Annotated in this window: 55 protein-coding genes and 3 tRNA genes (1 of these 58 cut by a window edge); 14 read left to right on the forward strand and 44 right to left on the reverse strand. The window is 60.3% G+C overall.

The annotated features are described in order from the left end of the window. Positions 1–456: 456 nt before the first annotated feature. The 22 genes from gmhB to ACB032_RS15445 form a co-directional block, all read right to left on the reverse strand. On the reverse strand, positions 457–999 hold the full coding sequence (gene gmhB, locus ACB032_RS15340) for a D-glycero-beta-D-manno-heptose 1,7-bisphosphate 7-phosphatase (protein ID WP_026080330.1): 543 nt from the start codon (positions 997–999) through the stop codon (positions 457–459). Between the two features lie 112 nt (positions 1,000–1,111). Continuing rightward, positions 1,112–2,296: an elongation factor Tu gene (gene tuf / locus ACB032_RS15345; RefSeq protein ID WP_011707694.1), complete on the reverse strand. Its 1,185-nt coding sequence runs from the start codon at positions 2,294–2,296 to the stop codon at positions 1,112–1,114. A 54-nt stretch (positions 2,297–2,350) separates the two neighbouring features. Continuing rightward, the gene (gene fusA, locus ACB032_RS15350; protein ID WP_011707695.1) at positions 2,351–4,456 is read right to left on the reverse strand and encodes an elongation factor G; all 2,106 of its coding nucleotides are present in this window, start codon (positions 4,454–4,456) and stop codon (positions 2,351–2,353) included. Between the two features lie 75 nt (positions 4,457–4,531). After that, positions 4,532–5,002, reverse strand: coding sequence for a 30S ribosomal protein S7 (rpsG, locus tag ACB032_RS15355; protein ID WP_005306266.1), 471 nt, complete (start codon positions 5,000–5,002; stop codon positions 4,532–4,534). Between the two features lie 93 nt (positions 5,003–5,095). Beyond that, positions 5,096–5,470: a 30S ribosomal protein S12 gene (gene rpsL / locus ACB032_RS15360; RefSeq protein WP_005306278.1), complete on the reverse strand. Its 375-nt coding sequence runs from the start codon at positions 5,468–5,470 to the stop codon at positions 5,096–5,098. 183 nt (positions 5,471–5,653) lie between these two features. After that, on the reverse strand, positions 5,654–5,932 hold the full coding sequence (tusB, locus tag ACB032_RS15365; RefSeq protein ID WP_024945207.1) for a sulfurtransferase complex subunit TusB: 279 nt from the start codon (positions 5,930–5,932) through the stop codon (positions 5,654–5,656). Positions 5,933–5,939: 7 nt separating this feature from the next. Then, positions 5,940–6,296, reverse strand: a complete 357-nt coding sequence (tusC, locus tag ACB032_RS15370) for a sulfurtransferase complex subunit TusC (protein WP_016352262.1) — start codon at positions 6,294–6,296, stop codon at positions 5,940–5,942. A 9-nt stretch (positions 6,297–6,305) separates the two neighbouring features. Next, positions 6,306–6,698, reverse strand: coding sequence for a sulfurtransferase complex subunit TusD (gene tusD, locus ACB032_RS15375; RefSeq protein WP_016352263.1), 393 nt, complete (start codon positions 6,696–6,698; stop codon positions 6,306–6,308). Positions 6,699–6,784: 86 nt separating this feature from the next. Beyond that, on the reverse strand, positions 6,785–7,165 hold the full coding sequence (locus ACB032_RS15380; RefSeq protein ID WP_011707699.1) for a RidA family protein: 381 nt from the start codon (positions 7,163–7,165) through the stop codon (positions 6,785–6,787). Between the two features lie 25 nt (positions 7,166–7,190). Further along, entirely contained in the window at positions 7,191–7,907 is a 717-nt protein-coding gene (locus ACB032_RS15385) for a transcriptional regulator (protein ID WP_005306294.1), read from the reverse strand. 197 nt (positions 7,908–8,104) lie between these two features. Beyond that, positions 8,105–12,409 carry a DNA-directed RNA polymerase subunit beta' gene (gene rpoC / locus ACB032_RS15390; protein WP_011707700.1) on the reverse strand — a complete coding sequence of 1,435 codons (4,305 nt, stop codon included), beginning with the start codon at positions 12,407–12,409 and terminating at the stop codon, positions 8,105–8,107. Positions 12,410–12,500: 91 nt separating this feature from the next. Next, positions 12,501–16,529 carry a DNA-directed RNA polymerase subunit beta gene (gene rpoB / locus ACB032_RS15395; protein ID WP_010635847.1) on the reverse strand — a complete coding sequence of 1,343 codons (4,029 nt, stop codon included), beginning with the start codon at positions 16,527–16,529 and terminating at the stop codon, positions 12,501–12,503. A gap of 224 nt (positions 16,530–16,753) precedes the next feature. Next, positions 16,754–17,119, reverse strand: a complete 366-nt coding sequence (gene rplL, locus ACB032_RS15400; RefSeq protein ID WP_011707702.1) for a 50S ribosomal protein L7/L12 — start codon at positions 17,117–17,119, stop codon at positions 16,754–16,756. Between the two features lie 51 nt (positions 17,120–17,170). Then, entirely contained in the window at positions 17,171–17,671 is a 501-nt protein-coding gene (gene rplJ / locus ACB032_RS15405) for a 50S ribosomal protein L10 (RefSeq protein WP_371138258.1), read from the reverse strand. A 256-nt stretch (positions 17,672–17,927) separates the two neighbouring features. Next, positions 17,928–18,629, reverse strand: coding sequence for a 50S ribosomal protein L1 (gene rplA, locus ACB032_RS15410; RefSeq protein WP_011707704.1), 702 nt, complete (start codon positions 18,627–18,629; stop codon positions 17,928–17,930). A gap of 4 nt (positions 18,630–18,633) precedes the next feature. Next, the gene (rplK, locus tag ACB032_RS15415) at positions 18,634–19,062 is read right to left on the reverse strand and encodes a 50S ribosomal protein L11 (RefSeq protein ID WP_005318556.1); all 429 of its coding nucleotides are present in this window, start codon (positions 19,060–19,062) and stop codon (positions 18,634–18,636) included. A 133-nt stretch (positions 19,063–19,195) separates the two neighbouring features. Further along, positions 19,196–19,747, reverse strand: coding sequence for a transcription termination/antitermination protein NusG (gene nusG / locus ACB032_RS15420; RefSeq protein ID WP_005306318.1), 552 nt, complete (start codon positions 19,745–19,747; stop codon positions 19,196–19,198). A gap of 9 nt (positions 19,748–19,756) precedes the next feature. Then, on the reverse strand, positions 19,757–20,128 hold the full coding sequence (secE, locus tag ACB032_RS15425) for a preprotein translocase subunit SecE (RefSeq protein ID WP_011707705.1): 372 nt from the start codon (positions 20,126–20,128) through the stop codon (positions 19,757–19,759). Between the two features lie 60 nt (positions 20,129–20,188). Beyond that, positions 20,189–20,265 (reverse strand) — tRNA-Trp (locus tag ACB032_RS15430). A gap of 53 nt (positions 20,266–20,318) precedes the next feature. Beyond that, positions 20,319–21,503, reverse strand: coding sequence for an elongation factor Tu (gene tuf, locus ACB032_RS15435; protein WP_011707694.1), 1,185 nt, complete (start codon positions 21,501–21,503; stop codon positions 20,319–20,321). A 171-nt stretch (positions 21,504–21,674) separates the two neighbouring features. Further along, positions 21,675–21,749: transfer RNA gene (locus ACB032_RS15440), tRNA-Gly, on the reverse strand. Positions 21,750–21,787: 38 nt separating this feature from the next. Next, a tRNA-Tyr gene (locus ACB032_RS15445) sits at positions 21,788–21,872 on the reverse strand. Between the two features lie 262 nt (positions 21,873–22,134). Here ACB032_RS15445 and coaA point away from each other — a divergent pair. Beyond that, complete coding sequence (gene coaA, locus ACB032_RS15450) at positions 22,135–23,073, forward strand: type I pantothenate kinase (protein ID WP_011707706.1); 939 nt, start codon at positions 22,135–22,137, stop codon at positions 23,071–23,073. 75 nt (positions 23,074–23,148) lie between these two features. Here the strand turns inward: coaA and birA are convergent, their stop codons facing one another. Together birA and murB are read right to left on the reverse strand one after the other, a co-directional pair. After that, complete coding sequence (birA, locus tag ACB032_RS15455; RefSeq protein ID WP_024945204.1) at positions 23,149–24,114, reverse strand: bifunctional biotin--[acetyl-CoA-carboxylase] ligase/biotin operon repressor BirA; 966 nt, start codon at positions 24,112–24,114, stop codon at positions 23,149–23,151. Beyond that, positions 24,111–25,148 (reverse strand): UDP-N-acetylmuramate dehydrogenase, encoded by a 1,038-nt coding sequence (gene murB, locus ACB032_RS15460; RefSeq protein ID WP_371138259.1) that lies wholly within the window; start codon positions 25,146–25,148, stop codon positions 24,111–24,113. The genes birA and murB overlap by 4 nt, the downstream gene beginning before the upstream one ends. A 127-nt stretch (positions 25,149–25,275) precedes the next feature. Here murB and ACB032_RS15465 point away from each other — a divergent pair, with 127 nt between their 5' ends. Both ACB032_RS15465 and ACB032_RS15470 read left to right on the forward strand, forming a co-directional pair. Continuing rightward, positions 25,276–25,929 (forward strand): TrkA family potassium uptake protein, encoded by a 654-nt coding sequence (locus ACB032_RS15465; RefSeq protein WP_011707709.1) that lies wholly within the window; start codon positions 25,276–25,278, stop codon positions 25,927–25,929. Next, positions 25,926–27,281 carry a TrkH family potassium uptake protein gene (locus ACB032_RS15470; RefSeq protein ID WP_371138260.1) on the forward strand — a complete coding sequence of 452 codons (1,356 nt, stop codon included), beginning with the start codon at positions 25,926–25,928 and terminating at the stop codon, positions 27,279–27,281. The genes ACB032_RS15465 and ACB032_RS15470 overlap by 4 nt, the downstream gene beginning before the upstream one ends. A 27-nt stretch (positions 27,282–27,308) precedes the next feature. On the opposite strand, the gene ACB032_RS15475 is transcribed toward ACB032_RS15470, so the two are convergent. After that, positions 27,309–28,136, reverse strand: a complete 828-nt coding sequence (locus tag ACB032_RS15475; protein WP_371138261.1) for a cupin domain-containing protein — start codon at positions 28,134–28,136, stop codon at positions 27,309–27,311. A 100-nt stretch (positions 28,137–28,236) separates the two neighbouring features. On the opposite strand from ACB032_RS15475, the gene ACB032_RS15480 reads away from it, so the two are divergent. Beyond that, a complete protein-coding gene (locus tag ACB032_RS15480; RefSeq protein WP_371138262.1) occupies positions 28,237–28,770 on the forward strand; it encodes a carboxymuconolactone decarboxylase family protein in 534 nt (177 codons plus the stop codon). A 13-nt stretch (positions 28,771–28,783) separates the two neighbouring features. Next, positions 28,784–29,218: a DUF417 family protein gene (locus ACB032_RS15485; protein WP_065475217.1), complete on the forward strand. Its 435-nt coding sequence runs from the start codon at positions 28,784–28,786 to the stop codon at positions 29,216–29,218. Positions 29,219–29,258: 40 nt separating this feature from the next. Here the strand turns inward: ACB032_RS15485 and ACB032_RS15490 are convergent, their stop codons facing one another. Continuing rightward, positions 29,259–31,223, reverse strand: coding sequence for a DNA topoisomerase III (locus ACB032_RS15490; RefSeq protein ID WP_371138263.1), 1,965 nt, complete (start codon positions 31,221–31,223; stop codon positions 29,259–29,261). 364 nt (positions 31,224–31,587) lie between these two features. Here ACB032_RS15490 and ACB032_RS15495 point away from each other — a divergent pair, with 364 nt between their 5' ends. Beyond that, positions 31,588–32,718, forward strand: a complete 1,131-nt coding sequence (locus ACB032_RS15495) for a NapC/NirT family cytochrome c (protein WP_171279851.1) — start codon at positions 31,588–31,590, stop codon at positions 32,716–32,718. 22 nt (positions 32,719–32,740) lie between these two features. Further along, a complete protein-coding gene (torA, locus tag ACB032_RS15500; protein ID WP_371138264.1) occupies positions 32,741–35,221 on the forward strand; it encodes a trimethylamine-N-oxide reductase TorA in 2,481 nt (826 codons plus the stop codon). A gap of 146 nt (positions 35,222–35,367) precedes the next feature. Here torA and ACB032_RS15505 read toward each other — a convergent pair whose 3' ends face one another. The 4 genes from ACB032_RS15505 to ACB032_RS15520 all read right to left on the reverse strand — a co-directional run bounded on the left by ACB032_RS15505 (position 35,368) and on the right by ACB032_RS15520 (position 38,333). Continuing rightward, positions 35,368–35,829, reverse strand: coding sequence for a hypothetical protein (locus ACB032_RS15505; protein WP_010635837.1), 462 nt, complete (start codon positions 35,827–35,829; stop codon positions 35,368–35,370). Positions 35,830–35,870: 41 nt separating this feature from the next. Beyond that, positions 35,871–37,220, reverse strand: a complete 1,350-nt coding sequence (locus ACB032_RS15510; RefSeq protein WP_005306363.1) for a sensor histidine kinase — start codon at positions 37,218–37,220, stop codon at positions 35,871–35,873. A gap of 37 nt (positions 37,221–37,257) precedes the next feature. After that, complete coding sequence (locus ACB032_RS15515; RefSeq protein WP_011707717.1) at positions 37,258–37,914, reverse strand: response regulator transcription factor; 657 nt, start codon at positions 37,912–37,914, stop codon at positions 37,258–37,260. An 86-nt stretch (positions 37,915–38,000) separates the two neighbouring features. Continuing rightward, the gene (locus ACB032_RS15520) at positions 38,001–38,333 is read right to left on the reverse strand and encodes a PepSY domain-containing protein (RefSeq protein WP_011707718.1); all 333 of its coding nucleotides are present in this window, start codon (positions 38,331–38,333) and stop codon (positions 38,001–38,003) included. A 63-nt stretch (positions 38,334–38,396) separates the two neighbouring features. On the opposite strand from ACB032_RS15520, the gene ACB032_RS15525 reads away from it, so the two are divergent. Further along, complete coding sequence (locus tag ACB032_RS15525; protein ID WP_371138265.1) at positions 38,397–38,642, forward strand: PepSY domain-containing protein; 246 nt, start codon at positions 38,397–38,399, stop codon at positions 38,640–38,642. Between the two features lie 44 nt (positions 38,643–38,686). On the opposite strand, the gene msrQ is transcribed toward ACB032_RS15525, so the two are convergent. Further along, positions 38,687–39,319, reverse strand: a complete 633-nt coding sequence (gene msrQ, locus ACB032_RS15530; protein WP_041216789.1) for a protein-methionine-sulfoxide reductase heme-binding subunit MsrQ — start codon at positions 39,317–39,319, stop codon at positions 38,687–38,689. A 19-nt stretch (positions 39,320–39,338) separates the two neighbouring features. Then, a complete protein-coding gene (msrP, locus tag ACB032_RS15535) occupies positions 39,339–40,340 on the reverse strand; it encodes a protein-methionine-sulfoxide reductase catalytic subunit MsrP (protein WP_371138266.1) in 1,002 nt (333 codons plus the stop codon). 370 nt (positions 40,341–40,710) lie between these two features. Here msrP and ACB032_RS15540 point away from each other — a divergent pair, with 370 nt between their 5' ends. Next, positions 40,711–41,193, forward strand: coding sequence for a DUF1097 domain-containing protein (locus ACB032_RS15540; RefSeq protein WP_371138267.1), 483 nt, complete (start codon positions 40,711–40,713; stop codon positions 41,191–41,193). Between the two features lie 72 nt (positions 41,194–41,265). On the opposite strand, the gene ACB032_RS15545 is transcribed toward ACB032_RS15540, so the two are convergent. From ACB032_RS15545 to ACB032_RS15560, 4 genes are all read right to left on the reverse strand, one after another. Further along, positions 41,266–42,546, reverse strand: coding sequence for a sigma 54-interacting transcriptional regulator (locus ACB032_RS15545; RefSeq protein WP_011707722.1), 1,281 nt, complete (start codon positions 42,544–42,546; stop codon positions 41,266–41,268). Further along, entirely contained in the window at positions 42,543–43,058 is a 516-nt protein-coding gene (locus tag ACB032_RS15550; protein ID WP_270814113.1) for a hypothetical protein, read from the reverse strand. The genes ACB032_RS15545 and ACB032_RS15550 overlap by 4 nt, the downstream gene beginning before the upstream one ends. An 8-nt stretch (positions 43,059–43,066) precedes the next feature. Continuing rightward, complete coding sequence (locus ACB032_RS15555; protein WP_029304911.1) at positions 43,067–44,467, reverse strand: HAMP domain-containing sensor histidine kinase; 1,401 nt, start codon at positions 44,465–44,467, stop codon at positions 43,067–43,069. A 98-nt stretch (positions 44,468–44,565) separates the two neighbouring features. After that, the gene (locus ACB032_RS15560) at positions 44,566–44,658 is read right to left on the reverse strand and encodes a YnhF family membrane protein (RefSeq protein WP_017409791.1); all 93 of its coding nucleotides are present in this window, start codon (positions 44,656–44,658) and stop codon (positions 44,566–44,568) included. 129 nt (positions 44,659–44,787) lie between these two features. Here ACB032_RS15560 and ACB032_RS15565 point away from each other — a divergent pair, with 129 nt between their 5' ends. Continuing rightward, positions 44,788–45,303, forward strand: a complete 516-nt coding sequence (locus tag ACB032_RS15565; RefSeq protein ID WP_371138268.1) for a 2-amino-4-hydroxy-6-hydroxymethyldihydropteridine diphosphokinase — start codon at positions 44,788–44,790, stop codon at positions 45,301–45,303. Between the two features lie 3 nt (positions 45,304–45,306). On the opposite strand, the gene ACB032_RS15570 is transcribed toward ACB032_RS15565, so the two are convergent. Beyond that, positions 45,307–46,011: an SDR family oxidoreductase gene (locus ACB032_RS15570; RefSeq protein ID WP_371138269.1), complete on the reverse strand. Its 705-nt coding sequence runs from the start codon at positions 46,009–46,011 to the stop codon at positions 45,307–45,309. A 119-nt stretch (positions 46,012–46,130) separates the two neighbouring features. Here ACB032_RS15570 and ACB032_RS15575 point away from each other — a divergent pair, with 119 nt between their 5' ends. After that, positions 46,131–46,535, forward strand: a complete 405-nt coding sequence (locus tag ACB032_RS15575) for a CBS domain-containing protein (protein ID WP_017409789.1) — start codon at positions 46,131–46,133, stop codon at positions 46,533–46,535. On the opposite strand, the gene ACB032_RS15580 is transcribed toward ACB032_RS15575, so the two are convergent. Then, positions 46,532–47,068, reverse strand: coding sequence for a DUF2301 domain-containing membrane protein (locus tag ACB032_RS15580; protein ID WP_244089672.1), 537 nt, complete (start codon positions 47,066–47,068; stop codon positions 46,532–46,534). The genes ACB032_RS15575 and ACB032_RS15580 overlap by 4 nt on opposite strands. An 85-nt stretch (positions 47,069–47,153) precedes the next feature. On the opposite strand from ACB032_RS15580, the gene ACB032_RS15585 reads away from it, so the two are divergent. Then, positions 47,154–47,918, forward strand: coding sequence for an ABC transporter substrate-binding protein (locus tag ACB032_RS15585; protein ID WP_049045920.1), 765 nt, complete (start codon positions 47,154–47,156; stop codon positions 47,916–47,918). A 94-nt stretch (positions 47,919–48,012) separates the two neighbouring features. On the opposite strand, the gene asnC is transcribed toward ACB032_RS15585, so the two are convergent. Beyond that, positions 48,013–48,474 carry a transcriptional regulator AsnC gene (gene asnC, locus ACB032_RS15590; protein ID WP_011707730.1) on the reverse strand — a complete coding sequence of 154 codons (462 nt, stop codon included), beginning with the start codon at positions 48,472–48,474 and terminating at the stop codon, positions 48,013–48,015. A gap of 153 nt (positions 48,475–48,627) precedes the next feature. Here asnC and asnA point away from each other — a divergent pair, with 153 nt between their 5' ends. Beyond that, the gene (gene asnA / locus ACB032_RS15595; RefSeq protein WP_016352287.1) at positions 48,628–49,620 is read left to right on the forward strand and encodes an aspartate--ammonia ligase; all 993 of its coding nucleotides are present in this window, start codon (positions 48,628–48,630) and stop codon (positions 49,618–49,620) included. A 210-nt stretch (positions 49,621–49,830) separates the two neighbouring features. Here asnA and ACB032_RS15600 read toward each other — a convergent pair whose 3' ends face one another. The 4 genes from ACB032_RS15600 to rluD all read right to left on the reverse strand — a co-directional run bounded on the left by ACB032_RS15600 (position 49,831) and on the right by rluD (position 55,364). Beyond that, a complete protein-coding gene (locus ACB032_RS15600; RefSeq protein WP_371138270.1) occupies positions 49,831–50,655 on the reverse strand; it encodes an MBL fold metallo-hydrolase in 825 nt (274 codons plus the stop codon). 60 nt (positions 50,656–50,715) lie between these two features. After that, on the reverse strand, positions 50,716–53,289 hold the full coding sequence (gene clpB, locus ACB032_RS15605; protein ID WP_371138271.1) for an ATP-dependent chaperone ClpB: 2,574 nt from the start codon (positions 53,287–53,289) through the stop codon (positions 50,716–50,718). Positions 53,290–53,460: 171 nt separating this feature from the next. After that, complete coding sequence (gene pgeF / locus ACB032_RS15610) at positions 53,461–54,198, reverse strand: peptidoglycan editing factor PgeF (RefSeq protein WP_219281853.1); 738 nt, start codon at positions 54,196–54,198, stop codon at positions 53,461–53,463. Positions 54,199–54,383: 185 nt separating this feature from the next. Next, positions 54,384–55,364, reverse strand: a complete 981-nt coding sequence (gene rluD / locus ACB032_RS15615; protein WP_011707736.1) for a 23S rRNA pseudouridine(1911/1915/1917) synthase RluD — start codon at positions 55,362–55,364, stop codon at positions 54,384–54,386. A 117-nt stretch (positions 55,365–55,481) separates the two neighbouring features. On the opposite strand from rluD, the gene ACB032_RS15620 reads away from it, so the two are divergent. Continuing rightward, positions 55,482–56,237 carry an outer membrane protein assembly factor BamD gene (locus tag ACB032_RS15620; protein ID WP_017409782.1) on the forward strand — a complete coding sequence of 252 codons (756 nt, stop codon included), beginning with the start codon at positions 55,482–55,484 and terminating at the stop codon, positions 56,235–56,237. 150 nt (positions 56,238–56,387) lie between these two features. On the opposite strand, the gene ACB032_RS15625 is transcribed toward ACB032_RS15620, so the two are convergent. Next, positions 56,388–56,536: the 3' portion of a CoA-disulfide reductase gene (locus ACB032_RS15625; protein ID WP_371138272.1), read on the reverse strand. 1,180 nt of this gene lie beyond the right edge of the window; only the last 149 of its 1,329 coding nucleotides appear in the window; the start codon falls outside the window, past its right edge — the gene reads right to left on this strand; the stop codon is at positions 56,388–56,390.

Genomic DNA, 56,536 nt, shown 5'->3' on the forward strand with positions numbered 1-56,536 from the left:
ATGTGTTAGGCCTGCCGCCAGCGTTCAATCTGAGCCATGATCAAACTCTTCAATTTAAGTTTGGTTGCCTGTTAAGGCGGCTCAATGAATTGCTGAATTAACTGCTGCAACATAAAGTTGCTTTGGTCACTTCATCAGACATTGATATCAAAAATTGTTTTTGATGCTCGATGCTGTGAGTGCCCACACAGATTGCTTGATTCAAATTGTTAAAGAGCGACGCAGCTTTTGGCTGCTGCGGGAGTGGCATTCTACTCAACCGCCTTCTCGAGTCAAGCCTTATTTGCAAAGGCTTTTCGAGGCTACCGACCCGGTTGTTTGCGTTGCCGCTTGCCGTGTCGATGGAGGCGCATTATAGGGAGCTGAAACTTTCTGGCAAGCAAATAATTGCAAAAAGATGGCTTTCACCGTTCAACCGCTCACAAAGCCACCAAAAAGCATTTAAAACCAGCAAAATCAACCCACGGTGGGGGCTGCTATGGCAAAATCATGCAGATTGTCATAGATGGCATCGGCCAGCTCGACACCAGCATCCGTTACCGGCTTGCCCGTTCTGACCATGATCTTGTGACCAACCCCGGCATTGATGGCCGCTTTCAGATCGGAAGGTTTGTCGCCCACCATATAGGAGCGGCTCATATCGATGTTCAGTTCTTGCTTGGCAAGCAGCAACATTCCCGGTTCTGGTTTGCGGCAGTCACAGGGAGCACCATGCTCCGGATGATGCGGACAGAAGTAGATACCATCGAGGTCCACGTCGCGATCGGCCAGTGACCAATCCATCCACTCGGTCAGGTTCATGAAATCATCTTCGCTGAAATAACCGCGAGCGATACCAGACTGGTTGGTGACAACGACCAGCAGATACCCTTTCTTCTTCATCAGTTGCAAGGCTTCGATGACCCCGGGCAAAAAGTGGAAGTCATCTACCTTGCTGACATAACCGGTGTCTTCGTTGATGACACCATCACGATCCAGAAAAATGGCTGGTTTGCTCACAGAAACGACCTCTATCAATGATTTCGCAAAGTATCTCACAGGCCATTTAAAGCCCCAAAAGTAAAAGGGGTGGCCGAAGCCACCCCTTTCATGTGCGTATTTAAAGTATCGATTAAGCGATAACTTTAGCTACAACACCAGCACCTACGGTACGGCCACCTTCACGGATGGCGAAACGCAGGCCGTCGTCCATCGCGATCGGCGCAATCAGGGTAACAACCATCTTGATGTTGTCGCCCGGCATTACCATCTCTACGCCTTCCGGCAGTTCGATGGTACCGGTCACGTCGGTTGTACGGAAGTAGAACTGCGGACGGTAGCCTTTGAAGAACGGGGTATGACGACCACCTTCTTCTTTGGACAGCACGTACACTTCAGATTCGAACTTGGTGTGCGGCTTGATGGTGCCCGGCTTGGCCAGTACTTGACCACGCTCTACGTCTTCACGCTTCACGCCACGCAGCAGTGCACCGATGTTCTCGCCTGCACGACCTTCGTCCAGCAGTTTGCGGAACATTTCAACGCCGGTACAGGTGGTCTTGGTGGTATCTTTGATACCAACGATTTCCACTTCTTCACCAACTTTGACGATACCGCGCTCTACACGACCGGTAACTACGGTACCGCGGCCAGCGATGGAGAATACGTCTTCGATAGGCATCAGGAACGGCAGGTCGATGGCACGCTCCGGCTCCGGAATGTAGGTGTCCAGATGGCCAGCCAGTTCCAGGATCTTCTCTTCCCACTGAGCTTCGCCTTCCAGCGCTTTCAGTGCGGAACCACGGACTACCGGCAGGTCATCACCCGGGAAGTCGTACTCGGACAGCAGTTCGCGAACTTCCATCTCGACCAGTTCCAGCAGCTCTTCGTCATCTACCATGTCACACTTGTTCATGAACACGATGATGTACGGAACGCCTACCTGACGACCCAGCAGGATGTGCTCACGAGTCTGCGGCATCGGGCCGTCAGTCGCGGCTACTACCAGGATCGCGCCGTCCATCTGGGCAGCACCGGTGATCATGTTTTTAACGTAGTCGGCGTGACCCGGGCAGTCTACGTGCGCGTAGTGGCGGGTAGCGGTGTCGTATTCTACGTGGGAGGTGTTGATGGTGATACCACGCTCACGCTCTTCCGGTGCCTTGTCGATCTGGTCGAAGGCGAAAGCCTTACCACCGAAGTGCTTGGCCAGCACGTTGGTGATAGCGGCAGTCAGGGTGGTTTTACCGTGGTCAACGTGGCCGATGGTGCCGACGTTTACGTGCGGTTTATTACGCTCAAATTTTTCTTTAGACACGACGTAGTCCTTCTAGGTTAAACCCGCCTACCGTCGTAGGCGGGGAATCTTAAATTACTTGGATTTGCGCTCTTCGATCACGGCCTGGGCGACGTTGGTCGGGGCATCGTGATACTTGGCGAATTCCATGGCGTAGGAAGCACGACCCTGGGTAGCAGAACGCAGGGCGGTAGCGTAACCGAACATCTCGGCCAGCGGCACCAAGGCACGAACGATCTTGCCGGACGGGCCATCTTCCATACCTTCGATCAGGCCACGACGACGGTTCAGGTCACCGATCACGTCGCCCATGTAGTCTTCCGGAGTCTCGACTTCTACTTTCATGATCGGTTCAAGCAGAACCGGGTTGGCCTTCATGAAGCCAGCCTTAAAGGCCATGGAAGCAGCGATCTTGAACGCCAGTTCGGAAGAGTCGACATCGTGGTAGGAACCGAAGTGCAGACGCACGCCCAGATCCATTACCGGATAGCCTGCCAGCGGGCCGGACTTCAGCTGCTCGCGGATACCCTTATCAACACCTGGGATGAACTCACCAGGAATGACGCCGCCCTTGATGTCGTTGACGAATTCGTAGGCTTTGCCTTCTTCCAGCGGGTACATGTCGATCACAACGTGACCGTACTGACCACGACCACCGGACTGCTTGGCGTGCTTACCTTCGATATCCTTGACGGTGTTACGAATGGTTTCACGGTAGGCAACCTGCGGCTTACCTACGTTCGCTTCTACCTTGAACTCGCGACGCATACGGTCAACGATGATGTCCAGGTGCAGCTCACCCATACCGGCGATGATGGTTTGGCCAGACTCTTCGTCAGTCCATACGCGGAAGGACGGGTCTTCCTGAGCCAGACGGCCCAGAGCCAGGCCCATCTTCTCTTGGTCAGCCTTGGTTTTCGGCTCAACTGCGATGGAGATTACCGGTTCCGGGAATTCCATACGCTCGAGGATGATCGGCGCTTTTTCGTCACACAGGGTGTCACCGGTGGTCACGTCTTTCAGACCGATGGCGGCAGCGATATCGCCTGCGCGAACTTCTTTGATCTCTTCACGCTTGTTGGCGTGCATCTGAACGATACGGCCAAAACGCTCGCGCTTCTCTTTAACGGAGTTCAACACGGAGTCACCGGAGTTAACCACACCGGAGTAAACGCGGAAGAAGGTCAGGTTGCCTACGAACGGGTCGGTAGCAATCTTGAATGCCAGAGCAGCAAACGGCTCGTCATCAGAAGCATGACGCTCGTCTTTGGTCTCGCCATCCAGCTTCAGACCGTCGATGGCTGCTACGTCGGTCGGAGCCGGCAGATAGTCAACCACGGCATCCAGCATGGCCTGTACGCCCTTGTTCTTGAACGCGGAGCCACAGGTAACCAGGATGATTTCGTTGTTCAGAACGCGCTGACGAAGAGCTTTCTTGATCTCTTCCTCGGTCAGTTCTTCACCACCCAGGTATTTTTCCATCAGGTCTTCAGACGCTTCAGCAGCGGCTTCAACCAGGGTCATGCGCATTTCTTGCGCTTTTTCCAGCAGCTCAGCCGGGACGTCTTCGTAATCGAAGGATACGCCCTGGTCAGCTTCGCTCCAGTTGATGGCTTTCATCTTGACCAGGTCGATAACGCCCTTGAAGTTCTCTTCTGAACCGATGTTCAGTTGCAACGGAACCGGGTTACCTTTCAGACGGGTCTTGATGTGCTCAACGCAGCGCAGGAAGTTGGCACCGGTACGGTCCATCTTGTTGACGAACGCGATACGGGGAACCTTGTACTTGTTAGCCTGACGCCATACGGTTTCAGACTGTGGCTGTACGCCACCTACGGCACAGTACACCATCACGGCGCCGTCCAGAACACGCATGGAACGCTCTACTTCGATAGTAAAGTCAACGTGGCCCGGGGTATCGATGATGTTGATACGGTGCGGTTGGAACTGTTTGCCCATACCGGACCAGAAAGCGGTGGTCGCGGCGGAGGTGATGGTGATACCACGCTCTTGTTCCTGTTCCATCCAGTCCATGGTGGCGGCGCCATCGTGAACTTCACCGATCTTGTGACTTACACCGGTGTAAAACAGAACGCGCTCGGTAGTAGTAGTCTTACCGGCGTCGATGTGAGCGGAGATACCGATATTACGATAACGCTCAATGGGGGTTGTACGAGCCATTGTCATCCTCTTACTAGGGCACTTGTCCCCAGATAATTAAAGGTGCGCAGAGCCAAAAGACCCTGCGCAAGCGGATTACCAGCGGAAGTGAGCGAAAGCCTTGTTCGCTTCAGCCATACGGTGTACGTCTTCACGTTTCTTGACAGACGAACCCTTATTGTCAGCGGCATCCAGCAGCTCGCCAGCCAAACGCTGAGCCATTGATTTTTCACCACGTTTACGAGCGGCATCAACCAACCAGCGCATTGCCAGGGCATTGCGGCGAACCGGACGAACTTCTACCGGTACCTGATAGGTTGCACCACCGACACGACGAGATTTAACCTCGACGGCCGGACGAATGTTGTCCAGGGCTTCTTCGAATACGGCCAGGTGCTCTTTGCCAGTCTTGGTGGCAATGATGTCCAGCGCGCCATATACGATGGCTTCGGAAACAGATTTCTTACCGTCAACCATTACTACGTTGACAAATTTAGCCAGCAGCTCTGATCCGAACTTGGGATCCGGCAGGATTTTACGCTGACCAACAACACGACGTCTTGGCATTTCAAATTCTCCGTAACTTCAGGGGTTACCCAAAACTAGAAAGTTATCTAACTAGAAACGAATTAACGTTTGGCCTTACTTAACGGAGAACCATTAAGCTTTCGGACGCTTCACGCCATACTTGGAGCGAGCCTGCTTACGGTCTTTAACACCGGCACAGTCCAACGCACCACGAACGGTGTGATAACGAACACCTGGCAAGTCTTTTACACGACCGCCACGGATCAGAACAACAGAGTGCTCTTGCAGGTTGTGACCTTCACCGCCGATGTAGGAGGTGACTTCGAAGCCGTTGGTCAGACGTACACGGCATACTTTACGCAGTGCAGAGTTAGGCTTCTTCGGGGTGGTGGTGTATACACGGGTGCACACGCCACGCTTCTGAGGGCACGCTTCCAGCGCCGGCACGTTGCTTTTCACAACGAGCTTGATGCGTGGCTTGCGAACCAACTGGTTAATAGTTGCCATCAAAAGGCTCCTGATAATGACTTCATAAACATGTGAAAAATCCTCCCCGCAGATACGGGGACGCGAAATTTTATGCCCTGTTGTCAAGGGAGTCAAGATTTATACAATCCGAGCCAGGAAAGGCAGTGCAGAGACCGTAAAAAAAGTCGGTAACCGGCTGAAATAGTTATATAAAACTGACTGTCAGCCAGCCCAAGTCTGCGGCGAGCCTTTTTCCGCGATCAGGGCCACCAAGCCTGCCATGTCCAGATCCAACCCGATCCGTTGTTGCAACCCCCTCGCCTGCAGGTCTTCCCGCATGACGTAAAGCGGCACCCCAGCCAACCGCGCACACCACTGAGGGGCCGTGGCGGCTACGACGGCATCCTGCATCAGCACCAGCACATCCTCCGGCTGGCGGTAGGTCAACGCCTGCTCCAGGTCCTGGCTCTGGAAGGGAGAGGTCAATATCAGCTGTATCATGGTCACCTCAAAAGCAGATGTGGGTAGCACAGGCATCCCACTGGTGCCGGATGTCGGTGCGGGACAAGCCGGTCACGGGGATCAGCAGATCAGCCACCGTCAGGCCACGCTCGGCCAGCGAGTCGGTGCACACATAGACCTCCTCGATGTCGTAGAGCTCGAGCAGTTTGAAGGTCGGCGCATAGTGACGCTGCAAGATGGCCTGCGGCTGCTGCTCCCTGAGCAGTTGCAGCACACCATCCCCGATGAGGAACAGGGCCAGCGACTCGGTCATGGCCGAAGTAGCCAGCAGGGCATCCAGACCTTCCCGCCCGGCGGCGGTACCGTGCGGCCCGCGCCGGCAAATAAACGCTATCTTGTGCATGGCTGCCTCCTAAAACTGGACGAATCGATCGGCGGTCAGGCTGGCCTCCGCCAGCTGACCCAGGCCGCTCAGGCAAAATGGCGGCTCCAGGTTGAAGTGTGCCCTGCCCAGCCCCTTGGCCTCCTGCTCATCCAGCACACCGCGCCGCATGGCGGCAGCGACGCACACATCGATACGGATCCCTTGCTGGTTGGCCAGTTCACGCCACAGGGCGACCAGGTTGCTCTCATCGGAGGCGGGAGCATGCAGCCCGTTGCCGTTGCAGACCCCATCCTGGTAGAAGAACAGGTGAGACAAACGATGGCCCTGCTCGATGAGGCTCAAGGCAAAACGATAGGCGGTGCTGGCCGACTGGGTGCCATAGGCGGGCCCCGTTACCAGCAGGGCAAAATTCAGACTCATATCCGGACTCCTGCGCATGTGTTCGTCCATTCTACGCCAAACACAAAAAAGCCCCTCCTGAGAGGGGCTCTTCGTGCAGCCTTGGATCAGACGTAAGCGATGGCTTCGACTTCAACCAGCACATCCTTCGGCAGACGCGCCACTTCCACGCAGGAGCGGGCAGGAGCGGCGTCACCGAAGTAACGGGCATAAACCTGGTTGAAGGCAACAAAGTTGTTCATGTCGCTGAGGAAGCAGGTAGTCTTCAGTACCTTGCCGGTATCGGCTCCCGCTTCCTTCAATACTGCAACCAGGTTCTTCATCACCTGCTCGGCCTGCGCTTCGATACCGCCAGCCACTATCTCCATGGTGGCCGGATCGAGCGGGATCTGCCCGGAAGTGAAGACCAGCTCGCCCAGTTTGGTGGCCTGAACATACGGGCCAATTGCGGCAGGAGCCTTGTCGGTTGCAATAACTTCTTTAGCCATTCTTGTCTATCCCCTTCTATGGCGCTTACTCGTTTTCGTCTTCACCCTGCTTGCGCTGTCGGATGTACAGATAAACGGTATGTTTGGAAATGTTCAGCTTGTCGGCGACCAGGTTGATCGAGTCCTTGATATCAAATATGCCCTTCTCGAACAGCTGGGTCACGATAAACCTGTTTTTAGCATTGTTGGCAACGGTCGGATCGCGGTTGATCTCGTCGATGGTGTTGTCCACCGTCTGGGCAACCAGCTCTTCCACACTGTTGGCAAAGGTCTCCGGCGACTGACGCTCGACTTGTTGCGGCGTCGGGAAAAATTCGGCGACAAACTCGTGAAAAGGCGCATTGATGTGCAGGTTGATACAAATGAGGCCAATCACCTGCTTGTCGCTGTTCCTGATGGCGATGGTACTCGACTTCATCAGGGCACCGGTACGGCTGCGAGCAAAATAGCTCTGGGTGTAATCCTGGCCGGTATTCTCGATGTCCTTGAGCATACGCAGCGCGAGGTCGGTAATGGGGGCTCCCTCATTCCGTCCCGTATTGAACCCGTTGGCAATCTTGATCACGGACTCGTGCAGATTTTCCAGGGAGTGAAGCACCACTTCACAGTGCTTGCCGAACAACTCGGCCAAGCCATCGATCAGCCCATCGTATGAGCGCAACAATTCCCTGTCTTCGTCTGTAAAAGTGCGACCGATCAGCTGCTCTTCGGGAAGCATCACTTCCTCGATACCGACAGTCATGTTCTACCCCTGTAATACCCATTCAACTTTCCCGAGTTTTCAGTTGCGAGGGGGCAATGTCAACTTTTTTTGATTTTTTACTCTGCAACCTTGCTCTGGATCATCCGAATATCCGCGTGGCGTCTGGCTTTGACGAGAAAATCGACAATAAAAAAGGGCCCCATGAAGGGGCCCTTTTCATTCGCTACAGCGGAAGATTACTCTTCGTCAAAACTGCCGGCTGCGTTGAGCAGATCCGCCAGGTTTTGCTGAGCTTCATCGGCAGTCACCTGCGGCACACCAACAGCACGGGCTGCGGCGGCACGCTGGTTGATCCGGCCGTGGTGGTAGGCAAAGCCGGTACCAGCCGGGATCAGACGACCCACGATCACGTTCTCTTTCAGGCCACGCAGTTCGTCACGCTTGCCGCCAACGGCCGCTTCGGTCAGAACACGGGTGGTTTCCTGGAAGGAAGCCGCGGAGATGAAGGACTCGGTGCTCAGAGATGCCTTGGTAATACCCATCAGGATGTGACGGAAGGTGGCCGGGGTCTTGCCCTCAGCAACCAGCTTACGGTTGGCAATCTTCACGCGAGCCACTTCAACCTGTTCGCCTTCGATCAGGTCGGTGTCGCCAGCGCTCAGGATCTCGCACTTGCGCAGCATCTGACGCACGATGACTTCGATGTGCTTGTCGTTGATCTTAACGCCTTGCAGACGGTAAACGTCCTGCACTTCGTTGGCGATGTAGTTGGCGACCGGGCTGATACCGCGCAGACGCAGAATGTCGTGAGCAGACTCAGGACCGTCTGCCAGCACTTCACCCTTCTCAACTTTTTCACCTTCGAACACGTTCAGGTTACGCCACTTCGGAATCATCTCCTCGTAGACATCGCCACCGTCGGTCGGGGTGATGACCAGACGGCGTTTGCCCTTGGTCTCTTTCCCGAAGGAGATGGTACCGGAGATCTCGGCCAGAATTGCCGGTTCCTTCGGTTGACGTGCTTCGAACAGATCCGCAACGCGCGGCAGACCACCGGTGATGTCCTTGGTACCGCCGGACTCTTGCGGGATACGCGCTACCGCGTCACCCACGCCCACGTTGGCACCATCTTCCAGGTTCACGATCGCCTTGCCCGGCAGGAAGTACTGGGCGGCTACATCGGTACCCGGGATCATCACGTCCTTGCCGTTCAGGTCGACCAGTTTCACGGTCGGACGCATCTCTTTACCGGCGCTCGGACGCTCGTTGACATCCAGCACGACGATGGAGGAGAGACCGGTCAGCTCGTCGGTCTGACGAGTAATGGTCACGCCATCGATCATGTGTTCGAAGTGCAGGCGACCCGCTACTTCGGTGATGATCGGGTGAGTGTGCGGATCCCAGTTGGCAACGGTCTCGCCAGCGTTCACGGCCTGGCCGTCCTTCACTTCCAGCACGGAACCGTAAGGCAGCTTGTGGCTTTCCTTGGTACGGCCCATCTCGTCCATGATGGTCAGTTCGGTAGAACGGGAGGTGATAACCAGTTTGTCATCGCTGTTGTGAACGAACTTGGCGTTCTGCAGCTTGATGCTACCGGTATTCTTGACCTGGATGCTGCTCTCGGCAGCGGCACGGGATGCGGCACCACCGATGTGGAAGGTACGCATCGTCAGCTGGGTACCCGGTTCACCGATGGACTGGGCGGCGATAACACCGACAGCCTCACCCTTGTTAACCAGGTGACCACGGGCCAGATCACGGCCGTAGCAGTGAGCACAGTTACCGAAGTCGGTCTCACAGGTGATGGCAGAACGTACCTTCACGCGGTCAACGGAGTTGCGCTCCAGCAGGTCACACAGCTGCTCGTCGAGCAGGGTGTTGCGTGCTACCAGCACTTCGTCTTCAGTACCAGGCTTGATCACGTCATCGGCAACCACACGGCCCAGCACGCGCTCACGCAGCGGTTCGACCACGTCGCCACCTTCGATCAGCGGAGTCATCCACAGACCTTCGGTAGTACCGCAATCGTCCTCGGTGATCACCATGTCCTGTGCCACGTCAACCAGACGACGAGTCAGGTAACCGGAGTTCGCAGTCTTCAGTGCGGTATCCGCCAGACCCTTACGAGCACCGTGAGTGGAGATGAAGTACTGCAGTACGTTCAGACCTTCGCGGAAGTTCGCGACGATCGGGGTCTCGATGATGGAGCCATCCGGCTTGGCCATCAGGCCACGCATACCGGCCAGCTGACGGATCTGGGCTGCGGAACCCCGCGCACCAGAGTCGGCCATCATGAAGATGCTGTTGAACGAGGCTTGCTCTTCTTCTTCACCCAGCGAGTTGACGTTACGCTCTTTGGACAAGTTCTCCATCATGGCCTTGGAGACGCGCTCGTTGGCGCTGGCCCAGATATCGATAACCTTGTTGTAGCGTTCGCCCGCGGTCACCAGACCGGACAGGAACTGGTCCTGGATCTCGGCAACTTCGGCTTCGGCTGCGGCGATGATGTCTTTCTTGGCATCCGGGATGACCATGTCATCGATACCAACGGAAGCACCGGACAGGGCCGCATAGTGGAAACCGGTATACATCAGCTGGTCAGCGAAGATGACGGTGTCCTTCAGGCCCTGCTTGCGATAGCAAGTGTTCAGCAGACGGGAGATGAGCTTTTTGCCCAGCGCCTTGTTGGATACGGATTTGATCCAGTTCTGCGGGTTGGCATCCAGGTCAGCCTGCTCTGCAGCAGTCAGCACCTTCGGCTCGTCGATCAGCGCGTATTCCATGCCTTTCGGCAGGATCAGGCTCAGGATCGCACGACCAACGGTGGTGTTCTTCATCTCGGTGTGAGCACGCAGCGAACCGTCTTCCTGACGCAGGTATTCGGTGATGCGAACTTTCACGCGAGCATGCAGATCGGCCAGACCGGCGCGGTATACCTTCTCGGCTTCTTTCGGGCCGGACAGCACCATACCTTCGCCCTTGGCGTTGATACGGGCACGGGTCATGTAGTACAGACCCAAGACCACGTCCTGAGACGGAACGATGATCGGCTCACCGGAGGCAGGCGACAGGATGTTGTTGGTGGACATCATCAGCGCACGCGCTTCCAGCTGGGCTTCCAGGGTCAGCGGTACGTGGACCGCCATCTGGTCACCGTCGAAGTCCGCGTTATAGGCGGCACAGACGAGCGGGTGCAGCTGGATGGCCTTGCCTTCGATCAGGGTCGGTTCAAACGCCTGGATACCCAGACGGTGCAGGGTCGGTGCACGGTTCAGCAGAACCGGGTGTTCGCGGATCACTTCGTCCAGGATGTCCCAAACGACAGCTTCTTCGCGCTCCACCATCTTCTTGGCGGCCTTGATGGTGGTCGCCAGACCGCGGGATTCCAGCTTGCCATAGATGAAGGGCTTGAACAGCTCCAGTGCCATCTTCTTCGGCAGACCGCACTGATGCAGACGCAGCGTCGGACCTACAGTGATAACGGAACGACCGGAGTAGTCGACACGCTTACCGAGCAGGTTCTGACGGAAACGACCTTGCTTACCCTTGATCATGTCGGCCAAGGATTTCAGCGGGCGCTTGTTGGAACCGGTGATGGCACGACCTCGACGGCCGTTGTCCAGCAGGGCATCGACGGACTCTTGCAGCATGCGCTTTTCGTTGCGCACGATGATGTCAGGAGCAGCCAGGTCCAGCAGGCGCTTCAAGCGGTTGTTACGGTTGATCACGCGACGGTACAGATCGTTCAGATCGGAAGTCGCGAAACGGCCGCCGTCCAGCGGTACCAGCGGACGCAGGTCCGGCGGCAGCACGGGCAGCACTGTCATGATCATCCACTCCGGCTTGTTGCCGGACTGCAGGAAGGCTTCCATCAGCTTCAGGCGCTTGGTGGTCTTCTTGCGCTTGGTCTCGGAGTTGGTCTGGTCCAGTTCTTCGCGCATGGTGCGCACTTCGCCTTCCAGATCGATGGCGCGCAGCAATGCCAGGATTGCTTCGGCACCCATCTTGGCGTCGAATTCGTCGCCCCACTCTTCCAGTGCGTCCAGGTACTGCTCTTCGGACAGCATCTGGCTGCGCTCGAGGTTGGTCATGCCGGGTTCGATCACTACATAGGATTCGAAATACAGCACGCGCTCGATGTCACGCAGGGTCATGTCCAGCAGCAGACCGATACGGGACGGCAGGGACTTCAGGAACCAGATGTGGGCAGTCGGGCTGGCCAGCTCAATGTGGCCCATACGCTCACGACGGACCTTGGTCTGGGTCACTTCTACGCCGCACTTCTCACAGATCACACCACGGTGTTTCAGGCGCTTGTACTTGCCGCACAGACACTCGTAGTCCTTCACCGGTCCGAAGATACGGGCGCAGAACAGACCATCACGTTCCGGCTTGAAAGTCCGGTAGTTGATGGTCTCAGGCTTTTTGACCTCACCGAATGACCAGGAGCGGATCATGTCAGGAGAGGCCAGACCGATCTTGATACTGTCAAACTCTTCGGTCTTGGTCTGAGCCTTCAAAAACTTGAGTAAGTCTTTCACGTGTTTCCCCTGTCAGGAGTCTAACCTCGGCGCCCCTACTGCCGAAACAGCGGGGCGCCCACGTCAATTCTCGAACAATAAGAGCGAGCTCTTACTCTTCGTCCAGCTCGATGTTGATACCCAGAGAGCGGATTTCCTTCAGCAATACGTTGAAGGATTCGGGCATGCCCGGCTCCATACGGTGGTCGCCATCCACGATGTTCTTGTACATCTTGGTACGGCCGTTCACATCGTCAGACTTGACGGTCAGCATCTCCTGCAGGGTATATGCCGCACCGTAAGCCTCCAGGGCCCACACTTCCATCTCACCGAAACGCTGACCACCGAACTGTGCCTTACCACCCAGCGGCTGCTGGGTAACCAGGCTGTAAGAACCGGTAGAACGCGCGTGCATCTTGTCGTCTACCAGGTGGTTCAGCTTCAGCATGTACATGTAACCCACGGTGACCTTACGCTCGAAGGCGTTACCGGTACGACCGTCGAACAGGGCGATCTGACCGGATTCCGGCAGGTCTGCCAGCTTCAGCAGGGCCTTGATTTCACGCTCTTTGGCGCCATCAAAGACCGGCGTAGCGACCGGCAGACCCTTGCGCAGGTTACCGACCAGGGTACGTACGTCGTCGTCGGACAGCTCGGCCACGTTCACTTGCTGGGTGTCTTTCTCGCCCAGGTCATAGACCTGTTGCAGGAAGTCACGCATCTCATGCAGTTCGCGCTGTTCCTTGACCATGCGGTCGATCTTCTCGCCGATACCCTTGGCCGCGAGGCCCAAGTGCACTTCGAGGATCTGACCGATGTTCATACGGGACGGTACACCCAACGGGTTCAGAACGATGTCGACCGGACGGCCGTACTCGTCATGGGGCATATCCTCGACCGGACAGATCTTGGAGATAACACCCTTGTTACCGTGACGACCCGCCATCTTGTCACCCGGCTGGATGCGACGCTTGACGGCCAGATAGACCTTGACGATCTTGAGTACGCCCGGCGCCAGGTCATCGCCCTGGATGATCTTGCGACGCTTGTTCTCGAATTTCTTGTCGAACTCGGCCTTCAGCTCAACGTGCTGTTCAGCGATCTGTTCCAGCTCGATTTGCTTGGCTTCATCTTCGATGGCCAGTTCAAACCATTTGGAGCGATCGAGCTTGTTCAGACGGTCTTCGCTGTAACCGGCGGCCAGCAGCAGGTTGCGGGAGCGGCCGAAAATGCCGTCTTCCAGGATCTTGAACTCTTCGGTCAAGTCCTTCTTCGCTTCCTTCAGCTGCATCTCTTCGATTTCTTTGGCGCGCTTGTCTTTTTCCACGCCATCGCGGGTAAAGACCTGCACGTCAACCACAGTACCGTACACACCGTTCGGCACACGCAGGGAGGAGTCCTTCACATCGGACGCCTTCTCACCGAAGATGGCGCGCAGCAGCTTCTCTTCCGGCGTCAGCTGGGTTTCACCTTTCGGCGTTACCTTACCGACCAGAATGTCGCCGCCCTTCACTTCAGCACCCACGTAGACGATACCGGACTCGTCCAGCTTGGACAGAGCGGCTTCACCCACGTTCGGGATGTCAGCAGTGATCTCTTCCGGACCCAGCTTAGTGTCACGGGAGATACAGGCCAGTTCCTGGATGTGAATGGTGGTCAGGCGATCTTCCTGAACAACACGCTCGTTCACCAGGATCGAGTCTTCGAAGTTGTAACCGTTCCACGGCATGAACGCGACGCGCAGGTTCTGACCCAGCGCTAGTTCACCCAGGTCGGTGGACGGGCCGTCAGCCAGCACGTCGCCCGCCATCACCGGCTCGCCCAACATCACGCACGGACGCTGGTTGATACAGGTGTTCTGGTTGGAACGGGTGTATTTGGTCAGGCTGTAGATGTCGATGCCGGCTTCGCCAGGCAGCAGCTCATCTTCGTTAACCTTGATAACGATACGGGAGGCATCGACGTAGTCGATCATGCCGCCACGCTTGGCCACTACGGTAACACCGGAGTCAACGGCCACAGCGCGTTCCATACCAGTACCAACCAGCGGCTTGTCGGCGCGCAGAGTCGGTACAGCCTGACGTTGCATGTTTGAACCCATCAATGCGCGGTTCGCGTCATCGTGTTCCAGGAACGGGATCAGGGCCGCTGCCACAGATACGATCTGCTGCGGGCTCACGTCCATATACTGGATCTGGTCGGCGTTCATAAAGGTGGATTCACCTTTGTGACGGCAGGGGATCAATTCATCTTTCAGACGGCCATCTTCGGTGGTCGCGGCGTTAGCCTGTGCGATCACGTACTTGCCTTCTTCAATAGCAGACAGATAGTCCACTTCGTCGGTGATCACACCGTCAATGACCTTGCGGTACGGAGTCTCGAGGAAACCGTACTCGTTGGTACGAGAGTACACGGACAGGGAGTTGATCAGACCGATGTTCGGACCTTCAGGCGTTTCGATGGGGCACAGACGACCGTAGTGGGTCGGGTGTACGTCTCGAACTTCAAAGCCGGCACGCTCACGAGTCAAACCGCCCGGGCCCAGCGCAGAGATACGGCGCTTGTGGGTCACTTCAGACAGCGGGTTGTTCTGGTCCATGAACTGGGACAGCTGGCTGGAACCAAAGAACTCTTTGACTGCGGCGGAGATCGGCTTGGCGTTGATCAGATCCTGCGGCATCAGGGTGTCCAGGTCGCCCAAGGAGAGACGCTCCTTGACCGCACGCTCGACACGTACCAGACCGACGCGGAACTGGTTTTCAGCCATTTCACCGACAGAACGGATACGACGGTTGCCCAGGTGGTCGATATCGTCCACTTCGTCGTTACCGTTACGGATGTCGATCAGGCGCTTCATCACATCGACGATGTCGTCTTTGGTCAGAGTACCCACGCCGGTCTCGTCTTCACGAGCCAGACGGCGGTTGAACTTCATCCGACCTACGGTAGACAGGTCGTAACGCTCGGAAGAGAAGAACAGGTTCTCGAACAGCTGTTCTGCGGCTTCGCGAGTCGGCGGCTCACCCGGACGCATCATGCGATAGATTTCGACCAGAGCTTCCAGGCGGCTAGAGCTGGAGTCGATACGCAGGGTCTCGGACATGTAGGCACCGTGATCCAGTTCATTGGTGAACAGAACCTCGAAGTGCTTGAAGCCGGCTTGGGAGAGGTTGGCTACCGCTTCCAGGCTCAGCGCCTGGTTGGCAGTCACTACCATCTCGCCAGTTTGCGGATGTGCGTAGTCCTTGGCAGCAACTTTGCCAACAACATACTCAACCGGTACCTCAATCTGGGTAACGGAATCTTTTTCCAACTGACGGATGTGACGCGCAGTCACTCGACGACCGGTCTCAACCACCACGGCGCCATTGGCCACGATGTCAAAGGTCGCAGTTTCACCACGCAGGCGCTCCGGCACCAGATCCATCATCAACTTGCCATCTTTGACCTCGAAACCGATGGTCTCGAAGAAGGTGGCCAGAATCTGTTCGGAACTGAAATCCAGGGCACGCAGAATAATGGATGCCGGCAGTTTACGACGACGGTCGATACGGACAAACAGGTTGTCTTTCGCATCGAACTCGAAGTCCAGCCAGGAACCACGGTAGGGAATAACGCGCGCGTTATACAGCACCTTACCGGATGAATGTGTTTTGCCTTTATCGTGGTCGAAGAAGACGCCTGGGCTACGATGCAGCTGGGAGACGATTACCCGCTCGGTACCATTGATAACAAAGGTGCCGTTCTCGGTCATGAGCGGAATTTCGCCCATGTATACTTCTTGTTCCTTGATGTCTTTGACGGTGCCGGCAGCTGCTTCACGGTCGTACAGAACCATACGAAGCTTGACACGCAGCGGCGCGGAGTAGGTCACTCCACGGATCTGGCATTCTTTTACGTCAAATACCGGCTCACCCAGGCGATAGCTGACATACTGAAGCTCAGCACTACCGGAGTAACTGGTGATCGGGAAAACGCTACGGAAAGCGGCCTCTAGGCCATATTCACCTTCCGGGTCAGCCTCGATGAACTGCTTGAAGGAGTCCAGCTGAATGGACAACAGATAAGGCGTGTCCAGTACCTGGTCTCGCTTACCGAAGTCCTTACGAATGCGTTTTTTTTCGGTATAAGAGTAAACCATAGGGTTCCTCAGCTCGCTGATAAGTGACCCACTCTGTCCCACGGGACAGCTCTGTCTCAACACCGTTTTGTGTTGGCCCGGACGAATGAAAACAGTCCGGATTGCTGGTGCACCGAGAGTCGTAAACGGTGTGAAATGCTCTCAGTCTACAGCGCAAAAAGGCTGGTGAACAAAAATTCACCAGCCCTAGCCTGTTTTATCAGGCTAATCTACATAAATGCAGATTATTTGATCTCAACAGAAGCACCGGCAGCTTCCAGCTCTTTCTTCAGAGCTTCAGCTTCGTCTTTGGAGACGGCTTCTTTCAGGTTAGCCGGAGCAGCTTCTACCAGGTCTTTGGCTTCTTTCAGGCCCAGACCGGTGGCGCCACGAACGGCTTTGATGACGGCAACTTTGTTGGCACCGGCAGCAGTCAGAACTACGTCGAACTCGGTCTTCTCTTCTACTGCTTCAGCAGCAGCCGGGCCGGCCATTACGGCAGCAGCGGCAGAAACACCGAACTTCTCTTCCATAGCTTCGATCAGCTCAACAACTTCCATTACGGACATGGAAGCAACGGCTTCGATGATTTGGTCTTTAGTGATAGACATGACAAAAATTCCTGATGTTGAATAAACTCAAACAGCCTAGATAGGCGAGAATCAAGCAGCAGCTTGTTTCTGGTCGCGAACAGCAGCGATAGTACGAACCAGCTTGCCAGCAGAGGCTTCCTTCATGGTAGCCATCAACTTCGCAATTGCTTCTTCGTAAGTCGGCAGCGTGGCCAGACGATCAATTTGTGCTGCGGCGATAAACTCACCGTTAAAAGCGCCAGCCTTGATTTCGAACTTTTGGTTCGCTTTGGCAAACTCTTTGAACAGACGAGCGGCAGCGCCCGGGTGTTCGTTAGAGAAAGCAATCAAGGTAGGACCGGTAAATGCGTTGTTCAGGCACTCGTATTCGGTACCTTCTACCGCGCGACGCAGCAGGGTGTTACGCACAACGCGCATGTACACACCGGCTTCACGAGCGGTTTTACGCAGGACGGTCATCTTCTCTACAGTCACGCCGCGAGAATCGGCAATCACTGCAGAAAGAGCGCCTTTGGCAGCTTCGTTGACTTCAGCAACAATTGCCTTTTTGTCTTCGAGTCCCAATGCCATTGGCTTAACTCCTGGATTGAATCCGGGTCAAATGACCCAGTACTGACACATCCCCCCTACCTTTACAACAGAGGGGAACGATGCGGTAGCAGGATTCCAGAAGAGAAAGAATCTTTCTCGCTGGGTTTCCGGCACCGTCTACGCAGGAAGGATTAAGGCCTTGCAGCCTCCTGCGGTCTTGGACGGAGGTCGAAGCCCCCAACCAATCAAGGCGCAAAATTATAGATTAAATTTTGCGCCTTGTAAAATCCATCAATTAGGCCTGAGCTTCCAGAGAAGCTTGGTCTACGGCAACACCGGCACCCATGGTGGTGGAGATGCTGACTTTTTTGATGAATACACCCTTGGCGGAAGACGGCTTGGCCTTTTTCAGGGCAACCAGCAGAGCTTCCAAGTTTTCTTTCAGCTGAACTTCATTGAAAGAAACCTTGCCCAGGGTGGTGTGAATGATACCGTTCTTGTCATTACGGTAACGAACCTGACCAGCCTTGGCGTTCTTGACGGCTTCGGCAACGTTAGGAGTTACAGTACCAACTTTCGGGTTCGGCATCAGACCGCGCGGGCCCAGGATTTGACCCAGCTGACCAACAACGCGCATGGCATCCGGGGATGCGATAACTACGTCGAAGTTCATCTCGCCTTTCTTGACCAGATCGGCCAGATCGTCCATACCAACCAGTTCAGCACCGGCAGCTTTGGCAGCTTCGGCGTTGGCACCTTGGGTGAATACGGCTACGCGCACTTCGCGACCGGTACCGTGCGGCAGTACAGTTGCACCACGTACGTTTTGGTCGGATTTACGAGCATCGATACCCAGGTTAACGGCAACGTCAACGCTTTCAACGAACTTGGCAGTAGCCAGTTCTTTCAGCAGGGCAATGGCTTCGTTGATGGAGTACTCTTTGGTACCGTCAACTTTTTCGCGAATAACGCGCATACGCTTGGAAAGTTTTGCCATTGTCTTAATCCTCCACTACCAGGCCCATGGAACGAGCGGAGCCGGCGATGCAACGTACTTTTGCATCCAGATCGGCACCGGTCATATCCGGCTCTTTGGTCTTGGCGATTTCTTGCAGCTGAGCCACAGTCACCTTACCAACCTTGTCTTTGTTCGGCTTGGCAGAACCAGACTGGATACCAGCAGCTTTCTTCAGCAGGAAGGCAGCGGGCGGAGTCTTGGTTTCGAAGGTGAAGGAACGGTCGCTGTAAACGGTGATCACGACCGGAGTCGGTGAGCCTTTTTCCAGCTTTTCTGTACGGGCGTTGAACGCCTTACAGAATTCCATGATGTTCACACCATGCTGACCCAGAGCAGGACCAACGGGAGGGCTGGGGTTAGCACTGCCAGCCTTAACTTGCAGCTTGATATAAGCTGTGACTTTCTTAGCCATTACAAAAATACCTCAGAAATGGGTTCTAACGCCTCGGAGACATGCTCCTGCAAACGGCTCCCCAACTAATAAAGGGGCAGCGAATTATAATGACATTCGCTGCCCCTGACAACCGTTAACGAACAGAGTTTAATCAGCCCTTTTCGACCTGACCAAAATCCAGCTCTACCGGTGTAGAACGACCGAAGATCAAAACGGAGACCTTCACGCGGCTCTTTTCGTAGTCCACCTCTTCAACGGTACCGTTGAAGTCAGCGAACGGACCATCGGCAACCCGTACCATTTCACCCGGTTCAAACAGGGTTTTCGGACGCGGCTTGTCGTGGGCATCTTGCAGACGATTGAGGATGGCATCCGCTTCTTTATCAGAGATAGGAGCAGGACGATCAGAGGTGCCACCAATGAAGCCCATGACGCGCGGTACGTTGCGTACCAGGTGCCACGTGGTCTCATCCATGATCATCTGAACCAGGACGTAGCCCGGGAAAAACTTGCGCTCACTCTTGCGCTTCTGGCCAGCGCGCATCTCGACCACTTCTTCGGTCGGGACCAGCACTTCACCGAACATGTCTTCCATGCCATGCATCTTGATATGTTCACGCAGGGATTTGGCAACACGGCCTTCATAGCCGGAAAACGCCTGCACCACATACCATCTCATACGTTGTTCACGTTGTTCAGTCATGGCTTATCCTTACACACCGGTAATCAGGTTGACCAACCAGACCAAGGCACCGTCCAGAATGAACAGCAACAGCCCCATCACGGCAGTCACCGCCAGCACAATCAGGGTTGTCTGAATGGCTTCCTGGCGGGTCGGCCATACGACCTTGCGGACTTCCAGGCGAGACTCACGGGCAAATGCCAGTGTCGCCTTTCCCTTGGTGGTTTGCAGGGCTACTGCACCGGCAGCAGCAATGACAACGACCACACCCAGGGCGCGGACGGCAGCGACGACATCGTTGAGCAGGTAATTACCCACTACAGCGGCCGCCAGGATAATGAAAACCAGGCCCCAAAGCAGGGTATCCTTGCTTCCGCCCTGGCTCTCAGAACTAACACTCATACAACCCACCTGTATCTGACGTAACCAAAGACACAAAAGCCCCGTACGAGACGAGGTATATGGCAGGGGCGGCAGGACTCGAACCCGCAACCATCGGTTTTGGAGACCGCTGTTCTACCAATTCGAACTACGCCTCTGCATAAGAAAGCCCCTATTATAGGGGCTTTGCTTTATTTATGTAAGCCAAAGATTAAGCGATAACTTTAGCTACAACACCAGCACCTACGGTACGGCCACCTTCACGGATGGCGAAACGCAGGCCGTCGTCCATCGCGATCGGCGCAATCAGGGTAACAACCATCTTGATGTTGTCGCCCGGCATTACCATCTCTACGCCTTCCGGCAGTTCGATGGTACCGGTCACGTCGGTTGTACGGAAGTAGAACTGCGGACGGTAGCCTTTGAAGAACGGGGTATGACGACCACCTTCTTCTTTGGACAGCACGTACACTTCAGATTCAAACTTGGTGTGCGGCTTGATGGTGCCCGGCTTGGCCAGTACCTGACCACGCTCTACGTCTTCACGCTTCACGCCACGCAGCAGTGCACCGATGTTCTCGCCTGCACGACCTTCGTCCAGCAGTTTGCGGAACATTTCAACGCCGGTACAGGTGGTCTTGGTGGTATCTTTGATACCAACGATTTCCACTTCTTCACCAACTTTGACGATACCGCGCTCTACACGACCGGTAACTACGGTACCGCGGCCAGCGATGGAGAATACGTCTTCGATAGGCATCAGGAACGGCAGGTCGATGGCACGCTCCGGCTCCGGAATGTAGGTGTCCAGATGGCCAGCCAGTTCCAGGATCTTCTCTTCCCACTGAGCTTCGCCTTCCAGCGCTTTCAGTGCGGAACCACGGACTACCGGCAGGTCATCACCCGGGAAGTCGTACTCGGACAGCAGTTCGCGAACTTCCATCTCGACCAGTTCCAGCAGCTCTTCGTCATCTACCATGTCACACTTGTTCATGAACACGATGATGTACGGAACGCCTACCTGACGACCCAGCAGGATGTGCTCACGAGTCTGCGGCATCGGGCCGTCAGTCGCTGCTACTACCAGGATCGCGCCGTCCATCTGGGCAGCACCGGTGATCATGTTTTTAACGTAGTCGGCGTGACCCGGGCAATCTACGTGCGCGTAGTGGCGGGTAGCGGTGTCGTATTCTACGTGGGAGGTGTTGATGGTGATACCACGCTCACGCTCTTCCGGTGCCTTGTCGATCTGGTCGAAGGCGAAAGCCTTACCACCGAAGTGCTTGGCCAGCACGTTGGTGATAGCGGCAGTCAGGGTGGTTTTACCGTGGTCAACGTGGCCGATGGTACCCACGTTAACGTGCGGTTTATTACGCTCAAATTTTTCTTTAGACATGATCGTCCCTCTAAACTAACGCTGAGTACGCGGTGGCAAGCTAACCACAGAACAGTTTATATGATGGATTTGAATCTGGTGGGGAAGAGAGGCTGGTGCTGACAGGCAGGTTCGATTGCCGAACTCACCCTAAGGTGTGGCTCTGCTATCGCCTGAGCCGTATCAGCATCTTGGAGCGGGCAGCGGGAATCGAACCCGCATCATCAGCTTGGAAGGCTGAGGTAATAGCCATTATACGATGCCCGCATTTCTCTAACCCAAAGAACTCAAACCGCAGAGAAATATGGTGGAGGGAGAAGGATTCGAACCTTCGAAGGCAGAGCCGTCAGATTTACAGTCTGATCCCTTTGGCCGCTCGGGAACCCCTCCAGTTGCATAAATGCCACAACGGTAATTCTGCTTGCACCCGTTGTTTTATCGCTTTTGCCGAGCAAATAGACGACAGACATCTAAGCGTCGCGCATTTTATGGTAAGCATTTTGGGGATGCAACCATTGCGCCTTGCAAAATGTGCATTATTGCCGGGAACCAGGCAAAAAAGGACTCACTCTCCGCTCGAAACCGTCGCTTCTCTTGTCGCTCCCCACCCCTTGGTGTATGGTCGCCCTGCCCAAGAAACAGTGATGACACCATGACGACAGAGCATAACCCCTATCTGCAATTCACCCGCGAACAATGGGCGTTATTGCGCGACTCGGTCCCTTTGACCCTGACCGAGCACGATCTGCAGACCCTGCGCGGGATCAATGAAAAGGTGTCATTGCAGGAGGTGGAAGAGATCTACCTGCCCCTCTCCCGCCTGCTCAACCTCTACGTCAAGGCCAAGCAGCGCCGCAGCCGGGTATTGGAACAGTTTCTCGGTCAGTCCCGCGGCAAGGGTACCTACATCATCAGCATCGCCGGCAGCGTGGCGGGGGGCAAGAGCACCACGGCACGCATCATGCAGGCGTTGCTGGAGCGCTGGCCGGAGCACCCGCGGGTGGAGCTGGTCACCACCGACGGCTTTCTCTATCCCAACAAGGTGCTGGAAGAGCGTGGCCTGATGCGCCGCAAGGGCTTCCCGGAATCCTACGACATCCGTCATCTGGTGGAATTTGTCGCCAACATCCGCGCCGGCCACGAAAAGGTCGAAGCGCCTGTCTACTCCCACCTTATCTACGACATCATCCCTGACGAGAAGAAGGTGGTGGAGCAGCCGGACATCCTGATCCTCGAAGGGCTCAATGTACTGCAGAGCGGCATGGATTATCCGCAGGAGCCTCACCGGGTCTTCGTCTCCGATTTCGTCGACTTCTCCATCTATGTGGATGCCGAGGCCGAGCTGCTGCGCACCTGGTATATCGAGCGCTTCCTCAAGTTCCGCAGCGGTGCCTTCTCGGATCCCGACTCCTACTTCCACCACTACGCCAAACTGGCGGAGAGCGAAGCGACCAAGATTGCCAACAACATCTGGCAAGATATCAACTATCTGAATTTGAAAGAGAACATACTGCCGACCAGGGAGCGGGCCAACCTGATCCTGACCAAGGGCAACGAGCACGCCATCGAGCAGATCAAACTGCGCAAATAGCGGCTACCAACACGAATCACAATGAAGAGGGGGCCCGCAGGCCCCCTCTTCTATTCATGACGATCGCCACCGCCTTCAGTCGCCCCGGCGCAGGGAGATCTCGCCGCCCAGGTAGAACTTGATCCCCTCTGCGGTCTCCAGCCGCAGGGCGCCGCGATCATCGATGCCGCGCGCCACGCCGCGGATCTCCTGCTCGCCCATCAGCAGCCGCACCGGCCGGCCGGCGAAGTGATCGAGCCGGTTCCAGTCCGCCACGAAGCTGGCGAGACCACTCTGTTCGAAGGTGAGCATGGCCTGCTGCAGGTGGTCGAGCACCCGGCCGGCCAGCAGATTGCGGTCCACCAGTTCCGGCTGGATGTGGCGCAGTTCGGACCAGGCCTGATCGATCCGCTCCCCCTCCCGGCTCGGCATCGCCAGATTGAGGCCGACCCCGATCACCAGATGACAGCTGGCACCGGCACTGCCGCTCATCTCCACCAGGATGCCCGCCAGTTTGCGGCCCTGATAGTAGAGATCGTTGGGCCATTTCAGCTCCACGCCCGGATAGCCGAGGGATTCCAGCGCCTGCACCACGGCCACGCCGACCGCCAGGCTCAGTCCCATGGCGGCCGCCATGCCCTGCTCGAGCCGCCAGTACATGCTGAGGATCAGCTGGCAACCGAAGGGGGAGACCCAGGGCTTGCCGCGACGGCCACGACCGGCGGTCTGGCACTCGGCCAGGCAGCTCTCGCCGGAGCTCAGCTGATTGACCCGCTCCAGCAGGTACTGGTTGGTGGAGTCGATGACCGGAAAGCAGTGTACCGGCGCCATGGGCGCCAACGCCTGCAGCTGCGCCTCGTCATAGAGCGCCATCGGCACCGCCAGCCGATAGCCCTTGCCGGTCAGGCTGAACAAGTCCAGCCCCAGCTCCTTGAGCGCGGCCATGTGCTTGCTGACCGCCGCCCGGCTGATGCCAAGCTGCTCACCCAGCTGTTCACCGGAGTGAAACTGGCCGTCGCTGAGCAGGGTGATCAGGGTCTGTCTGATGGGGGTCAGGGTCATGAGAGCACCTCGTCGAGCCAAGTTTCACCGCTGCGCCCCATGAAGCGCACCTCGTGTTCCAGCAGCACGCCGAACTTCTGCTCCACGCTGTCGCGTACGTGAGCCGCCAGGGCGATCAGTTCCATGGCGCTGGCACCACCCAGGTTGACCAGCACCAGGGCCTGCTCCTGATGCACGGCGGCGCGGCCGATGGCAAACCCCTTGAGGCCGCACTGATCGATGAGCCAGCCCGCGGCCAGCTTGGCCTGCCCGTCAGCGGTCGGGTAACAGGGAAGGTGCGGATATTGCTGCTTGAGCTGATCGGCCTGCGCCGCCGTCACCACGGGGTTCTTGAAGAAACTGCCGGCATTGCCGAGCACGGCCGGATCCGGCAGCTTGGCCATGCGGGTGGCACAGACGGTGTCGAAGATGGCCTGCGCCGTGGGCTGCTCACCGAGCGCGGCCAGCGGGCCATAACCCGCCACCGGCTGCCAGGCCTTGGCGAGGTGCAGCCCGACGGCGGTGATGAAGTGGCTATCCTGACAGGCATGCTTGAAGATGCTGTCGCGATAGCCGAACCCGCAGGCGGCCGCCTCGATGCGCTCCAGCTGGCCGCTCTGCCAGTTGAACGCCTCCACATAGGCACAGACGCTGGCCAGCTCGACCCCGTAGGCGCCGATATTCTGCACCGGGGCGGCCCCGACCGTGCCCGGGATCAGCGCCAGGTTCTCGAGCCCGAACCAGCCCTGCTGCAGGCTATGGCACACCAGCTCATGCCAGTTCTCGCCGGCCGCCACGTGCAGCAGCCAATGATCCCCCTCGTCGTGCAGCGTTATCCCCTTGAGCCGGTTGAGCACTACGACACCGGCGAAGTCATCGCAAAACAGCACGTTGCTGCCACCGCCCAGCACCAGCCGCGGCAAGTCGGCCAGCTCTGGGTTGGCCACCAGTTGCGGCAGATCGTCGATCCGTTCCACTTCGGCCAGCCAGCGGCAATGGGCATCAAGGGCGAGGGTGTTGAGCGTCAACAAGGAGGCGTAAGGGGTGAGTTTCATCTGCGTGTCCCGACAATGGCAAGCGGGCAGTCTACCTTATATTGCCGCCGGACGAAAAATTCGCCCCCCTTTTCGGACTCATGCCGCAGGAGTAGAGTATCCGGCTCCGACGCTTGAGGAAGTACTCATGAACAACCAATTTGCCGTCATCGGCCTGGGACTGTTTGGCAGCGCCCTGTGTGAAGAGCTGCAACGGCAGGATGCCGAGGTGCTGGCGATAGACATCGACGAGAGCAAGACCCGTCAGATAGCCACCCTCTGCAACCACGTCATCGTCGCCGATGCCACCGACGAGGCCACGGTGGCCGAGCTGGGGCTGGCCGACTTCGACATCGTCTTCGTCGCCATCGGTGACAACCTCGAGACCAGCATCCTCACCACCCTCGTCCTCAAGGAGGCCGGCGTGAAGAAGGTGTGGGTCAAGGCGCGCGACAAGTTCCACGCCAAGATCCTGCAGAAGGTGGGGGCCGACAAGGTGATCAATCCGGAGTGGGACATGGGCCGCCGGGTCGCCCAGAGCATGCTGGACAACCGGCTGTTCGACTATCTGGAGCTGGGCCACGACATGGTGCTGACCGAGTTCGTCATCGGTTTGCCGCAAAATGGCCGCACCCTCGCCGATCTGCATCTGCTGCAACAGACCGAACTGCAACTGCTGGCCATCAAGCGCGGCCAGGTGCTGCACAACGTGCTGACCGGCAAGATGGAGCTGCAACTGGGTGACATCCTGATCCTGGCGGGCAACAAGCACGCCATCGACCACTGGCTGGAAACCCTATGACCCGCTGGCGTAGCAACTACGCCTTCGCCCTGCACCGGGACGACGAGTCGCGCTGGAGCGAAGCCAAGCTGATCCTCGGCAGCTTCCTGATCATCCTGCTGGTCGGCACCCTGTTTCTGGTGCAGCCCTCCAGCCACAACGGCGAAGTGAGCTTCATCAACGCCCTGTTCACCGCCACCTCGGCCATCAGCGTGACCGGGCTCGGGGTGGTGGATACCGGCACCGCCTTCACCCTGCAGGGGCAGATTTTTTTGCTGATGCTGATGGAGATTGGCGGCCTCGGCCAGATGACCATGACCCTGCTGCTGATCGCCATGTTCAGCAAGCGGGTCGGCCTGCGCCAGCAGGTGCTGGCCAAGGAGGCGCTGGGCCAGGAGGGGTCGGTCAACATCATCCAGCTGGTGAAGCGGATCGTGCTGTTCGCCTTCATCGTCCAGCTCATCGGCACCGGCCTGATGGCCATCCGCTGGGTGCCCGAGCTCGGCTGGGAGCGCGGCCTCTATGTCAGCTTCTTCCACGCGGTCTCGGCCTTCAACAACGCCGGCTTCTCGCTGTTCGCCAACAACTTGATGGACTACCGGGATGACCCCATCATCAGCCTGACCATAGCCGCGCTGATCATTCTGGGGGGGATCGGTTTCACCGTCATCGTCGACCTGGTGCGCAACCGCCGCTGGCGCAAGCTCAAGCTGCACAGCAAGCTGATGCTGATCATGACCCCGGGCCTGCTGCTGCTGGGTACCCTGATGTTCTGGCTGCTGGAGCACAACAACCCGGGCACCCTCGGCAAGGCCTCCTTCGGCGGTCAGTGGCTGGCGGCCTTCTTCCAGTCCACCAGCGCCCGTACCGCCGGCTTCAACTCCATCGACATCGGCCAGATGGTGCCCGCCTCCCTGCTGTTCATGATGATGCTGATGTTTGTCGGGGCAGGCGCCACCTCCACCGGTGGCGGTATCAAGGTGACCACCTTCGCGGTAGTGCTGCTGGCGACCAAGGCGTTTCTGACCAAGCGCCCCCATGTCACCGCCTTCGGCCGTACCCTGTCACCCCAGATCGTGACCCGATCGCTGGCCATCATCATCGTCAGCACCATGGTGCTGATGCTGGCCATGTTCCTGCTGATGCTCACCGAGCAGCAATCCTTCGACAAGATCATGTTCGAGACCATCTCGGCGTTTGCCACCGTGGGGCTCTCCACCGGCATCACCGCCGGTCTGAGCGAACCGGGCAAGCTGATCCTGGTGCTGGTGATGATCTGCGGCCGTCTCGGCCCGCTGACCCTGGCCTTCATGCTGGCCCGCCCGAGCGAGACCCGCATCAAGTATCCGGAAGAAGCCGTCTACACCGGCTGATGACACCGGGGCCCGCTGCGGCCCCGGTCATTCGCGCTGCCGCGTCTTGAGCCAGCGTCCCGGGCTCATGCCGAACTCCCGTTCAAACGCCCGCCCAAAGGCGGTTCCACCGCTGTACCCCGCCCCCAGCGCCACCTGAGTGATGGACTCCCCTGCCAGCAGCTGCTGACTGGCCAGCATCATGCGCCAGCGCGTCAGATAGCCCAGTGGTGTCTGCCCGGTCAGCGCCTGGAAATGGGCGGCGAAGCGGGCGCGCGACATGCCCGCCTCCCGTGCCAGCGTCTCGACCGTCCAGGGCTCGTCTCCCCGCTGATGCATGACCGTGACGGCCCGCGCCAGACGCGGGTCGGAGAGCGCAGCCAGCATTCCCTGCCGGCAGTGCCCCTGTTCCACCAAATGGCGCAGCAGCAGGACCAGCAGCACCTCCAGCAGACGGGAGAGGATCGGTGGCTGGCCGTAGCGGTCGGCGAAGGCCTCCTCGAACAGCAGGGTCAGCACCGGCGCCATGGCCGGAATCGTCTGCAGCGGCAGTACCAGGGTATCCGGCAGCGCCAGCTGCAATGGTGAGTCACCCGTCGGTCCGAACGACACGCTGGCGCACACCAGATCGCAGCCCGCCAGCTGACGCGGCTCAAGCCTGTGTCCCCGCCCACGGGGAAACAGGATCAGGGTCGGTTCGGTCAGCAGCAGGGGCTCGCCCCCCTCCTCGCGCAGCAGCAGTTCGCCACGGCGCAGCAGATGCAGGTGGCCACCTGCCGGATAGTCATGGCTGTGGGAGTGCTGGCACAGGTTGCCGGCAAAGAAGAGATTGGCCCGGGGCGCGGCATGGGCCAGCAGTATCGAGAGTGGATCCATGTTTGAGACGATAAGTCGCCAATAGTGGACTATGGGTGACAAACCGTACCATTAAAACCGGCATAGTGTCTCCCGTACCCAACCCAAACAGGAGCACACCATGAGTCGCATTCACCCCGTGAGCCAGCCCAAACCGGCTGCAGCCCCCACCTTCGCCGCCCTCAAAAGCAGCCTTAGCAAGGTTCCCAACCTCTACGCCACCCTGGCCCATTCACCCGCGGTGCTCAACGGCCTGCTCGGTTTTGCCGATGCGTTGGGCAAAGGGCGGCTCAGTGCCCGCCAGCGGGAGCTGCTGGCACTGGCCATCGGCCAGGCCAACGCCTGCCAATACTGCCTGTCAGCCCACACCCTGCTGGCTGGCCGGGCCGGTTTCGATGACGACGCCATCCGGGCTGCCCGTCTGGCCCAGGCGGCGGATCCACTCGATCACGCCCTGCTGCAGCTGGCGGTCGCCCTGGTTACCCAGCGCGGTGTCATCAGCGATCAACAACTAGCCGCAGCCCGTGCCGCGGGCGTGGATGATGAGCTGGCAATGGAGGTACTGGGGCAGGTGGTCATCAATACCCTGACCAACTACGGCAATCATCTGGCGGCAACCGACATCGACTTCCCGCCGGTCACTCTCACCCCCTGACAAAGGAGCATGAATGGAACGCCATGACCGAGGTTTTCTGATCGCCCTCGCCGGGGTGGTACTGACCCTGCTCTGGATCGGCGTGTTCAAGTTCACGCCGACCGAGGCGGCGGCCATCCGGCCGCTGGTGGCAAGCCACCCGCTGATGAGCTGGCTCTATGCCGTGCTCTCGGAGCAAGCCGTCTCCAATCTGATCGGACTGGTCGAGATCCTGATCGCCGGCGGTCTGATTGCCGGCCTGTGGCGACCACGTCTGGGCTACTGGAGCAGCCTGGGGGCCATCCTGACTTTCCTCATGACCCTCAGCTTTCTGCTGACCCTGCCGGGCGTCTGGAAGCTGGTCGACGGAGTGCCGGTCACCGAGTTCTTCATCTTCAAGGATCTGGTACTGCTCGGCGTTGCCTGGCACTACCTGAATTTGAGTCGCGCCAGACTGGCCGACGCCTGACGACAATGCCTTTTTGCGCCCCGCCAGGGGCGCTTTTTTATCAGGCAGCCTTGGCCGGCCGCTTGCTCCCCCGCTTGGCTGCTCCGCTCGTACCACCAGCCGCCGGACTCTTGCGCTTGGTGAAGCGACGCTTGTCGGCCCCGGGCGCCGCCTTGGGCAGGGCGCTGAAGCTGGCCCCCGAATCCTGTCTGGCGCCGTCGATCAGGCCGTTCAACTGCTCGGTCAGCGGCCCCATGAATTGCTGATAGCTCGTCTGCCGCTCGGCAATCCGGCCGAGATGCTGCTCCCACAGCGCCGTCATGTCAGGGGTGGTCGCCGTGGCAGGCAGCGCCTGAATGAGAGCCCGCCCGGTCGGGGTCGCCTTGATGCTCTTGCCCTGGCGCACCAGAAAGCGGCGCTTGAACAGCAGATCGATGATACCCGCCCGGGTCGCCTCGGTCCCGAGGCCGTCAGTCTCGCGCAGGGTCTTGCGGATCTCGGGATCCTGCACATAGCGGGCGATGCCGGTCATGGCCGCCAGCAGGGTGGCATCGGTGAACGACTTGGGCGGCTGGGTCATCTTCTCCTGCAGCTCCCCCCGCTCGCACAACAGTTGCTCGCCCTTGCGCAGGGCCGGCAGGCTCCCCGCCTCCTCCTCATCATCTTCCTCCACCCCGAGCAGCGCCTTCCAGCCCGCCTTGAGGATCCGCCGCGCCTTGGCCTGAAACAGGCCGCCAGCGATACGCAACAGTACCTTGCTGTCGTTGTACTCGAACGGCGGGTAGAACTGCAGCAGGTACTGACGGGCAATCAGGCCGTAAAGCTTCGCCTCGTCAGCCCCCAGCGTGGCCGGGTTGCCCTGCTTCTCGGTGGGGATGATGGCGTGGTGAGCATCCACCTTGCTGTCGTTCCACGCCTTGCTGCGGATCTTGCCGTCCGCCTCGCTCACCGCCTTGGCCAGCGCCGGCGCCGTGCTGGCGATGGCCTCCCGCACCTGGCCGGCTCGGTTGAAGTGATCGCTCGGCAGATGACGGCTGTCGGATCTCGGGTAGGTAATCAGTTTGTGGCGCTCGTAGAGCCCCTGGCAGACGTCCAGCACCCGCTTGGCGTCCATGCCGAACCGCTTGGCGGCATCGATCTGCAGGCTGGAGAGGTTGTAGGGCAGCGGTGCCGCCTGCTTGCGGGCCTGCTCCTCCACCTCTTCCACCAGTGCGGGTTGACCCTGGATCCGCTCCACCACCTTGGCGGCCAGCGCCCGGTTGAGCACTCGCCCCTCCTCGTCCTGCCAGGGCAGACAGGCCTCGGAAGGCAGCCACTTGGCGCTGAAACGCTCGTTGCCTTCGGTCTGTAGATGGGCCAGCACCTCGAAGAAGGGCTTGGGCACGAAGGCTTCTATCTCGAGATCCCGCCGTACCACCAGCCCCAGCAGCGGCGTCTGTACCCGGCCGACCGACAGCAGCTCGCTGCAACCCCCCTTGCGGCCAAGCAGGGTATAGGCGCGGGTCATGTTGATGCCGTAGAGCCAGTCGGCCCGGCTGCGGGCCAGCGCCGACACCGCCAGCGGCACGAACTCCTTGTTGTCCCTGAGCTTGTCGAGGGCACGGCGCACCGCCGGCGGGTTGAGATCACTGATGAGACAACGCAGCACCGGCCTGGTTTTGCCATAGCCGAGGAAATCGATCACCTCGTCCACCAGCAGCTGCCCCTCCCGGTCCGGGTCACCGGCGTTGACCACGCAGTCGGCTTGTTTGATCAGCCGCTTGATGACGGTGAGCTGGGTCTTGGTCTTCGGCTTGGCCACCAGCTGCCACTGAGCCGGGACGATAGGCAGCGACTCCATGCGCCACTGCTTGTAGGCGGCGTCATAGGCATCGGGCTCGGCCTGCTCCAGCAAATGGCCGATGCACCAGGTCACCACATCCCCCTGCGCGGTTTCGATAAAACCGTCCCCCTTCTTGTGGGGCTTGGGCAGCACGTCGGCAATGGCACGTCCCAGACTGGGCTTCTCGGCGATGAAGAGTCGCATGGCAAACACCTGAACACTGTATATGTGAACAGTATATAACGGGCCCCGGGCAAAGCCCAAGCCCTCCGCGGGCGCGAGGCGACAGGCCATAGCCGAAGCAGGAGCGATTGAGAGGGGGTGGCGGGCGGGTGCACAGCACCGCTAGGTCGTGGATGGCAGGCCCAAGCTGACCATGCCTCAAACGAGGACAAAAAAGATGAAAAAATCGCAGGAAGTTAAATTAAATTCAATTAAATGATAAATTACAAAATAATAAATGCATTTAAAATAACAATACAGAATATAAATCATGATAGAGGTCAATCAACTACCTCTCCATGGATACTACTATATTGGTAATATTTGATCGTAGGAAAACGCCGTCATGCTTGGAAAATTGTTGAGAAAAACCTGGTTCTGGCTACTGCTGCTCGGAGCCCTCTTGGGCGTTGCAGCGCTGGGGGTCACGGTGACCGTCATGCACAAGACCAGCTCCACCGAGTTCTGCGTCTCCTGTCACTCCATGCAGACCCCGCTGGCCGAGTATCAGGGCAGCGTCCACTTCCAGAACGTGAAGGGCATCCGCGCCGAGTGCGCAGACTGCCACATTCCGGGTGATCCCACCTCCTATCTGTGGACCAAGATCCGCGCCGTGAAGGATATCTATCACGAGGCGATCGGCACCCTCGACACCCCTGAGAAATACGAGGCTCACAAGCTGCGCATGGCACAGTCGGTGTGGGACGAGCTGAAGGCCAACGACTCCGCCACCTGCCGCAGCTGCCACAGCTACGCGGCGATGGACATCCTGGCCCAGCGCCCCAACGCCCGCGCCGAGCACCCGGTCGCCATCAAGGAGGGCCAGACCTGCATCGACTGTCACCGCGGCGTCGCCCACATCATGCCCGACATGAGCGGCCTGGCCGCCGCCGGTGCCAGCGAGCTGGCGCAAGCCGCCGCCCAGACCCCGGCCAGCGTCACCACCCGTTACGCCATCGCCACCACCCCGCTCTATCTGGATGCCGGCGCCAAGACCGACGAAGGCACCCTGATGCCCTCCACCCAGGTGGAAGTGCTGGCCAACGACAACGGCCGCGCCCAGGTGCGCATCGACGGCTGGCAGCAGGACGGTGTGAGCGAGGTGTTCTACGCCGCTCCCGGCAAGCGCATCCTGAGCACCCTGCTCGGCGACAAGGCCAAGGGGCAGCTCACCACCGGCAAGAGCGAAACCGACAGCGCCACCAACCTCACCTGGCATCAGGTCAGTCTGACCGCCTGGGTGGATCAGAGCCAGCTCATCGGCGATCAGGGCAAGCTGTGGCAGTACGCCTCCACCCTGATGTCCAACAACTGTACCGGCTGCCACGGCCTCACCGCACTGGATCACTTCAACGCCAACCAGTGGATCGGCGTCATCAAGGGGATGGAATCACGCACCTCCCTGACCCCGGAACAGGCACGCATGTTGACCCAATACGTCCAGAAACATGCCAGTGACATGAACGCGGCGCACTAAGGCTGGCACAGAGGAAATCGTCATGACTTTTTTTACCGATAAGCAAACCAATCTCTCCCGCCGCAACCTGCTCAAGGGGCTGGGCGCCTGCGCCGCCCTGCCGCTGCTGGCCGGCGTCTTCCCGAAGAGCGCGCTGGCCCAGGCCATCAGCACGGCGCTTGAGCAATTCCCGACCCTGGTGCCGGCCCAGAAAGGCATCCTGACCGGCGCCCACTGGGGGGCTTTCGAGGCCATCGTCGAAGAGGGCCGCATGGTACGGGTCCAGCCGGTGGCCGATGATCCGGCCCCCAACGATCTCATCGACATGGCGCCGTTCCAGGTCCACGCCAAGAACCGCATCAAGTACCCCATGGTGCGCAAGAGCTGGCTGGAACAGGGCCCGGGGGCCAAGCCCGAACTGCGCGGTGCCGACGAATGGGTGCGAGTTAGCTGGGAGAAGGCCATCGCCCTGGTGGCCGGCGAGATAGGCCGGGTGCAGAGCGACTTCGGCCCGCAGGCGATCCACGCCGGTTCCTACGGCTGGAAGAGCGTCGGCATGTTCCACAACAGCCGCACCCTGCTGCACCGCCTGATGAACCTGGCGGGCGGCTTCACCGGTTATGCCGGCGACTACTCCGCCGGCGCCGCCCAGGTGATCATGTCCCACGTGATGGGTTCCATCGAGGTGTATGAGCAGCAGACCGCCTGGCCCAACGTCATCGAGCACGCCGAACTGGTGGTGCTGTGGGGGGTCAACGCCCAGGTCACCCTGAAAAACAGCTGGAACATGCCGGATCACGAAGGTCAGGCCGGTTTCAAGGCGCTCAAGGAGAAGGGTACCCGCATCATCAGCATCGACCCGGTCTACAACGAAACCGCCAAGCTGGCCGGAGCCGAGTGGATTGCGCCGAACGCCTACACCGACGTGGCCATGATGCTGGGGGTGGCCCACACCCTCTACAGCGAGCAGAAGCACGATCAGGCCTTTCTCGACCGCTACACCACCGGCTTCGACAAGTTCCTCGCCTATCTGCTCGGCAAGGAAGACGGCCAGCCGAAGAGCGCCGAGTGGGCGAGCACCATCTGCGGCGTCGATGCCAAGGTGATCCGCCAGCTGGCCCTCGACATGGCGTCCAAGCGCACCATGATCATGGCGGGCTGGGGCATGCAGCGGCAGCAGCACGGTGAGCAGCCCAACTGGATGCTGGTCACCCTGGCCGCCATGCTGGGCCAGATCGGCCTGCCCGGCGGCGGTTACGGCTTTAGCTACCACTACTCTTCCGGTGGCAGCCCCACCGCCAAGGGCGGCATCCTGGCAGGTATCTCCGCCGGCAATGCGCCGAAGAACGGACCGGCGCCGATCCCGGTGGCCCGCATCGCCGACTGCCTGGCCAACCCCGGCAAGACCATCGACTTCAACGGCCGCAAGGTGACCTACCCGGACATCAAGCTGGTCTACGTGGCGGGCGGCAACCCCTTCCACCACCACCAGGACACCAACAACCTGGTCAAGGCCTGGCGCAAGCCGCAGACCGTGATCGTGCACGAGCCCTACTGGACCGCCACCGCCAAGCACGCCGACATCGTCCTGCCGGCCACTACCAGCTACGAGCGCAACGATCTGGAGATGGGCGGCGACTACTCCCAGCGCTACGTCTTCCCGATGCACCAGTGCGTGCCGCCCCAGTTCGAGGCGCGCAACGACTTCGACATCTTCCGTGACGTGGCCGCCAAGCTGGGCCTGCAGGAGCAGTACACCGAAGGCAAGGACGAGATGCTGTGGCTCAAGCAGATGTACGACGGCATGGCCGCCCAGGCCCGTGGCGCTCGGGTGGCGCTGCCGCCGTTCAACATGTTCTGGGAGTCCAACAACTACATTCGCTTCCCGGTGCCCGAGGCGAACCGCCAGTGGATCCGTCACGCCGATTTTCGTGAGAACCCGCTGCTCAACCCGCTCGGGACACCGTCCGGCAAGATCGAGATCTTCTCCAGCACGGTGGCCGGCATGGGTTATGCCGACTGCGCCGGCCATCCCAAGTGGTATGAGCCCAAGGAGTGGATCAAGAGCAAAGAGGCGACCCGCTATCCGCTGTCGCTCAACACCTCCCACCCGACCCAGCGGCTGCACTCCCAGCTCGACAACACCCCGCTGCGGGACAAGTTCGCCGTCGCCGATCGCGAGGCGATCCTGATCCACCCGGACGACGCCAAGGCACGCGGCATCCAGGATGGCGATCTGGTGCGGGCCTTCAACGACCGCGGCCAGATCCTGGTGGGGGCCCTGCTCTCGACCGACATCCGCCCGGGGGTGGTGCGGGTGTGCGAAGGGGCCTGGTATGACCCGGCCAAACCGGGCGAGGCGGGGAGCCTGTGCAAGAACGGCAACGTCAACTGCCTCACCTTCGACGAGGGCACTTCCAGCCTGGCGCAGGGCAACTGCGGTCACATGGCCCAGCTGCAGATCGAGAAGTACCAGGGCCCAGCGCCGGTCAACACCGCCCACGCGGTGCCGGCCAACGCCTGAGCAGAGGAGTGAGCAACAAAAACGGCGCCATCAAGGCGCCGTTTTCTTATCGCGATTTGTGGTGTGACTAAGAAGTCCCCTTCCACCCTGTACTCTTGTGCACACGCCACCCGCTTTTCAGCCAGAGCGCGGACAAGGGCTCAGAATCAGAAGTCACCCTCAACCATATACTCTTCCGCACACTCCACCAGTTGAGGCCAGAGTTCTTCCGGCACCCAGGCATCCGGGTCATCTTCATCCCCGTCGTACTGGCTCCAGAAATAGCGGCGCAGGCCGGAGGCGAAGTCATCGCTCAGCTCGGCCAGCTCGGAGAGCGGCCCCAGCCAGGCGATGCGGCGCAGGCCGGAGGCGAGATCGTTGATGGCGTCCATCAGGCCGCGATCGTCGAAGCTCTGCTCCACCAGCAGGGTGAAGCGCTCGCGCGCCCGCTCGGTCTGATCCTCATCCAGCTCGCCCACGTCGGCCAGCAGGTCGACGAAATCTTCCAGCAGGAAGGCAATCAGGCTGTCGCGATCCTCAAACCACTGGATCTGGGCCCCCTTGGTGCCCAGTACGGAGGCATCGAACGAATCGTCGAGGTGACACAGTGCCCATGGATCATCGGTCATGGTTCTCTTCCTCAGGCTAAAACAGGTGCCATATCTTATGCCTAGCTCTCCACTCTTGCCACCTTGGGCAGCGAGAGAGAAGCTGCCAGCCCGCCGAGCTCGGCGCGCCCCATGATGAGGCTGCCGCGGTAGGCTTCCGCCAGATCGGAGACGATGTTGAGACCCAGCCCAGAACCCGGCACCTTCTCGTCGAGGCGCACCCCGCGCAGCACCGCCTTGGCGATCTGATCCTCGCTCATGCCGGGGCCGTCATCCTCGATGCGCAGGGTGATCCAGCCCCCCAGCTCGGCGCTGGAGATGCGCAGCCGGCCGGCCGACCACTTGAAGGCATTTTCCAGCAGGTTGCCCACCATCTCGTCGAAGTCCTGCTCCTCCACCCCGACCGCCAGGGTGGCCGGCACCTGCAGGTCCACTTCCCGGCCCGGATAGAGGCGGGAGAAGGCGCGGCAGATGTACTCCACCCGCGCCCGCACCGGGGTCGACACCCCAAGGATCTTGGCGGCACCGGTCACCCGCGCCTTGCCGAGGTGGTAGTCGATGTGGCGCTGGATCTGATCGAGCTGCTCGCCGAGGGCGGCCTGATCTTCCGGCGGCAGCTGGGCCACCTGGTTGCGCATGATGCTGAGCGGCGTCTTGAGGGCGTGAGCCAGGTTGCCGGTGTGGGAGCGGGCCCGCTGCAGCAGCTCGCCGTAGTGGTGCAGCAGCCGGTTGATGTCCTCCACCAGCGGCTGGATCTCCAGCGGATAGCGCAGCCGGAATCCCTCCTGATGGCCCTGATGGACCCGGCTCAATTCACGGCGCAACAGGTGCAGCGGCCGCAGGCCGTAGACGATCTGGAACATGAAGCCGAGCACCAGCCCGGTCGCGGCAAAGCCGAGGCCGAGAAACAGGCTGATGCGGGTCTTCTTCAGGGTCTGGGTCAGGGCGCTGCTGTCCTTGGCCATCACCAGGGTGAACACCCGATCCGAACCGGGCAGCAGCACGGTGCGGGTCATGATCAGCAGCGGCTCCTTGTTGGGCCCCTTGCCGACGAAGAGATCCGGATCGCCGAAGGCCGACTTCAGGCCGTGCACGTCGAGGTGCACATCCCACAGAGAGCGGGAGCGGCTGACCACGCTCTCCCCCAGCTCCAGCTGCCAGTAGTAACCGGAGTAGGGCTGGCGAAAGCGGGGGTCGGCCATGGGCTCGGTGACCACCGGCAGGCCATCCGGCTGGATCTCGAGGCGGGAGAGCAGATCGTAGAGCTGCAGACGCAGGCCGTCGGCCTCCGCCTCCTGCCAGTAGTTGCGCATCATGGTCTGCAGGCTGAAGCCGGTGGCGAACAGGAACAGGCCGCACCAGACCATGGCGATGACCACCAGCCGCCCGCGCAGGGTGCGCACCAGCCTCATTCAGCTGCTCCGGCATAAGAGGGCATCAAGAGCCGGCTCATTCGTTGATCCGGTAGCCGAGGCCGCGCACCGTCTCGATGAGATCGGAGTGGGTCTTCTTGCGGATCCGGCCGATGAACACCTCCACCGTGTTGGAGTCACGGTCGAAATCCTGGGCGTAGATGTGGTCGATCAGCTCGCTGCGCGACACCACCTTGCCCCTGTGCTGCATCAGATAGCCGAGCACCCGGAACTCGTGGGCGGTCAGCTTGATGGGGGTGCCTTCGTACCAAACCTGGGACGCCGCCATGTCGAGCCGCACCCCGCCGATCTCCAGGATCGAGCTGGCGTTGCCAGCCGCCCGCCGCACCAGGGCATGCACCCGGGCCACCAGCTCGGCCACCTGGAACGGCTTGGTGAGGTAGTCGTCGGCCCCGGCGTTGAGCCCCTCGATCTTCTCGTGCAGCTGGCCACGGGCGGTCAGCACCAGTACCGGGGTGTCGATCCCCTTGCTGCGCCACTCCTTCAGCACGCTCAGGCCGTCGCGGCCCGGCAGACCGAGATCCAGAATGATGGCGTCGTAGGGTTCGGTCTCGCCGAGAAAGCCGGCCTCGTTGCCGTCGTGGCAGAGGTCGGTCACGAAACCGGACAGGCGCAGCTGTTCCGCCAGCTGGCCCGCCAGGGTCTTCTCATCTTCAACTATCAGAATTCGCATAAATGGGTATCCAAAGCAGGGTTGTGCCGGTACCGGCGGCGGTTGGGGAACGAACCGGATGGCGGCGCGTTCGCGGACTCACTCCATCACTCCTCTTCCGGAGGCGGACGCGGTTCGAACAGCCGCTCCAGATGATGGCCCTTGAGCCACACCATCTCCAGGTTGTCGGCTCGATAGCCCACCTTGATGACGCTGTTCTCGCTGTCGATCAGCTTGAGTTCGTACAGCCAGATGCCGTCCTCCTCCCCCAGATCGACCCGCAACACCCGTACCGGCAGGCGGGAAGCCACCTCCATCACCTCATGAAAGGGGCGCACCCGTCCCTCGCTGACCGCCTGCTGCAGCAAGGCCTCGTTCGGCGTGGCCGCCTGTGCCAGTGCCGGCAGCAGCAACCCAAGCAGAGACAGGGCTCTATTCATGGATGATTCATCTCCCAAAACCTAACATAATGCCGTTTATAGTCTGCCAGCCATGAATCCGGAATGAATATGATCCGACGCAGTTTCCTGCTGATCCTTTGCCTCTTCTCCACCCTCGGCTGGGCGGCCGAGAGCCGTCTCGACATGGCCGGGTTGGTCAAACTGCTGGTGGCCCAAGGGTATCACGACATTCGGGAAGTGGAGCTGGAAGGGGACAAATTCGAGGTGGAAACCCTGAATGCCCAGGGTCAGCGGGTACGACTCCTGGTAGACGCCCATACGGGTGACATCAAAAAAGAGGCCGACTAGGCCTCTTTTTTATGGCGGGTTGTTGGGGCGGCGCACTGCCGGCCTCATGCCTCCCTCAGTTTCTGCGGCCGAAGCCGGCGCCAGGGACGCAGCAGCTTGTCGCGGCGCGGCACCAGCAGGGCGCAGGCCAGCAGCAGATAGATGAGCGGCTCCTGCCAGCCGCTCTTGAGCGACCACCAGTAGTGCACCGGCACCAGCAGAGCCACCGCGTAGATCCAGTTGTGCAGCTTCTGCCAGGCCGGCCCCATGCGCCGCAGCAGGGCCGGGATCGAGGTGAGGCTGAGCGCCAGCAGCAGCAGCAGTGCCACCATCCCCACCACGATATAGCTGCGCTTGACCAGCTCGCCACCAATCAGCCCCCAGTCAAACTGCAGATCCAGCCCCAGCCAGACCATAAAGTGCAGACCGGCCCACGCGGCGCACCAGAGCCCGAGCGGGCGGCGCAGTTTGATGAGCTGCCCCTGCCGCCAGCGTTTGGCCAGCGGCGACACCAGCAGGGTGAGCAGCAGCAGGTTGAGCGCCCCCTTGCCCAGATAGTGGGTCAGCCCCTGTACCGGATCCCCTCCCAGCAGGCCGCCGGGCACGGCCACCAGCAGCCAGAGCAGAAACCCCAGCGAGGCGAGGTGTACCAGCGCCCGCAGCAAGGTGATGTGACGCGCCGTCAGTCGCAGAGTCATGGTGTCAGCTCCTCTCGTCTCAATACCACTTGCGCAGATCCATACCCTGATAGAGGGACGCCACCTCGTCGGCATAACCATTGAATGGCAAGGTCGGCTGGCGCTTGGCCCCGAAGATGCCCCCCTCGCCGATGAAACGCTCGCTGGCCTGACTCCAGCGCGGGTGATCCACTGCCGGATTGACGTTGGCGTAGAAGCCGTATTCGTTGGGGGCCAGCAGGTTCCAGGTGGTGGGCGGCATCTCCTCCACCAGCCGGATGGAGACGATGCTCTTGATGCTCTTGAAGCCGTACTTCCAGGGCACCACCAGCCGGATCGGCGCGCCGTTCTGGGCCGGCAGCGCCTTGCCGTAGAGCCCCATCGCCAGGAAGGAGAGCGGGTGCATCGCCTCGTCGATGCGCAGCCCCTCGACATAGGGGTAGTCGATGCCGCCACCGAGGGAGCGCGACGCCTGTCCCGGCAGCTGTTCCGGATCATAGAGAGTCTCGAAGGCCACGAACTTGGCGCGGCTGGTGGGCTCGGCCCGGCGGATAAGATCCGCCAGTGCGATGCCGCTCCAGGGCAGCACCATGGACCAGGCCTCCACACAGCGCAGCCGGTAGATACGCTCCTCCAGCATGCTCTTGTTGATCAGATCCCACACGTCGAGGGTAAACGGCTTGGCCACCTCCCCTTCCACCTTCAGGGTCCAGGGCTCGGGCTTGAGGTAGTGACCGTTGCGGGCCGGATCCCCCTTGTCGGTACCGAGCTCGTAGAAGTTGTTGTGGGTGGTGGCCTTCTCCTCCGGCGTGAGGATCAACCCCTCCGGCCGGGCGGCGGCGTGGATGTTGAGCGCCCGGGTAGCGACCGGCACCGGCTTGTCGCCAGAGAAGAGATCGAGCACCCCGGCCTGGGTCGGAAACGCTAGGGTGGCGGCGCCAAGCCCCAGCCCTTTCAGGATCAGGCGGCGATCCTGATAGACGGCTTCCGGCGTGACGTCCTGTTCGGTGAGGTGGTGGGCAGAGCGGCGCTTGAGCAACATGGAAAAACTCCCGGGGCGATGAGGGTAACAATCATAAGACCCGCCCCGGTCGAGTTTTATTTCACGGAAAATTACATGAATTGATAGAGGGGCAGCGCCTTGGCCATGGTTCCGACCAGAAACAGCACTACGAACACCAGCAGGGGAACGATCACATTTGGCACCATCAGACTCACTCCATGAGCAGGACAGGGCCTCTAACTATGGAGCAGGGGCCAGCGCCTCACCATGAAATATTTTCGCGAGCGCAAGCGTATTCCTGAGTTGAAATGAGTGACGCAGATCACACACAATCCCGCCCCTGCTTGCCGCCCCTCTTGCGCGGGGTAGGCTCCCTTTTTTCCGAATTTCACTACTGAAGAGTCACGCCATGAGCCCATTGATCGCCATCGCCATCACGACCGGGATCCTCTCCGCCGTCTGGGGCTGGGTCGCCGTAGCCCTCGGCCTCATCTCCTGGGTCGGCTTCCTCGGCTGCACCAGCTATTTTGCCTCCAGCGGCGGCTACAAGGCGCTGCTGCAGACCCTGCTGTGCAATGCCAGCGGCATGCTGTGGGCCCTGCTGCTGATCCATGGTGACGCCTGGTGGGGCGCCGGCGTGGCGGGCTACCTGATGACCGGGGTGGTGGCCACCCTGATGTGCGTGCAGGCCAAGCAGCAGTGGCTCGGCTACATTCCCGGCACCTTCGCCGGCTGCTGCGCCACCTTCGGCGCGGCGGGGGAGTGGCGGCTGATCCTGCCGTCGCTGGTGATTGGGGCGCTGTTCGGCTACCTGATGAAGGCGAGCGGCCTCTGGCTCTCCCACAAAACCCAGAAAAACCACGCCACCGCTGGCGTCACCGACCCGGCATGATCCTGGCGATGTGACCGATCCGGTCTGAAACCAGAGGGGCGGTCCGTCATCGACGGGCCGCCCCTCTGTCATTTATCCCTTCGACTTGAAGTTCGCGGCTTCGATGCCGTGCCGATTCAACAGCTTGTAGAAATCGGTGCGGTTTCTGCCCGCCATGTTGGCCGCCAGGGTGACATTGCCCTCGGTGGTGCGCAGCAGCCGGATCAGATACTCCTTCTCGAACTCGGCCCGCGCCTCGTTGAAGGAGGGGATGCCGCCACTGCCGCCGCTCAGGGCAGACTCCACCATGGCGGCGCCGATCACCGGGCTGCAGCAGAGGCTGGCCAGCTGCTCCACCACGCTGCAGAGCTGGCGCACGTTGCCGGGCCAACCCGCCGCCGCCAGCAGGGCCAGCGCCTCCGGCGAAAAGCCGAGGGCGGCGCAATCGCCATGGCGGCTGCGATAATCATCCAGCGCCTGCCTGGCCAGCAGCGGAATGTCTTCGCTGCGGGCGCTGAGGGGGGGCAAGGTGATGTTGGCCACGTTGAGCCGATAGAAGAGATCCTCCCGAAAGCGCCCCTCCTCCATCGCCGCCACCAGATCCTGATGGCTGGAGCTGATGACCCGCACCTCGGGCGTGCCCTGGCCGTACTCCTGCAGCACCTGCAGCAGCTTGGCCTGCAGCGATTCCGACAGGTCCCCTATCTCGTCGAGAAACAGGGTCGCTCCCTTGGCCTGCTCAAACAGGCCGGACTGGCCATCCTCGCCAAACAGCTGCAGATCCAGCGCCGCCCACGGCAGGGCGGCACAGTTGATGACATGCAGCGGCTTGTCACGCCGGCTGCTGGCCTGGTGCAACGCCTGGGTCATGACGCCCTTGCCGGAACCGGAAGGGCCCATGATCAGCACGGGCACCTCCATGGCGGCGATGCTGCCAGCCTGGATCAGCAACTGCTCCATCTGCGGGTTGCGGGTCAGGATCAGCGATTGCCAATCCTGTCGCTGCTTTGGGCGCGTCAGGCTCAACGCATGTTCTATGGTGGCGAACAGCTCATCCTTGTCGATGGGCTTGGTGAGAAAGCTGAACACCCCGGAGCGGGTGGCCTGAATGGCATCGGGAATGGTGCCGTGGGCGGTCATGATGATGACCGGCAGCCCCAGCCACTGGGACTGGATCCGCTCGAACAGCGCCAGCCCGTCCATGCCGGCCATGCGCAGATCGCTCAGCACCAGATCGGCCCGTTGCTGGCGCAGCCGGTCCAGCGCCCCTTCGGCACTGTCGGCGGTATCCACCTCATAGCCCTGGCTGCGCAGGCGCATGCTCATCAGCTTGAGCAGGCTGGCATCGTCATCGACCAGCAGGATGCGACTCATTTCAGCGCCTCGCCATTGCCGTTCAGCCTGCGCTGATTGAGTTGATCATCGATGGCGGAGAGTTGCTCGATCTGGCGGCGCAGACGCTGCACCTCCTGACTCTGATCATCGCGCCGGCTGTCGCGGGCCAGCAGCTCCTCGCCGAGGGCTATCCAGCTGCGCAGGAAGGCCTGGGCATCCAGCCCCAGCTCCGGCAGCAGGCTCTTGAGCTTGTCCAGACCGGCCCGCCGGCTGGCCACCGACTCGGACGGGTGGGTGTTGACCATGGCCAGGCTGACCCGGCTCTCGATATCGGTCGCCCCCTTCAGACGCTGACGCTCCTGGGCCCGCTGCTGGGCATGGCTGGCCAGCAGCCAGTCCGAGTATTGCAGGCGCACCTGCATCTCCTTGTTGGCAAACTCCATCCGTTTGGCGAGGGCGAGATCCGGCGACGCCGCCGGGTCACGCGCTGGCAGCAGGGAACAGCCTGTGAGCAGGCTCATCATCAATACCGGAACAACACATTGTTTCATCTTGGGCTTCACTTCAACGTCAACCGGAAACAGACATCCGCCTGTTCATCTTCAACCAATACCAACTCTCCGCCAAGGCTCATCGCCGATTCCCGGGCGATGGAAAGCCCCATTCCGGAGCCTTTCAGCAGCCCCTGGCGCACAATACTGCCCTGCTCGAAGGGCTCGAAGATCCGCTCCCGCTCGGCCAGCGGAATCGCGGGCCCTTCGTTGGCCACCTCCAGCCAGCTGCCGTTGCCATCCTGCCCGGCACGGATCCAGATCTGCCCGCCGCTGGCGCCGTAGCTGACCGCATTGGAGAACAGATTATCGAGGATCAGCCGCAAGCGATATGGCTCGGCCTGCAGGGTGATCGGATCGGTCGGCAAGTGTACACTGATTTGTTTGGATTCCAGCGCCAGCCGGTACTCTGCAGACAATTCTGACAGCAGGGGCGCCAGCGCCACCGGGGTCAGGGTGAACACTTCCTGCTGGCTGAGCCGGTTGAAGTCGAGCAGCCGTTCGATCAGGGTCTGCAGCCGGCGGCTGTTCTCCTCCAGCATCTGGCAGATCTCCTGCTGATCCGGGGTGAGCGGCCCTACAAGCTGCTCGGAGAGCAGATCCGCGCCTTCCCGCAGCACCGCCAGCGGGGTCTTCAGCTCGTGGGAAACGTGGCGCAGGAACTGGTATTTCTGCTGCTCCAGCTCCTTCAATTTATCGTGCAGCCAGACGATCCGCTCCCCCAGCAATACCAGTTCGGCCGGCCCATCCACCGGGCGTTTGTCCGGTTCCACACCGGCACCCAGACTCAAGATCCGCGACTCAATCTGACGCACCGGGTGGATGATCAGATAGGTAAACAGCAGCACCAGCAGCAGGCTGAGCACCGCTACGAAACCGCTGACCCACCAGATCTCCGTCATCAGGGCAGCGATGGTCGCCCGCACCCGGCTGACATGCTCGTCTACCTGGCTGCGGGTGATAATCTCAAGCTGCTGATTAACCTGATTAAATTCATCAAATTTGGGGCTGTTTGACTCGGCCTTGGCGCGGGCTAGGTCCTGCAGGCTGTCGAGCCAGACGAGCGCCTGCTCGAGCCCCGTGTAAGCCTCGGCATCCGGGATGGAACTCTGGTGAGCGGCCAGCAGGCTGCGATAACTCGCCAGTTGCTGCTGATAACTGGCCAGGATGCGCTCATCCCCCAGCACCGCATAGCGACGAAGAGTACGTTCAAGATCAATGGCTTGGGTGGTCAGCAGCGTCGCTCGACGGGTGTCGCGCACCGCCCGTTCCAGCTCGTCGCTGGTCAACTGGCTGAGGTGTTCGAGGGACTGGCTGTCGTGCCAGATCATGCCGCCCAGAGGCATCAACACCAGAACGAACCCCATCAATACCACTTGCAGCAGGGAGCGTGGGCGTACCTTGGTCATCTTGGACTATCTCAATTCAGCAGGGGTGGGTCAGCATATCTGCACTCCCCCAAAAAGCAAAACCGGCCAGGGGGCCGGTTCATGCTGCAGCTTGGGCATCACGCCAGACCGACGGATGCCACACAGATAATCAGGATCATGGCCAACGCGCCAGATGCGGTCAGCAGTGCCCATTTCAGTTCCACGCTCATGCAAACCTCCTTTCTTGCCAAGATGATAGAGCCTGATCACAACAGACAAACCGATGTTAATGCATAGTTAACCCGATAACCGTGAGCTGTGTATGAATTTCAGATGAGCCCCATCCAAGGACCGGTGACATGTTCTATCTGTGTAGCATTGGATCGAATCTTGACCCCCATCAGCACGTCAGTCAGGCGGTCGGCGAGCTGCTCGTTCACTTTGGCCGCCTGCAGCTGAGCTCGGTGATCCAGACCAAGCCGGTCGGGATGCACTCCAGCCATGATTTCCTCAACTGCCTGTTCGTCACCGAGAGCGAGCTGACACCGCACCAGCTCAAGGCACACTTCGTCGCCATGGAGCTGGCCCACGGCCGGGATCGCAGCGATCCGCGCTGCAAGGTGCTGGACCGGCCGCTGGACATCGACATCCTGGCCAGCAGCCAGAGCGATGACTTCTCCACCGCCCGGGTCGACGCCTATCTCGACGAGCTGCTGGCGGAGCTCTATGGCCGTGGCCAGGTGCATGATCGCAAGGTGACCCTGCCGCTGCACACCCGCTTGATGGCGGGCAAGGTGATCGAGGAGCGCCAGGTCGGCCTCGCCCCCATCGCCCTGCAGCAGGAGATGGCGACCCCGGCCGCGCTCCTGCGCTGACCCCTAGATGACGGCCAGACTGCGGCCGCCATCCACCCGGATGCTGGCCCCGGTCATGTAGTTGTTCTGCATCAACAGCTGAACCGCCTGCCAGATGGGCTCCAGCCCCCCTTCCCGCGCCAACGGCGTCTTCGCCAGCACCTGCTGGCGCCACGCATCGCCATGTTCGTCGAGAAACAGGATGGGGCCCGGCTCTATGGTATTGACCCGGACGGCGGGTGCCAGCTCGCGGGCAAAGCTCATGGCCAACGAGTGGGCCCCCGCCTTGGTGGCCACATAGCTGGCAAACTGGGGTGCCGGCGCATGGATGTAGATGTCGGTGATATGGATGATGCCGGCATTGGCGTTGCGCGCCAGCTGGGGAGCCAGCGCGCGGTTTAGCTGGAAGGGGGCCGCCATGTGCACCCGGTAGAACTGCTCAAACTGGGCCAGCTGCGCCGCCGGATCCGCCGCCTGCGGCTCAAACGCCGAGGCGTTGTGGATCACCAGCGCCAGATCCTGATGAACCGCCAGCGCCTCGATCAGCTTGCCGACCTCCTCCTCACGCGCGAAATCCGCCTGCACCAGCTCGACCCCCAGCGCCCGCAGCCGCGCCAGCTCAGGCCGCTCGCTGCGATAGCTGCCCGTCACCTGCCAACCCGCCGCCACCAGCTGTTCGCACAGATAGAAACCAAGCCGGCGGCCACACCCCGTCACCAATGCACGCATACCCTCTCCTTGATTGTCCGGCCGGGGGATACCTATCGATCCCCACGGCACAAGCCATTGGCCGTGGCCGTCACCCGGCGGGCATAGTGGCGCCATTGCCACCTTACGGAGCCACTTCCATGTTACAGATCCGCGATCACATGAGCCGTTCGAACCACTCTCTCACCCCGCAACTCGGCCTGGCCGAGGCGCTGGACCGGCTGCATGACTCAGGTCTGAGCGGCCTGCCGGTGCTGGACCCGCAGCAGCGGCTGATCGGTTTTCTCTCCGAGCAGGATTGCATCCCGAGCCTGCTCACCGGCAGCTATCACTGCGACACCCGCACCCGGGTCGAGGATCTGATGAGCCGGACACCGCTCTCGGTCAGCCCCGATGACAGCATACTGGACCTGGCCCGCCAGATGACCGAGGCCAGACCCAAGGTCTATCCGGTACTGGAGGGGAACCGGGTAGTCGGCATCATCAGCCGCCGGCAGGTCATGCAGGCCCTCAACGCCCAGATGAAGGGCTGCCTGCCCACCTAAATCTGGTAGCGCCCCTTGTCGCCGATATCGAAGTGCAGCGGCATGCGCCACTTGGCCAGGGAGAGCAGGCAGAGCAGCAACCCGCACACCAGCGCCACCAGGGCGGCGGCCCAGCCGATGCCGGCCAACTCCAGCAGCCACAACAGGGGCAGCAACAGAGGGACCGCCCTGATCCCCGGAATGGCGAAGCAGAACTGCTCCTTGAAGGCCAGCCCCGCCAGGGTGGCCAACGCCGCCCCCAGCACCAGCACATCCGGCGCCCCGATCGCACTGAGCAGCAGGGCGCCCCAGCCCAACCCCTGCAGCACAAAGCGAATGCGCTTGTCATAGACATGCAGGCATAACCCGCATACCCCGCTGGCCACGGCCAGCGCCACCAGCCAGCTGGCCGGCGCCAAAAAATCCTGCCCGAGCAGCAGGCTTGCCCCTCGACACAGCAGCAGCAAGGCTGCCAGACTCAAGCCAAGGCGATAGAGGCAGACCGACACTCTGTCGATGCCGTCCAGCTCGCTTTCTATTTCAGGGTTTGCCATCGGCGGTCGCCTCTGTTGCAGGTAGGGGCCAATATACTTGAATTATGCCCGCGAGCGATTCCCTATTCCGTGCAGGAGATGTGGTTTGCGAAGATTCATTCTGCTCTGCCTGTTGTTCCCCCTCTGGCTGCAGGCCAAAGAGTTGATCATCGGTGGCACTCTGGAGCCGCCGCTGAAGTATCTGGATGCACAGGGCGTTCCCCATGGTCTGGATGTGGACGTGGTCAGCACCATCTTCGGCAAGCTGCGCATTCCCATCCGCATCGAGCTGACCGACTCTGGCGCCCGGCTGACCCGCAACGCCGAAACCGGGGTGTACGACCTGGTGATGACCCACTCCTACAAGCCGGAGCGGGAGCGCTATCTGCTCTACCCGCAGCAGGCCCACCTGCGCCACAGCTGGCACTTCTTCGTGCGCAAGGCTGACCTGCTGAAGATCCGCTACGACACGCTGGCGGACCTCAAACCCTGGCGCATCGGCATCACCAAGGATTTCTCCTATACCCCGGAGCTGACCGCCGCCCTCGCCGACCCGGCCTATCACTTCCAGGAGATCCCCATCAACCAGCTGCAACTGCGCAAGCTGATCGCCGGGCGCATCGATGTAGTGCCCATGCCACTGGTCACCGCCTTCGCCCAGATCAAGGAGGAGGGGCTGGAGGGCAAACTCGATTACCTGCCCAAACCGCTCAAGGCCAGCCCTTACTACACCGTCTGGACCAAGGCCAGGGCCGATGCCACTACCCCGGCCCTGATGGCGGCCTACGACGCCGAACTGCTGCGAATGAAGCGCGACGGCCGGCTCAAGGCCATCTACGACCACTACGGCATCCCCTATATCGAGCCCTGAGCCCGACCGTCAGGGCTGCACGCCTCGCAAGATCGGGCTATGCAGTGAAATCAGGGTTTCGCATGTGAAATGGAACTCCCGCGTCCCTCAGTCCTTAAGGCTTCACATCCCGCAAGATCGGGTTTTGCAGCGAGATTAACGTCTCGGTGGACTGGATCTCGTCGATGGTCTGGATCTTGTGGATCAGCACGGTCTGCAACTCGTCGATGGAGCGGGTCATCACCTTCATGAAGATGCTGTAGTGGCCGGTGGTGTAGTAGGCCTCCACCACCTCGTCCAGCGCCTGCAGCTTGGCCAGCGCCGAGGGGTAATCCTTGGCGCTCTTCAGATTGATGCCGATGAAGCAGCAGACGTCGTAGCCCAGCTTCTTGGGGTTCACCTGCACCCGAGTTCCCTCGATGATGCCCGCCTGCTTCATCTTCTCCACCCGCACATGGATGGTGCCCGGACTGACCAGCAGTTGTTTGGCAAGCTCGGCATAGGGAATGCGCGCATTCTCCATCAGGGCGGTGAGGATGGCCTGATCGAGATTATCGATCCGATAATTTTCCGGCACTTTTTTGCACTCCCTTTGATGATTCATCATTAATTACCGGTGTATTTTGAAGAAAAAAATACACAAAGCCTATTTCTATTATCGAATATTGAATTTAGTTGGCAATCTGTTGAAGAATCCTCACATCCAACGGGTTCAAGACAGGTATTCAGCATGAAACAGCACTACATTCGCAGCCAGCAACAGATCAGCTTCGTCAAAGAGATGTTCTCCCGCCAACTCGCCCAGCAGCTGGGTCTGATGGAGGTGCAAGCCCCCATCCTGAGCCGGGTCGGTGATGGCACTCAAGACAACCTCTCTGGCCACGAGAATGCAGTGCAGGTCAAGGTGAAGACCCTGCCTGAGCACAGCTACGAAGTGGTCCATTCACTGGCCAAATGGAAGCGCCAGACCCTGGGTCGCTTCGGTTTCGGCCCGGGCGAAGGCATCTACACCCACATGAAGGCGCTGCGTCCGGACGAGGATCGCCTCACCCCCATCCACTCCGTCTACGTGGATCAGTGGGACTGGGAGAAGGTGATGCCGAGCGAGCGCCGCGATCTGGCCTACCTGCAGGAAACCGTGCGCGGCATCTGGGCTGCCATCAAGGCCACCGAGCGCGCGGTCTGTGCCGAGCACGAGCTGACCCCCTTCCTGCCAGCCGAGATCCAGTTCCTGCACAGCGAAGAGCTGCTGACCCGCTACCCGGACCTCGATGCCAAGGGGCGCGAGCGGGCCATCGCCAAGGAGCTGGGAGCCGTGTTCCTGATCGGCATCGGCGGTGCCCTCTCCCACGGTGAGCGCCACGACGTGCGTGCCCCGGACTACGACGACTGGAGCAGCCACAGCGAGCTGGGACTGGCCGGCCTGAACGGTGACATCCTGGTGTGGAACCCGGTGCTGCAGGACAGTTTCGAGATCTCCTCCATGGGGATCCGGGTCGACGCCGAGGCGCTGCGCCGTCAGCTGGCTATCACCGGCGACGAGGATCGCCTGCAGTACGACTGGCACCAGGATCTGCTGGCCGCACGGATGCCGCAAACCATCGGCGGCGGCATCGGCCAATCCCGTCTGGCCATGCTGCTGCTGCAAAAAGAGCACATCGGCCAGGTCCAGGTCGGCGTCTGGCCGGCCGAGATGAAAGCCGCCGTGCAAGGCATGCTGTAACAAATGAAAGCCATGCCGGCGTCATCGCCGCCGGCAGGACAACAGGCAGGTGGCCGTCGGGGTTGAGCGAGCGCATCCCCGGCAGGCTGTAAGAGGCGAGGCCAGCAGTGGCCGCGCTTCGCAATCGGGGGCTTGCCCCTGCGACCCGCTCAACCCACGTCAGGTCGCTTCACTACATTCCTCCCGGCAATCTTCGGATTGCCGTTTTTTTTACGCCGAAAAACTGTGCTCAAAACCCGCCCCGATCTGGCGCTGGCGCGGCAACCCCGCCTTTCTGCTGCCGGTACAGTGGCAGGCAAACAACTGATCCACCGCCTCTTCCTGCAGGTAGGCACCGAGCGCCACCGCCCGCTCTGGGCCGGAAAACTTCAGGTGCAGGCCGCCGATGACGGCGTGGATCCGCTCGTCACCACACACCTCCTTGGCCCACTCGATGATGTTCTCGACCCCGGCGTGACCGCAGCCGATAAAGACGATGAGCCCCTGCTCGCTCTTGTAGGCCAGCGCCGAGTCGTCGCTGATGAGGTCTTTCTCCACCCGCCCACCCCGCACTATGTAGCCGAGCAGCGAAGGCGCAGCCCGGTCGCGTCGCACAATGCTGCCGAGGAACACCAGACGATCCGAGAGCCACACCGGCTCGGCCGAGCAGTGGGGGAGCAAGCCTCTGGCCGGCAGCGACTCCCGAGCCAGCTCCCCCGACAGGCGATAGAGGTTGCGCCGCCAGAAGGGTAGCGACAGGAAGTAGCCCCGCTCGCAGAACACATCCGGACAGGCGATAAGCGGGATGGGTCTTGGATAAACGGGCAGCGAGCCGACCCCGCCCACATGGTCGTAATGACCGTGGGAGAGCACCACATGGGTGAGAGAGGCGAGATCGATCCCCATCACGGCGGCGTTGTGGCGCAGCGCCCGGCCACGGCCGCTGTCAAACAGCACCCTGAGGCCGTCACACTCCAGCAGCAGTGCCAACCCTCGCTCGGGCAGACAGTCAGGCAGATGAACGTCGTCATCCACCAACACGGAAAACTTCAGCATCTCAATCCCTCAGAAAACAAAACGCAGGCACGAGGCCTGCGTTTTTCATCGACAATCCCGTTACTGGGTCATGGTGAGGCCATTGCTGTCGGCCCCCAGCACCAGCTTTTTGCCCGGCACGATGCGGCCGGAGAGCAGCGCCTGCGCCAGCGGGTTCTCCACCTTGTGCTGGATCGCCCGCTTGAGGGGACGCGCCCCGTAGACGGGATCGAACCCGGCGTGCACCAGCTTCTCGAGCAGCGCTTCGCTCACCTCCACCTCGTAACCCTGGGCCTCGAGACGACCCATCAGGCTCTTGAGCTGGATGCGGGCGATGGACTTGATGTGCTCCTCGCCGAGTGGGTGGAACACCACGGTCTCGTCGATCCGGTTGATGAACTCCGGCCGGAAGCTGCGAGTCAGCACCTCCATCAGCATGCCCTTCATCTCGTCGTAATCCTTCTCGGAGTGGTGCTCCTGAATGAGATCCGACCCGAGGTTGGAGGTCATGATCACCACCGAGTTGCGAAAATCGACGGTACGACCCTGACCATCGGTCAGACGGCCATCGTCCAGCACCTGCAGCAGGATGTTGAACACGTCCGGGTGTGCCTTCTCCACTTCATCCAGCAGGATCACCGAGTAGGGGCGACGGCGTACCGCCTCGGTCAGATAACCGCCCTCCTCGTAACCCACGTATCCGGGAGGCGCCCCCACCAGACGGGCCACGCTGTGTTTCTCCATGAACTCCGACATATCGATCCGCACCATGGCGTCCTGGGTATCGAACAGGAACTCGGCCAGCGCCTTGCACAGCTCGGTCTTGCCCACCCCGGTGGGCCCCAGGAACAGGAAGGAGCCGATGGGGCGGTTCGGATCGGACAGCCCGGCGCGGGAGCGGCGAATGGCGTTGGAAACCGCCTCGACCGCCTCCTCCTGGCCAATCACCCGGCTGTGCAGCTGATCTTCCATCCGCAGCAGCTTGTCGCGCTCCCCTTCCAGCATGCGGGCCACAGGAATGCCGGTCCAGCGGGCCAAGACGTCGGCGATCTCCACGTCGGTGACCCGGTTGCGTAGCAGGCTGGTCTCCTGCATCTCGGCCTGGGTGGCGAGATCCAGCTGTTTCTCCAGCTCCGGAATGCGGCCGTATTGCAGCTCGGACATCCGGCCCAGGTCGCCTGCGCGGCGCGCCACGTCAAGATCCTGACGGGCCTGCTCGAGGGCCGCCTTGATGTGCTGGGTGCCGGCGAGGGCGGCCTTCTCGGCCTTCCACACCTCATCCAGCTCGTTGTATTCGCGATCTTTTTCGCTGATTTCCTGATTGATCAGCTCGAGCCGTTTGCGGCTGGCGTCGTCATCCTCCTTCATCAGCGCCTGCTGCTCCAGCTTGAGCTGGATGATGCGCCGCTCGAGCCGGTCGAGGGACTCGGGCTTGGAGTCGATCTGCAACCGGATGCTGGCCGCCGCCTCGTCGATGAGGTCGATGGCCTTGTCCGGCAGCTGGCGATCCGCGATGTAGCGGTGCGACAGCTGGGCCGCCGCCACGATGGCGGGGTCGGTGATCTGCACATGGTGGTGCAGCTCGTAACGCTCCTTCAAGCCGCGCAGGATGGCAATGGTGTCCTCCACGCTCGGCTCCTCCACCAGCACCTTCTGGAAACGGCGCTCAAGGGCGGCATCCTTTTCGATGTACTGACGGTACTCGTCCAGGGTGGTAGCACCGACGCAGTGCAGGTCGCCACGGGCCAGCGCCGGTTTGAGCATGTTGCCCGCATCCATGGCGCCTTCACCCTTGCCGGCGCCAACCATGGTGTGCAACTCGTCGATGAAGAGGATGACGTTGCCCTCCTCCTTGGCCAGATCGTTCAGCACGGCCTTGAGCCGCTCTTCGAACTCGCCGCGATACTTGGCACCGGCCACCAGCGCCCCCATGTCGAGCGACAGCACCCGCTTGTTCTTCAGCCCCTCCGGCACCTCGCCATTGATGATGCGCTGGGCCAGCCCTTCGACGATGGCGGTCTTGCCGACACCGGGAGCACCGATCAGCACCGGGTTGTTCTTGGTACGGCGTTGCAGCACCTGGATGGTGCGGCGGATCTCGTCATCCCGGCCGATCACCGGGTCGAGCTTGCCGAGTTCGGCCCGCTCGGTCAGATCGATGGTGTATTTCTCCAGCGCCTGGCGATTCTCCTCGGCGTTGGCATCTTCTACCTTCTTGCCGCCACGCACCTTGTCGATGGCCGCTTCCAGTTTCTCCTTGGTCAGCCCCTGGGCACGCAGCAGCTCGCCCAGCGTCCCCTTCTCGTCGAGGGCCGCCAGCACGAACAGTTCGGATGAGATGAACTGATCCTTGCGCTGCTGAGCCAGCTTGTCGCAGACGTTGAGCAGCCGGCCGAGGCCGTTGGAGAGCTGCACGTCCCCTTCCACGCCGCTGACACGCGGCAGACGATCCAGCTCCTCGCCGAGGCGCGAGCGCAGAGAATTGATGTCCATCCCGGTCAGGGTGAGCAGCGGACGGATGGAGCCGCCATCCTGATTGACCAGGGCGGTCATCAGGTGAACGGGTTCGATGAATTGGTGATCACGACCCAGTGCCAAAGACTGGGCATCGGAAATAGCAATCTGGAATTTGCTGGTCAGGCGATCGAGGCGCATTGCACTCCCCCTTTCAAGACAGACGCCGCTTGCGCGGCAAACAACATAACTTTCTGAGATGAAAGATGAGGCCCGTACGGACTATTTCAAGGGGCGAGGCTGGTTATTTTTTCTGCAAAGCAGGAAGCAGGCAGGATCCCCGCCCGGCAAGATGCAGGGCGGAGAGCGTCGTCAGGGCGCCAACCAGATTATCGAAGCCATGCGGCCGGTCTGGCCGTCCCTGCGATAGGAGTAGAAGCGCTCGCTGTCACAGAAGGTGCAGAACTCACCGCCGTAAACGGCGGTGACACCGGCGCGGGCGAGGCGTAGCCGGGCCAGCTGGTAGATATCCGCCAGCCATTTCCCTTCGTTGGGCGAAGGGACGAACGCAGCCATCGCCTCGGCCTGCTCGGCCATAAAGGCCTCGCGCACCTCGCCACCCACTTCAAATGCAGTGGGACCGATGGCCGGACCCAGCCAGGCCAGGACCTCGCCCGGCTCGCAGCCCATGGCGGCAATACTCGCCTCCAGCACGCCACCCTGCAGCCCGCGCCAGCCGGCGTGAGCAGCGGCCACCACGGTACCGGCCCGATCGCAGAACAGCACCGGCAAGCAGTCGGCGGTCATCACGATGCAGGCCTGACCCGCCTCACGGGCGCAGGCGGCATCCGCATCCGACGCACAGCCATAGTCGCGGCTGACGGGATGCACCACGGTACCGTGCACCTGATTGAGCCAGTTGAGAGTGCCGGGGATCCCCGCCGCCTGCCGCAGCCGGGTCCGATTGGCCTCGACCCGTGCCGGCTCGTCCCCCACGTGGGCCCCCAGGTTGAGGCCGGCAAAGACCCCCTCGCTGATACCGCCGTCACGGGTGGTCGACAGGGCGCTGACCTTGGCCGGTGCCGGCCAGTCGGGTTCGATCCATTTCATCTGTGGCTCCTTTCCTTCATATAAAACGGGGCCCCTTGGCTGCAACCAGTCAAGGGGCCCCATATCAGGTCATGCAGGGCGGGTTACGGCAGGAATCGTCGCAGAGCCGCCCTCTTCATCAGTTCCAGACCAGATCATCCGGATTGGCCTGGGTGATCTTGGTGTGCAGCACTTCCATCAGCTCATCAATTCCAGACTAAATCGTCCGGATTGGCCAGGGTATCCGCCCGCAGTACTTCCATCAGGTCCAGCATGTCTTGCGGCGTGGGGGAGTGCCATTCCATCACTTCACCCGTGATGGGGTGCGCCAGCTTCAGCATGGTGGCATGCAGTGCCTGGCGATGGAAGCCACGCAGGGCCTCGGTCAGCTCGGGGGTGGCGTTGCGCAGCAGACGCAAACGGCCACCGTAAGCGGGATCCCCCACCAGCGGGTGCTTGATGTGGGCCATGTGGACGCGGATCTGGTGGGTACGACCGGTTTCCAGTCGCAGCCGCAGACGGGTGTGGCCACGGAATTTCTCGTGCACCCGGTAGTGGGTGACGGACTCGCGCCCATTGGGCACCACGGCCATGTGGGTACGCTGGGTCGGGTGACGGCCGATGGGGGCATCGACGGTACCGCCTGCGGTCATGTGACCGATGGCAATGGCTTCGTACTCACGGGTGATCTGGCGCGCTTGCAGCGCCTCCACCAGGTGGGTCTGGGCCGGGATGGTCTTGGCGACCACCATCAGACCCGTGGTGTCTTTATCCAGACGGTGCACGATACCGGCGCGGGGCACCTCGGCGATGGCGGGATAGCGGTGCAACAGGGCGTTGAGAATGGTGCCATCCGGCGTGCCGGCGCCCGGGTGGACCACCAGACCGGCCGGCTTGTCGATCACCAGAATGTGTTCATCTTCATAGACGATGTTGAGCTCAATGTTCTGGGCATCCCAACGGGTATCATCCGCCAGCTCGACATCCACATGTACCTTCTGCCCGGCCAGCACTTTCTCGCGCGGGGTATTGGCAACCTGACCATCCAGGGTCACTCTGTCCTGTAAAATCCACTCCTTGATGCGGGTGCGGGAGTAGTCTGGAAACAATTCGGCCAGGGCCTGGTCGAGTCGCTGCCCGAATTGGTGATCCTGGAATTCGCCTGTCAGTTCAATATGCTGGCTCATGTATGGTCTCTTGAGCGGGGGGTATCAATTCGAAATAATCCGGGTATTCTAGCTTTTCTTTTAGCCAAGCATAACGGATACTTTGCCAATTTCGTGGAAATGGACCGGATGTTGTTGATGGGAAAGAAGTCTCACCTGCTGATGTCGCTCGCCTTGGTCGCTACCTTGATCACAGGCTGTTCCAGCACCAAACCCAAGGTACCGGACGAACCGCCGGAGACCCTGTACCAGAAAGCACGCCTCAAGCTGGATGCCGGTAACTACCTGAATGCTATCGAGTTACTGGAAGCTTTGGACTCGCGCTATCCTTTCGGCGCCTACTCCAACCAGGTTCAGCTCGACCTCATTTACGCCTACTACAAGCAGGATGATACCGCCCAGGCGATCGCCAATATCGACCGTTTTATCCGCCTCAATCCGGCGCATAAAAATATCGACTACGTATTCTACATGCGCGGTCTGACCAACATGGCCGGCGATTACAACTTCTTCCAGGACTTCCTGGGCATCAATCGGGACGACAAAGACCCCTCCTATGCCCGCCAGGCCTTCCAGGATTTCAAGACCCTGTTGCAGAACTACCCCAACAGCGTCTATGCCGCCGATGCCCGTGCCCGCATGATCGGTCTGAAGAACCGGCTTGCCCGTTACGATCTGAGCGTGGCCGAGTACTACGTGAAGCGTGATGCGCTGATCGCCGCCGCCAACCGCGCCAAGCTGATCGTCGAGACCTATCCCGACACGGCCGAAACCGAAAAAGCGCTGGAGATCATGATCAACTCCTACGACAGCCTGAAGATGCCGACCCTGGCCCAGCACGCCCGCGAAGTGCTGGCCAAGAACTACCCGGACAATCGTCTCGGCCGCGGCTGACTCGCAGCAATGCAATGAAAAACCGGAGCCACTGGCTCCGGTTTTTTTATGGGCGCTTTTCATGGACGGCATAACCATCAGCCCCCTTCCACTCCGTGCCGGCGGTATGAGGGGAGACGGCGAACATGAACTACGCCGTCATGCCGTGCATTACTTGGCGACGTTGCCCGCCACGTTGAGCACATCCCAGGTGCGGGAGAAGGGCGGCGCATAGGCAAAGTCCAACATACCGAGCTGCTCGGTGGTCACCCCCATGGTGATGGCAACCGCCAGCGCGTCGATGCGGTGTACCGCCCCCT

This window comes from Aeromonas sp. S5(2024) (assembly GCF_041403025.1).
In the GTDB taxonomy this organism is placed as follows: Bacteria; Pseudomonadota; Gammaproteobacteria; order Enterobacterales; family Aeromonadaceae; genus Aeromonas; species Aeromonas hydrophila.

Coding starts and splice junctions, on each gene's coding strand:
- ACB032_RS15485 (WP_065475217.1), top strand. CDS start 28,784: ATGGAACGCCATGACCGAGGTTTTCTGATCGCCCTCGCCGGGGTGGTA.
- ACB032_RS15490 (WP_371138263.1), bottom strand. CDS start 31,223: ATGCGACTCTTCATCGCCGAGAAGCCCAGTCTGGGACGTGCCATTGCC.
- tusB (WP_024945207.1), bottom strand. CDS start 5,932: ATGATACAGCTGATATTGACCTCTCCCTTCCAGAGCCAGGACCTGGAG.
- rplL (WP_011707702.1), bottom strand. CDS start 17,119: ATGTCTATCACTAAAGACCAAATCATCGAAGCCGTTGCTTCCATGTCC.
- birA (WP_024945204.1), bottom strand. CDS start 24,114: ATGACCCTGACCCCCATCAGACAGACCCTGATCACCCTGCTCAGCGAC.
- murB (WP_371138259.1), bottom strand. CDS start 25,148: ATGAAACTCACCCCTTACGCCTCCTTGTTGACGCTCAACACCCTCGCC.
- ACB032_RS15575 (WP_017409789.1), top strand. CDS start 46,131: ATGTTACAGATCCGCGATCACATGAGCCGTTCGAACCACTCTCTCACC.
- coaA (WP_011707706.1), top strand. CDS start 22,135: ATGACGACAGAGCATAACCCCTATCTGCAATTCACCCGCGAACAATGG.
- rluD (WP_011707736.1), bottom strand. CDS start 55,364: ATGAGCCAGCATATTGAACTGACAGGCGAATTCCAGGATCACCAATTC.
- ACB032_RS15550 (WP_270814113.1), bottom strand. CDS start 43,058: ATGAAACAATGTGTTGTTCCGGTATTGATGATGAGCCTGCTCACAGGC.
- ACB032_RS15470 (WP_371138260.1), top strand. CDS start 25,926: ATGACCCGCTGGCGTAGCAACTACGCCTTCGCCCTGCACCGGGACGAC.
- ACB032_RS15475 (WP_371138261.1), bottom strand. CDS start 28,136: ATGGATCCACTCTCGATACTGCTGGCCCATGCCGCGCCCCGGGCCAAT.
- msrQ (WP_041216789.1), bottom strand. CDS start 39,319: ATGACTCTGCGACTGACGGCGCGTCACATCACCTTGCTGCGGGCGCTG.
- ACB032_RS15480 (WP_371138262.1), top strand. CDS start 28,237: ATGAGTCGCATTCACCCCGTGAGCCAGCCCAAACCGGCTGCAGCCCCC.
- ACB032_RS15505 (WP_010635837.1), bottom strand. CDS start 35,829: ATGACCGATGATCCATGGGCACTGTGTCACCTCGACGATTCGTTCGAT.
- nusG (WP_005306318.1), bottom strand. CDS start 19,747: ATGACTGAACAACGTGAACAACGTATGAGATGGTATGTGGTGCAGGCG.
- clpB (WP_371138271.1), bottom strand. CDS start 53,289: ATGCGCCTCGATCGCCTGACCAGCAAATTCCAGATTGCTATTTCCGAT.
- ACB032_RS15570 (WP_371138269.1), bottom strand. CDS start 46,011: ATGCGTGCATTGGTGACGGGGTGTGGCCGCCGGCTTGGTTTCTATCTG.
- rpoB (WP_010635847.1), bottom strand. CDS start 16,529: ATGGTTTACTCTTATACCGAAAAAAAACGCATTCGTAAGGACTTCGGT.
- ACB032_RS15465 (WP_011707709.1), top strand. CDS start 25,276: ATGAACAACCAATTTGCCGTCATCGGCCTGGGACTGTTTGGCAGCGCC.
- ACB032_RS15620 (WP_017409782.1), top strand. CDS start 55,482: ATGGGAAAGAAGTCTCACCTGCTGATGTCGCTCGCCTTGGTCGCTACC.
- ACB032_RS15385 (WP_005306294.1), bottom strand. CDS start 7,907: ATGACTGTCGGTATCGAGGAAGTGATGCTTCCCGAAGAGCAGCTGATC.
- ACB032_RS15555 (WP_029304911.1), bottom strand. CDS start 44,467: ATGACCAAGGTACGCCCACGCTCCCTGCTGCAAGTGGTATTGATGGGG.
- pgeF (WP_219281853.1), bottom strand. CDS start 54,198: ATGAAATGGATCGAACCCGACTGGCCGGCACCGGCCAAGGTCAGCGCC.
- ACB032_RS15515 (WP_011707717.1), bottom strand. CDS start 37,914: ATGCGAATTCTGATAGTTGAAGATGAGAAGACCCTGGCGGGCCAGCTG.
- msrP (WP_371138266.1), bottom strand. CDS start 40,340: ATGTTGCTCAAGCGCCGCTCTGCCCACCACCTCACCGAACAGGACGTC.
- fusA (WP_011707695.1), bottom strand. CDS start 4,456: ATGGCTCGTACAACCCCCATTGAGCGTTATCGTAATATCGGTATCTCC.
- ACB032_RS15560 (WP_017409791.1), bottom strand. CDS start 44,658: ATGAGCGTGGAACTGAAATGGGCACTGCTGACCGCATCTGGCGCGTTG.
- ACB032_RS15510 (WP_005306363.1), bottom strand. CDS start 37,220: ATGAGGCTGGTGCGCACCCTGCGCGGGCGGCTGGTGGTCATCGCCATG.
- ACB032_RS15525 (WP_371138265.1), top strand. CDS start 38,397: ATGAATATGATCCGACGCAGTTTCCTGCTGATCCTTTGCCTCTTCTCC.
- torA (WP_371138264.1), top strand. CDS start 32,741: ATGACTTTTTTTACCGATAAGCAAACCAATCTCTCCCGCCGCAACCTG.
- ACB032_RS15520 (WP_011707718.1), bottom strand. CDS start 38,333: ATGAATAGAGCCCTGTCTCTGCTTGGGTTGCTGCTGCCGGCACTGGCA.
- rplK (WP_005318556.1), bottom strand. CDS start 19,062: ATGGCTAAGAAAGTCACAGCTTATATCAAGCTGCAAGTTAAGGCTGGC.
- ACB032_RS15495 (WP_171279851.1), top strand. CDS start 31,588: ATGCTTGGAAAATTGTTGAGAAAAACCTGGTTCTGGCTACTGCTGCTC.
- ACB032_RS15600 (WP_371138270.1), bottom strand. CDS start 50,655: ATGCTGAAGTTTTCCGTGTTGGTGGATGACGACGTTCATCTGCCTGAC.
- tusD (WP_016352263.1), bottom strand. CDS start 6,698: ATGAGTCTGAATTTTGCCCTGCTGGTAACGGGGCCCGCCTATGGCACC.
- ACB032_RS15545 (WP_011707722.1), bottom strand. CDS start 42,546: ATGAGTCGCATCCTGCTGGTCGATGACGATGCCAGCCTGCTCAAGCTG.
- ACB032_RS15540 (WP_371138267.1), top strand. CDS start 40,711: ATGAGCCCATTGATCGCCATCGCCATCACGACCGGGATCCTCTCCGCC.
- asnA (WP_016352287.1), top strand. CDS start 48,628: ATGAAACAGCACTACATTCGCAGCCAGCAACAGATCAGCTTCGTCAAA.
- rpsL (WP_005306278.1), bottom strand. CDS start 5,470: ATGGCAACTATTAACCAGTTGGTTCGCAAGCCACGCATCAAGCTCGTT.
- rplJ (WP_371138258.1), bottom strand. CDS start 17,671: ATGGCATTGGGACTCGAAGACAAAAAGGCAATTGTTGCTGAAGTCAAC.
- ACB032_RS15565 (WP_371138268.1), top strand. CDS start 44,788: ATGTTCTATCTGTGTAGCATTGGATCGAATCTTGACCCCCATCAGCAC.
- tusC (WP_016352262.1), bottom strand. CDS start 6,296: ATGCACAAGATAGCGTTTATTTGCCGGCGCGGGCCGCACGGTACCGCC.
- ACB032_RS15580 (WP_244089672.1), bottom strand. CDS start 47,068: ATGGCAAACCCTGAAATAGAAAGCGAGCTGGACGGCATCGACAGAGTG.
- rplA (WP_011707704.1), bottom strand. CDS start 18,629: ATGGCAAAACTTTCCAAGCGTATGCGCGTTATTCGCGAAAAAGTTGAC.
- tuf (WP_011707694.1), bottom strand. CDS start 21,503: ATGTCTAAAGAAAAATTTGAGCGTAATAAACCGCACGTTAACGTGGGT.
- rpsG (WP_005306266.1), bottom strand. CDS start 5,002: ATGCCAAGACGTCGTGTTGTTGGTCAGCGTAAAATCCTGCCGGATCCC.
- secE (WP_011707705.1), bottom strand. CDS start 20,128: ATGAGTGTTAGTTCTGAGAGCCAGGGCGGAAGCAAGGATACCCTGCTT.
- ACB032_RS15380 (WP_011707699.1), bottom strand. CDS start 7,165: ATGGCTAAAGAAGTTATTGCAACCGACAAGGCTCCTGCCGCAATTGGC.